The following is a 57,671-nucleotide window of genomic DNA, read 5'->3' as shown; positions in this document are numbered from 1 at the left end:
CTTAGCAAGATCGAGTCCTGCCATCATCGCATAGCGTTTAAAGCGACGCAAAGCATCTTCACGCGTCCCATCCGAAATCGCCTGAGCAACTTCCGGGTTCGACTTATATAGCGCTGAAAAGCGTGTTTCGCGTTTTAAAAACTCATGGAACAAACTGAAATCGGGTTTTTTGAAATCCATCACCATCGGATTTTTACCTTTAGCTAATAGTTCTGGATTATAACGATATAAGTTCCAATAACCGCATTCAACTGCCTTTTCCGTCTCCGAAAGCATCGTCTTCATTCCGGCCGAAATCCCGTGCGCGATACAAGGCGTATAAGCAATAATCAAAGAAGGTCCCGGGAATTTCTCAGCTTCCTCAAACGCTTTGATCATTTGCTTTTTATTCGCGCCCATCGCCACTTGTGCCACATAAACATTCCCGTAGCTCATCGCCATGAAGCCAAGATCCTTTTTACCCATCCGTTTTCCAGAAGCCGCAAATTTCGCAATCGCAGCCATCGGTGTCGCCTTCGAAGATTGACCGCCCGTATTGGAATACACTTCATTATCCATCACAAGCATATTGACATCTTCACCGCTTGCAAGCACATGATCAATACCACCAAAACCAATATCATACGCCCAGCCATCGCCGCCAATCATCCACTGCGACCGCTTAATAAACAAATCGCGCTTGTCATAAAGAGCCCGAAGACGGCTGTTTCCACTCATTTCTGCAAGAAGAGCCAGCTGAAGATCCTCTGCGCGTTCACGTGTCCCTTCACCAATTAAGAAGTTTTCACGCCATTCATTAAGCGAGTGACGCAAGTTCTCAGAGATTCCTTCTTCAAGCAGAATCGCTTCTACTTCCTTCAAAAGCCCTGCTCGCATTGTTTGGTTGGCAAGATACATTCCAAAGCCATATTCCGCATTATCTTCCAAAAGCGAATTGGACCATGCAGGACCATGCCCATTGCTATTCGTCGTATAAGGCGTTGCTGGTGCAGAAGCTCCCCAAATGGAAGAACAGCCTGTTGCATTAGCAATCATCATCCGGTCTCCAAATAGTTGCGTCAAAAGTTTCACGTAAGGCGTTTCCCCACAACCTGCACAAGCCCCTGAAAATTCAAGTAGCGGCTGTTCAAATTGGCTTCCCGGAAGCGTATTTTTCTTGCCCGGATTTTTCTTAGGAGAAACCGATTTGGCAAAATCCCAGTTCTCGCTTTCTCGCTCTGCAATTTCATCAAAAGGCTTCATTACAAGGGCCTTATCTTTCGCCGGACAAACGTGCGCGCAAAGGTTACAGCCCGTGCAATCCATTGGCGAAACTTGAATCCGGTAGGAAACGTCTTTACCTCGCATTTCTCGAGTTGAAAAACTTGCCGGTGCATTTACTTCTTCTGCTTCATTTACAAGCACTGGTCGAATTGCTGCATGCGGACAAACAAAGGCGCACTCATTACACATCGTGCAATTCTCAGAGATCCATTCCGGCACTTCAAGCGCAATCCCACGTTTTTCATAAGCAGCAGTTCCTTGCGGATAGCTACCATCTCCCATGCCATTTTCAATTAGCGTTCCAACTGACAGGGAATCTCCCTTTAAAGCATTCATCGGTTCAAGAATTTGTTCGATATAGCGCGGCTTTTCTGACGCATTCGTTGTAGAAGGCGCAGACGCCACTTCCGCATTTCGCCAAGCATCTGGAACTTCCACTTTTTTCAAATATGCTAGCGTTTGATCCATCGCTGTGATATTTTTTTCCGCCACGCGCATATCTTTTTTGCCATAAGTTCGGATAGCTGATTCTTTCAGTTCTTCAAATGCTAAATCAAAATCCATCACACCAGAAAGTTTGAAAAAGGCTGTCTGCATGACGGTGTTGATCCGTCTGCCAAGCTCTGCCTCTGACGCAATTTTAATCGCATTAATCGTATAAAACTGAATATCATTTTCTGCTAGATAACGCTTCATTTTGGCTGGCAAATGACGCTCTAATTGTTCGCCTTGCCAGACCGTATTAAGCAGAAAAGTACCGCCTTTTTTCAAACCATCTAGCAAATCATAGCTATTTACATAAGCCGCAGTCGAACAAGAAACAAAGTCTGGTTCATGAATTAAATAAGCCGAACGAATCCGATTTTTACCAAAGCGCAAATGCGAAACGGTTAGCCCGCCAGATTTCTTAGAATCATAGGAAAAATAACCTTGCACATTGAGATCCGTTTTATCACCGACAATTTTAATGGCCGCTTTATTGGAACCGACTGTCCCGTCCGAACCAAAGCCATAAAATTTGCACTGAAAAGTATCCTTGCTTGTTAAATCCTTCCGACCAACATCTGGAATGGAAAGGTTCGTCACATCATCTACGATTCCAATTGTGAAGCGAGCTTTCGGATTTTCACTACTTAGGTGCGAATAAACGCCCAGTATCTGGTCTGGTGTCACATCTTTTGAACCTAAGCCATAACGCCCTCCGATAATTCGTTCCGGCCGATTTCCTGCGTGATAAAGTGCACTTTCCACATCAAGAAGCAGCGGCTCACCACCTGCCCCAGGCTCTTTTGTTCGATCTAGCACCGCTAAGCGCTTAACCGTTGCAGGCATTTTTTCAAGCAATACATCAGCTGGGAACGGCCGGTACAATCGAATATTTAAAAGCCCCACCTTGCGATTTTCCAAAAGAAGTGAATCAATCACTTGTTCAATCACAGGCGTAACAGAGCCCATCGCAACAATAATATCCGTTGCATCTTCTGCTCCATAGTAGTTAACCAAATCGTAATCTGTCCCGCGTCGCTTGTTGATCTCGCTCATTTCCTCACGTACAATTCTAGGAATCGCCTCGTAGTAAGCATTTACTGTTTCCCGCTGTTGGAAGAAAATATCCGGATTTTGACTCGATCCAGAAGTCGTTGGATTGTTTGGCGTCATTGCACGCGCTCGGAAACGTTCAAGCGCTTTTTCATCCAGCATTTCTCGCAGTTCATCATACTCTAAAACCTCAATTTTTTGTAGTTCATGGCTCGTTCTAAAGCCGTCAAAAAAGTTAATGAACGGCAAACTCCCTCTAAGTGAAGCTAGGTGCGCGACCGCCGAAAGATCCATCACTTCCTGAACCGAACCTTCCGCAAGCATAGCAAAACCCGTTTGTCTCGCTGCCATCACATCGCTATGGTCTCCAAAAATATTGAGTGCCGCCGCTGCAACCGTACGAGCTGATACGTGAAAAACGGTGGGGAGAAGCTCTCCGGCAATTTTGTACATGTTAGGGATCATTAAAAGCAAGCCTTGCGAAGCCGTATAAGTGCTTGTCAATGCTCCAGCTTTGAGCGAGCCATGCACCGTCCCAGCAGCCCCTGCCTCTGATTGCATTTCCACAACTTTTACCGTTTCACCAAACAAATTTTTCTTTCCTGCTGCTGACCATTCATCAACCAGTTCTGCCATCGTTGAAGATGGCGTAATCGGATAGATCGATGCAACTTCCGTAAACGCATAAGAAATATGTGCGGCAGCCGCATTTCCATCCATTGTTTTCCGTTTTCGCATTCTTTGCACTTCCAGTCTTCCTATAGTTTGTGTAAAACCCATTCCCACTTATTTTACACCAGTTCAATTAAACTCTCAATCTGATTTTTTGATCGCACAAAAACAGCGTAACCGTATTTGGTTACGCTGTTTCGTTTATTCTTCTTCCAAAAATTCGCTAATTAGTTCATAGGTTTCGTCCGTAGCTTTTGATTCCGTTTTGAGGAAACCATGGAGGGTATCATCCAAACGTTTTGCGAAAACAGGAACAGAAGCATCCTTCAATTTTTTGGCATAAGCTTCCCCTTGATCGCGAAGTGGATCAAATTCTGCTGTTATGATAAATGCTTTCGGAAGACCACTTAAGTCTTTGCTGCGAATTGGTGCAACAAGCGGATCATATTTCCGATCAGAAGCATTTTTTAGATATAACTTAAAGTATTTATCGAGCGATTCTTTCGTAAGTACATACCCTTCTGCAAATTGATCCATCGAAGGATAGAGAACAGAGGCATCTCGACTGAAAATATCTGTTGTTGGATAAAGTAAAATTTGTTTGCTGATCTCAGGCCCATTTTTAGCTTTAGCCATTTGAGCAATGACGGCAGCAATGTTACCACCAGTTGAGTCTCCTGCCACAATAAGCGAAGTGCCTTTGTTGCGCAAGCTCGTTTTGTGTGACTGCGCCCAGAGTAATGCCGCATAAGCATCTTCAATTGCCGCTGGGAAGGGATTTTCTGGAGCTAACCGATAATCAACAGCGACTACACGTGCACCCGTCGTTTGTACGAGTTTCCGAGCAATCCCATCATGAGACTGAAGCCCACCCGTTACAAAGCCACCGCCGTGGAAATACAAGATGATATCATATGGTCCTTCTTCTTTCGGCGTATAAATTCGAAGTGGTATTTTTCCACCCGGCCCGTCAATTTTTTTATCTTCCGTTGCACCAATTTCAATATTTTTCGCAGAAGGTGTTGCTTTTTCCTTTAAACGAATATATTTATAACGAGAATCAACATCTGAAAGTGGAGCCGTATTTTTTAGATAGTTTTGCGCAGCTTCGTCTTTTAAGTTTTCCAATACGGATGGATCATACTCACGTTTCCCGACCGCTTTCTTATAAATAAAGAAAACAACAAGAAGTGGAAGTAAAACAACACTGAAGACTAAAATAAACACCCATTTAAATACGTTTTTCAATTGTGCTCAACTCCTTTTAAGTTCACTTGCTAACTTCAGTATATCAGTTTTCAAGAATTAGACCAAACAGGAACCTTTTAGAAATTTTAAGTCAATAGCTACTTATAAAACCTACTTTTTTATAGCTAAGGTATTAAAAATAAAATCGACGGGTATAGTACTTACAAATAGGATGGGAGAGTGGTGAAACTTGGAGGTCTTCAAGCTAAACTTTCAAAATAAAGTGCATACCTATTTTAAAATTGCGGAGCTGTAATCAATACGTCAAAAAAGAAGCAAGAACAGCTAGCTTTTGGGAAACTCATTTAAAAAACAGCATCTGCTCTTCTAGATGCTAAAACCAGGAGGTCCTTTGAATGAATAATAAAAAAACAGCAAGTCACTATTATAAGGGGAAATTCGAAAAACAATTGCAAAAATATCCCGGCTTACAAAGCAAAATGACCCCTATTCCAGATACGGGAGAAAAAACCTATCAAGGAAGTGACAAACTTATCCGCAAAAAAGCTTTAGTAACTGGTGGAGACTCTGGAATCGGTCGTGCAGCCGCCATTGCCTATGCAAAAGAAGGAGCAGATCTTGCCATCAACTACCATCCTGACGAAGAACAAGATGCTCAAGAAGTAAAAGCTTTTATTGAAAAAGAAGGCCGCTTATGCGTTTTGCTTCCAGGAGATTTACGCGAAGAAGGCTTCGCGAAAAAAATGGTAACACGTGCAGCAGAAGCGCTGGGCGGTTTAGACGTGTTAGTACTCAATGCAGGTATCCAACAATACGAATTCGACATTCAAAATTTAACTTCTGAGCAATTACACGACACATTTGAAGTCAATGTTTTTTCCGTTGTATATGCGATTCAAGAAGCTCTAAATTATTTAAGTGAGGGAGGAAGTATCATTTTAACTTCTTCCATTCAAGGTGTGAAACCAAGTGCTCATTTAGTGGACTATGCAATGACAAAAAGCTGTGAAATTTCACTTACAAAAAGCTTAGCAGCACAATTAGGCGGAAAAGGAATACGAATTAACGCTGTCGCTCCTGGTCCAATTTGGACAGCTCTTCAAATTTGCGGGGGTCAACCTCAAGATAGCATCCCTGAGTTTGGACAAAATCAACCACTAAAGCGTGCAGGGCAACCAGCAGAACTAGCAAGTGTTTATGTCTTGCTTGCATCTGATGAAGCTAGTTATATCACAGGGCAAGTATATGGAGTAACGGGTGGGGCTCCCATTAATTAAGACCAAGCGATAACGACCGAAATCGAGGTGAAAAAATAATGCCATGGACTAAACATGATTATCCAAATTCATGGAAAAACTTAAAAGAAGAAGAACGCAAAAAAGCGATTGAAATCGGAAATGCCTTATTAAAAGAAGGCTATCCAGAAGAACGAGCTATCCCTATTGCGACCACTAAAGCAGAAGAGTGGTATAAAAATCATAAGCAATAAAACAGAAGGCTAAAAAACAGCATTCTGCGAGACACTGTTTAAATTCATCACGATGTGGAAAACAAAATGTATAGTCACATATTTAAGGAGAGGATTAGTTTATGCCAAAAAAAATTGCAACGTTACTAACAAATCTTTTTGAAGATGTCGAATTTACAAATCCTGCGGAAGCTTTTCAAAAAGCTGGTCATGACGTTATCACAATTGAAAAAAAAGCCGATAATCAAGTGACTGGTAAACAAAGCGAAGCAACTGTAAAAATTGATAAAGGAATCGATGATGTGCAACCAAACGACTTCGATGCTTTATTTATTCCAGGCGGTTTCTCACCGGATCAGTTGCGCGCAGATGAACGCTTTGTAAATTTTGTCGATTATTTTATAGAAAACGATAAACCTATTTTTGCAATCTGCCACGGACCACAACTTTTAATACAAACGGATAAACTGAAAGGTAGAACTGTAACGGGCTTTACTTCCATTCGTCCAGATTTAAAAAATGCTGGAGCAAATGTAAAAGATGAAGAAGTCGTCGTTGACCGAAATCTTGTAACAAGTAGAACGCCAGATGATTTGCCCGCATTCGATCGTGAATCATTAAAACTGCTACAATAATAAAAAGTCTGGGATATGCTCCCAGACTTTTTTATGTAAGTGACAATGATTTCAGTGTTTCCTGAGCTTCTGTCATCATTTCAGCAATAATTTCCTTACATGGCTTTATTCCTTTTATAAGCCCAGCAATTTGACCAGCCATCACCGAGCCATTTTCAGTATCGCCATCTAGCGCAGCTTTGCGAAGTGAACCAAGTGTCAAAGCTTCCAGTTCGTCGTGACTAACGTGCTCCGCTTCAAGTCGCAAATATTCCTTAATCATCTTATTTTTGATAGAACGAACCGGTGAACCAGCACTGCGACCCGTCACCGTCGTATCTCTATCTCCAGCTTTCAAAACTGCTTCTTTAAAACGTGGGTGCGTTGGGCATTCTTCTGAGGCAAGAAAACGAGTTCCAACTTGCACACCCGATGCTCCTAGGGCAAATGCCGCAACAACCCCTCTACCATCACCAATTCCACCCGCGCCAATAACAGGAATCTCAACAGCATCTTTAACTTGCGGTAAAAGTGCCATCGTCGTCGTTTCGCCAACATGACCGCCAGCTTCCGTTCCTTCTGCAATAACTGCATCAGCGCCAAGCTTTGCCATCTTTTTAGCAATCATAACCGAAGGTACAACCGGTATCACCGTAATTCCCGCTGCTTTCCAAACTGGCATAAAACTTTTTGGTGTTCCAGCCCCAGTTGTAATAATCTTGACTTGCTCTTCCATCAAAACTTCCGTTAACTCATTAATATTACTCATCATCAACATTAGATTAACACCGAATGGCTTATCTGTTAGTGCCTTTGTTTTACGAATCTCAGCTCGCAACTCATCTCCAGTCATTCCACCAGAAGCAATAATCCCCAGCCCGCCGCCATTAGAAACAGCTGCAACAAGTGGTGCCTTAGCAATTTGAGCCATTGCTCCTTGAATAATTGGATACTTAGTTCCTAAAAGAGTTGTAATTGACATGATGTTGTTCCTCCTCGTCGTTGCTTTTTCAACATTATATCAAACAATAATTAAAAAAGTCTACACCTCTTCTATAACCACTCTTTCAAGTTCGAACTAGGTTTATGTTTATAAATCCTTCCCGACTCGCAGTCCTTTAACGTCGAAAAACCGTATGAACAAGTCTTTCATAAGCTGTAAAAAAAGCTGGGATTTCTTCTTCAGAAAGCCCAGTTGTCATCGCATCTAAAACACCCATATAATACCATTTTTGTTCGTTGTAACCCCGTTTAAAGTGATTCCAAACACGGTTTCCTTCCATACTCATAGCATAGCGAATAGAAGACAGATTATCTAACTTATCTGCCACAATCAAAGCTTTGACTTCAAGATTCCCATTGCGAACAGTCTCAATCGTATGAGACTTTCGTTCTTCCCAGCTTTTCGATTTATCTTCGGTATGTGCCATAACAAGGTTAGCGGTTTTTTCACCAAACTCGTTTACAATATCTGTACGTGTGACATCCGTGTCTTCGACGACATCATGGAGTAATCCAGCAGCTACTACATATTCAGGAAATCCAGCCGAGCTCAAAATTCGCGCAACATTGAAGGGATGGGAAAAATATTTTTCACCGGTGATTTTTCGTTTTTGACTTGCATGTGCTTTCCTTGCAAATTCAAGCGCCTTTTCATACATATTAATCCCGCCTCTCCGTCGCTTATTTGGCTTTCAGTATACAGAATGGAGAGGTGGATCGCCAGCTAAAACAGCTTTTACATTCGCGACAGCCATATCCCCCATTTTTTCACGTGTTTCTATGGTGGCATTCCCAATATGAGGCGTTAATACCACATTTTCAAATGTCGCTAACGCTTTACTTACTTGTGGTTCAAATTCAAATACATCTAAAGCCGCACCAGCAATTTCCTTTGCTTCAAGTGCTTTAATAAGCGCTTCTTCATCGACCACTTTTCCACGAGAAGCATTTACTAGAAAAGCAGAGTTCTTCATTTTTTGAAAGGTTCCTTTTTGGAATAAATGATAGAGTTCATCGCTGTAAGCAGCATGAACAGAGATGACATCACTTTCTTTAAGCAATTCCTCTTGAGAAACAAATTGCGCGTTCCATTTTTGCGCGACTTCTTTTGGACGGTGCCCAGAATAAATAATTTTCATCCCAAATGCAAAAGCACGTTCGGCTACCGCTTGACCAATTTTCCCAAGTCCGATAATTCCAAGCGTTTTCCCGTATAATTCCCGTCCTAAGAAAAACGTTGGCGCCCAGCCTTTAAACTCTTCTGGATGCATTCTTAGAAGTCGGTCACCTTCTGAAATGCGACGCATTACATCAAGTATTAAGCCAAAAGACAGTTCCGCGGTAGACTCAGTAGATACTTTTGGGGTATTCGTTACAACAATGCCTAGTTCTTTTGCTTTTTGAACGTCAATGTTGTCAAACCCTGCCCCTACATTAGAAACAATTTTTAAGTTTGGACTAGCCACAAGTACATCACTCGTTACAGGAGCTGAAAGTGGACAAATGATAGCTTCTGCTTCTTTTGCTCCACTTTTCAGTTCTGCTTCAGAGATTTTTCCAGTGCCCGACCAAAAGGTGGCACCCATTTGTTCCAATGCTTCTTCCGTTTTTTTCAGTAACTTCCCTGCTACAAAAATCTTTTGCATGTTTTTCGCCTCTATTCGTAAAATTGAATGCTCCTGCCATTTAAAGGCTGTACCGGACGATTCGTTCCACCAATCACTTTTTCGAGCGCTCGATGCGCAACATGTCCCATCGTTTGTCTATTTTTCATGACAACCCAACGAATTCCTTCGACAGTTGGTGGCGTTGTTAGCGATCCTTCATAAGTAAAGTATGCTTTTTCTTCAGGTAAAAAATCCGTAATATCAAGTGAAAGCTCACGTTCAATTGAAAAATCTTTAAAAACTTCTGGAAACACGCGGCGTATGTCGGTCATGTCAATAGACACATTTGTTCCAACATCCATAAAGGCACCTAATACAAGTTTTTCACCGCGCGCATTTTCATGTACAAAGTGCCATTCAATGGGATAGACCGCTGCGTCTAACAAATGCTCGCTTGGAATGTGAGCATGAAAAGCCACTAAGCGATACGTTTCATTTTGAAAAACAAGTGTTTGATTCGTTTCTTGTGGAAATAAATGGACTGAGTTTTCAACCCGTTTTACTAAGTAAGGAATCCGTGAATAGTTTGTTTCAAGCGGTTTTCCTTCAAGTGGTTTGATATCTTTTATACAAATATCGATCGGTGATTGTTTCTTTCCAGATTGCGCAATCTCGAAGTCGGAACAAATTTGTCCCCAATGCTCAGGTCCTTTTTCTCCATCATAGGACCATTTAATTGAATATGCTGGCATATATGTAACCCCCATTACTTTTTGCTCATTTCATATTTTAACGTAAAACTTCTACCCATTTCAATTATTGCCACTTACAAAGTGTTTTTAAACCTATCCCTCTTTTTTATGATGGCTCTAATTAAGTTTGTAAATTTACAATAATTATAAAATATTCTTCTTTTTCATCACATAAATTTCATTTTTTATCTTGTTACACGCGACAAAGTACCATTCTGTTACAAACTGATTTTGATATGCTATTAATGTAAAGAACTTATCTAAAAAATCTCTTTTATTTACATTTATTACAAATCATCTCTTAGCAAAAGGGGGAGCAACATGAAATATCTAAAAACAAAGCTATTTGTTCTTGCAGCGGTTACGGTTATTCTTATAGCACTATTTTTTTTTCGTGACACCCGAACTTCAAGCAACAGATGTTCAAGTGTCCGATTTAACTTTGACAACTAAGGAAACTTCTCTCGCAGCAGATCAGCTTTTACAGGTAACCATTCAAGACAAAAATCCAACAGACACAAAAGTAATGCTACCACTAAATGGTAATCTTTCGTATCTCTCTGTCAGCAAGACAAATGCTGTCGTGACAAAGGATGAGCAAAACGAGCAGTTAATCATTGACTGGCCTGATACAAAGGAAAAAGAAGCCACTTTAACTTTTAAGATTTTACAGCCTGGCAATTACTCTTTGATGGCCAAGACACTAAGAAATCAGCAAATCGTTCATTCAACACCGCTCACCATTAAAGCAACAGAGCCAACAAGTGACACGCTTTTTTCGGATAAACAAAAGACACAGATACCAAAGCTAGAAAGCCGTTCAATGCCCCCTACAAGCGACATTGTTCAACCTGCAGATTTTGATAACCAAAGTTGGCTAATCAATGAAGTGAACAAACAACTTTCTCCAAAAGAAATTGGCACTAATTTGACTTTTGAAGATTTAAAGAAAATCCAAACGATTAAACTTGTTGGAGATGGAATAAGACATTTGACCGGAGCAATTCCAGATGGTATTAAATATTTAACTAATTTAACCAACCTGACTGTAAATAACCAAGACTTTTCTGGATCATCAATCCCTGAAAGCATTGGAGAACTCAAAAATTTACAGATTTTATCTTTTGATACAGATGAACTGTCAGGAACTATCCCAGCAAGTATCTTTAATTTACCTAACATAAAGATGATTGACATAAAGGCTAATAGGCTAACAGGAACTATTCCTTCTAACATTGGAAATGCACAAAATTTAAAGCAACTTTACCTCGGTCAAAACGAATTGACTGGTTACATTCCAGACTCAATTGGTTCGTTCAAGCAAATCAACGTTATTAATCTTGATCAAAATCAGCTCACAGGGCCTATTCCAAAATCATTTTTAAAACTAGATTCGCTGTTTCAGTGTAATCTAAACGATAACATGTTGGTTGGACCTATCGATGACTTTGCTAACTTGTTTGCAAAACTAATTAAAATATACGGAAGTAGAAGTTTCAACTTGAGTAACAATGAACTCAGCATTATTGATCCTAAAACTTTTTCGATCTTTAAAACTGATAATCCAAACAATGCCGAACGACTTGCAAAAAATATGTTTCACGTTGATTATCCAAACAACAATGGTGTTTATGAACTCCCACTTACTAGGTATATAAACCTTAACAACACTGTGGGATTCCCAATGCCACCTGGATCCAAACTCTATCTATTTTCCCAAACGGCAAAATACTCCCTTAAACTTGGAAAACGAAACCTTGCAGGTACTTCATTACTTAAAGATAATCTTTCCAAAGCACATCGTTATACGATTTGGGATTCTGATGGAAAAATGGTTTATGACGGATTGCCGGATGATAATGCCTCAATTGTTGTCCCAGAAGAACAAGTCGCTTATACGGTTCAAATTGATAATCCAAATCCTCCGTTGAAAACTACTATTAATGATACAAACCTTCTTGGTTATTCGATTGCTGGATTTCGATTAAATTTTCATACACTGACTTCCTTCAAATCGACTACTCCTGAAAATGTTGATCCTAAAACCAATACTATTAAAGGTGAGGTTGGAGACACCTTTAGCATAGAAGCAGATATTGAAGGGAAGGGCATACCATTTTATCCAGGCATCACCATCTATCACACGCCTGTGTTTAATGACCGTTTCCAACTCGTGACCATCGACTACCTTTTGTCACCTGAAATGAACGGAAAGATCTCGATTGATCCTAAATCTTTCAAGGTTAATGGGGAGCCTCCTGTCAGGGTGGATCCTATTACAAATGGCTATAGGCTAGAACTGTTTGATCCAGTTGTCCCTGCTCTACAAGGTCAGGGAACACCACTTAAGGTAACTTTTAACGTTTCTACTCTTGCACCGGTATCGCTAGAAGAAGGGAAAAACGCTATCCAAACTTTTTTAATGTTATTTAATGGACCGGGAGTACCTCCCGTCACTGAAAACTCTACTGCTAATGTCTCTGTTAAAAGAGGGTTGCTACAATTTCGCGATGTTCCAGCAACACTTGAATTTGAAAAAGGGGAAATTTCTGGCCGCCCTGTTTTAATCCAGCGAAAAGATCCAAATTGGCAGCTCTCTGTTGAAGATTCACATATAAAGCCGAATACCTGGCAAGTAAAAGCTAGACTCCTTACTCCTTTCACAAATCAAAAAAATCAAGGTTTGCCAGACAGCTTAGTTTACAGGCAAGATGGTCAACCGGACAAATTGATTAACACAACTGGTGATACAGTAGTTTACACTGGAAAAGGGGATGGTTTAAACGATTACTATTCCGTTTCATGGTCTAAAAATGAAGGCCCCGTTATTAAAGTTCTACCAGGTTTAGCTCGGGTAGGTAGCCCTTATGTCGGACAAATTCAGTGGACGCTTTCGAATGCACCTGTCTAAGTAATAACAATACTGCCTTTCTAGTTCTGTTTATAGTATAATGAAGCAAAACTCAAAAGGTGGAATTAAAATGCGCTATATCGCTCTTTTGCGTGGTATTAACGTTGGTGGAAAGAATAAACTTTCCATGGCAGAATTGAAGGAGTCGTTTAGAGCTCGATCTTTTTCAGACGTGATCACTTACATTAATAGCGGCAATATTTTATTTTCCTCTGACCGAGATGATGTGGAACAATTGAAAAGTCATGTAGAGGAACTGATTTTAGCCGACTTTTCGCTCGAAATCCCTGTAACACTGATTACTGGTGAAGAACTGATTGAATCACTCTCTTACGCGCCTGATTGGTGGAATAACGATCCGGATTCAAAGCACAACACAATTATCGTTATTCCACCGGCAACGCCTGCCGAGATTGCTGAACAAATCGGTGAGATCAAACCTGAATATGAAAAAATCAGCATACACGGCCAATTCATTTTTTGGTCTGCGCCACTTAAAACCTTTTCAAGATCGCGTTGGTCAAGAATCGTAAAGACAAGCGCATACCAATCCATTACGATTCGTAACGCCAATACGACCTTGAAACTGGCCGAGCTGGTGCAAAAATAACTTCAAAAATAGCTAGGCGCCCCACGGGCGCCTAGCTATTTATTTGCGATACATTTTAAATTCAAGGAAGAGTTCGTTATAGTGAGCGAGCATACGTTTTCCAAGATTATCATAGACTTCTAGGTTGTGCAGTTCGTCTAGGTTGGGGTAAAATCGTTTATCGCTTGAAATGTCTTTCGGCAATAGTTTTTCTGCTGCTAGATTGGGCGTTGAATAGCCTACATATTCTACATTTTTAGCTGCGTTTTCTGGCTTTAACATGAAGTTGATAAAGGCATGCGCTCCGTCCACGTTATTCGCGGTTTTCGGGATGACCATGTTGTCGAACCAAAGATTCGATCCTTGCTTTGGAATGACATAATCGAGGTCTTTATTCGCACTGAGAATTTCAGAGGCTTCCCCGGAAAATGTAACGGCAACGCCTGCTTCACCATCAGCCATGAGAAGCTTAATTTCATCGCCAACAATTGCTTTTACGTTTGGTGTCATCTTTTTGAGTTTGCGAAGTGCTTCATCTAGATGCGCTTCGTTTGTATCATTCAGAGAGTATCCGAGACTATTGAGACCAATTCCCATGACTTCCCGTGCGCCATCAATTAATAAAATTTGGTTCTTCAGATCCGCATCCCAAAGTGCATCCCACGTGGAAAAGTCTTTATTTGGAAATTGTTTTTTATTGTAAATGATTCCAAGTGTCCCCCAGAAATACGGCATCGAATATTTATTGCCTTCATCAAATGACAAATCCATAAACCGGGAATCAATGTATTTGGCATTCGGTAGTTTTTTATGATCAAGTGGAATCAAAAGGTTTTCTTGCTTCATTTTGTTAATCGCATAGTCACTTGGAACTGCCACGTCAAAAGTCGTCCCACCTTGCTCAATCTTTGTCATCATCGCTTCATTGGAATCGAAGGTTTGATAGATGACTTTCATGCCGCTTTCTTTTTCAAATTTCTTGATTAAACTCGGGTCAATGTAATCGCCCCAATTGTAAATCGTTAATGTATTTCCTCCAGCGTAACCTTCTTCGCGATTCATAAAATGTGCGAGAAGCATCATGACGAGGGCAAGGAGAATCACCGGGATGAAAATTTTAAGCAGTGATTTCATCGTTTATTCGCCCCCGTTCTTGTGGTTTTGCTTGTATTTTTACGGTTGATGAAGTAATAACCGATCACAAGGAGAATCGTGAACAGGAAGATCAGGGTTGAAAGGGCATTAATTGACAAGGATATGCCCTGGCGTGCCCGTGAGTAAATTTCAACGGATAAAGTCGAAAAACCGTTTCCTGTCACAAAAAATGTAACGGCAAAGTCATCTAATGAATAAGTGAGCGCCATAAAAAAGCCTGCAAGAACGCCTGGAGCAATGTAAGGTAAAATGACTTTTGATAAGACTTGCCACTGGCTCGCGCCTAAGTCCCGCGCGGCGTCAATCAAAGTCGGACTCATTTCTTGGAGTTTTGGCAGCACCATGAGCACAACGATCGGAATGCTGAAGGCGATGTGTGAAACTAGCACGGATGTAAAGCCGAGTTTTAATCCAAGAAGGGTGAAGAAAATTAAGAAGCTTGCACCGATAATCACATCAGGGCTGACGATCAAAACATTATTCAAGCTGAGTAATGAATTCTTGCCCACGGGTTTTGGCATAAACCGAATGGCTAAAGCTCCGCAAATCCCGATCGCTGTTGCGATTACAGAAGAAAGTAGCGCAATCACAAAGGTGTTTAAAACGATCACGAGTAAGCGTGTATCCGCGAAAACTTCACGGTAATAGTCAAGCGTAAAACCTCCAAAGCCGTGCATCGTTCCGCTTGAATTGAACGAATAAAACATCAAATAAAAAATCGGGGCATAAAGTACGATAAAAATAAAAATGAAATAAAGATGGCTCCATTTTCGTTTTTTCATTTTTTAGCCCCCTTTCTCCGTTTAGTTCCGGTTAGAAACATAATGATGATCATCGCGATAATCAAGAAAACGCCGATAGTTGAGCCCATTCCCCAGTCTTGCGTCACAAGAAAGTGTTCTTCAATGGCTGTCCCCAGTGTAATCACACGGTTTCCTGCGATCAAACGTGTAATCATAAAGAGTGAAAGCGCCGGAATGAAAACAGCTTGACAGCCTGATTTCACGCCATCTGCGGTTAGCGGGAAAATCACTCGGCGAAATGTTGTAAAATTGGACGCCCCAAGGTCGCGAGAAGCTTGAATGAGCGACGGATTAATTTCTTCGATCGCATTAAAAATCGGCAAAATCATGAAAGGAATGAAAATATACGTTGATACGAACAAAAAGCTAAAATCGGTAAAAAGAATTTGCTGTTGTCCGATTCCGACTAAATCCAAAAATTGATTAGCCGCTCCGTATGTGCCAAAAATCCCAATAAATGCGTAAGCTTTAAGCAAAAGGTTGATCCAAGTTGGTAAAATGATCAGCAAAAGCCACAGCTGCTTATGTTTTAATTTCGTCAGCAAATAAGCGGTCGGATAGGAAATGAGCAAGGTGAACAAAGTGATTAAAAAAGCGTACCAAAATGAACTCAATGTCATTTTCAAATAAACGGGCGTAAAAAAGTGCTGATAGTTGCTAAATGTAAAATTTCCATCGACATCAAAAAATGAATAATAAACGATCAATAAAATCGGCGCAACGACAAATAAAATAATCCAAAGAATATAAGGAACGAGATACAAGTTTCTTGCTTTTCTAGTCATTCACTTACGCCTCTTCGTAGCTTTCTAAGCGCTTGTCAAATTCTTCTTCTGTTTCTCCGAGTCGCATGACGTGAATCGCTTCGGCATCAAAAGCAAGCCCGATTTTATCACCGATTTTGGCTTTTTTGGTTGTATGGACAAGCCATTCATTGCCATCAACGTCGATACAACCCATTTCATAATGCACGCCGCGGAATAATACCCAATCGACTTCTACTTGTAGCTTTCCTTTGTCAGCCGCTGTAATTTCAAGATCTTCTGGACGAATCACGACTTCAACAGTTTCATTTTCATTAAAGCCTTGGTCGACACATTCAAAACGACGATTGACAAATTCCACTTCAAAGTCTTGGATCATCTTGCCAGAAACGATGTTCGATTCCCCAATAAAATCAGCAACAAAACGGTTAATCGGTTCATCGTAAATATCAATCGGCGAACCACTTTGTTGAATTTCGCCTTTATTTAGCACAAAAATTTCATCACTCATCGCAAGCGCTTCTTCTTGATCGTGCGTCACAAAAATAAAGGTGATTCCTAATCGTTTTTGGAGGTCGCGAAGTTCGTACTGCATTTCTGTTCTTAGTTTCAAATCCAGTGCGGAAAGCGGCTCATCTAAAAGAATAACTTCGGGTTCATTTACGATTGCCCGTGCAATAGCCACCCGTTGTCTTTGCCCACCTGACATTTCACTGATTTCACGTTTTTCATAACCAGATAGATTGACAAACCGCAGCGCTTCTTGCACTTTTTCATCAATAGCCTTTTTATTTAGCTTTTTGATTCGAAGACCGAATGCTACGTTTTCAAATACATTTAAATGTGGAAATAACGCATAATCTTGGAAAACCGTATTGACTGGGCGCTTATTGGCTGGTACGGTATTGATTTTCTTCCCGCCTAAATAAATATCGCCTTCTGTTGCTTCTAAAAAACCCGCAATCAAACGCAAAATCGTTGTTTTCCCACAACCTGATGGTCCAAGCAAAGTGTAAAATTTCCCTTTTTCAATTTCAAAACTCACATTTTTCAAAACGGGTTCATCATCGTCAAATTGTTTCGTGACGCCGTTAAAACGAATAATGGATTCTGTCACTTGTCTTCCTCCCCTTCTATAAATACGATTCTGTCGCCACTAAGATGAGCACTGCTTTTTCATTTGTTTGATTAACAATTTGATGGCGGTTTGAGGCGTGAAAATAAATGGTTTCATTTGCTTTGGCCGTGTAACTTTCTTCACCCAAACACACCTTGACTTCTCCTGTTAGCACATAAGCAAAGGTTTCTGAAAGCGAGGGCTCAAATTTTTTAAAGCCGCCTTGTGGATCTATTTCAAGTAAAACAGGCTCCATTTCTTTTTCATTCGATTCGGGGACAAGCCACTCAATATGATAGCCCTTTTCCTCATCTTCAAAAAAAATCCGTTCTTCCTGTTCATATATGACTTTTTGTTTGCCTTCTTCTTCGTCAAAAAATTCTTTTGGAGTAGAACCCAGCACTTCAAGAATTGAAAACAGAGTTTCGATCGACGGCGAACTTAAATCCCTTTCGAGTTGCGAAATGTAGCCTTTCGATAAATCTGTTCGCTCACCAAGTTCTTCTTGTGTCAGGTTTTTACTAAGTCGTAAATTCTTAATGCGATTGCCGATTTCCATCTTATCTTCCTTTCTCAAAGTTTAATAAAAGTAAACTTCGAAACACACTTGTTTAGTATTTATAAACACCATGTTTACTTAAAACAAGAATCATTATACAACATTTAAAATCACACATCAAGATACTTTTCAAAATTTCTTTAAACTGTAACTTAAGCCATAAAAAAGCTTAAAAGCGCATTCCAGATGCCACTTTTAAGCTTTTTTGAGTTAAACTAAATCTTCTTCGATTGTGTATGTTTCAAGTAGGTTCAAATCTTGTCGCATATCACGCGCAAGATCGCGTGAAATCTTTCCTTCTTCAAACAAGCTTTGGATTGTATCTCGTTCAATTTGAATCCCCGAAAGTTCCACTTCATGCACTTTTTGTTCGAATTTTTCTCGCGAACTTGGACGCACGCGCTCTGTTGTAAGTCGTTCCAATTGTTCTTTATGTTCGTTTAAAAGCGGAAGCAATAAATCCATGTTATCTTGATTCATTTGTGCTTTTAACTTCCGTATCACCATTTTTTCATTTTCTATCCGTACAAAGCGAATTTCTTTAAAAGCTTTTGCACGTTCAGGATGCTGCTCGCGCATTTTTGATTTCATCGCACGTAACCGTTTTGGATGTATCAAAATACGGAGCAATCGTCTTCCAAATACTACCAAATTCCTGATTCTTGCTTTGAATTTTTGTTTTAAAGCACTTTCCATCATGTTTAGGAAGCTCCCATAACGATAAGCCGTTTCCGCACTGATTTTCCCATCCGCTAGGAGTTCTTGCGTATGTTCATGCTCCCACGAAATAATCTCAAGACGCTTCGCTTTTTCCGCTTGCGTCATATCGCGTTTTTGCGAGTTTTCCCCCTGCTGTAATTCCTGAATCCGGCGGCGATAGTTACGAATCACCATTTCCGTTGCCGCCTTATTATCCGGCGTAATTTGATTTTGCAATTCTCGTTTGACGTTTCGCAAAATCCAAATTTGCGTAGCTCGCTCCGCTCGTTCATTCCCGAGATCAGCTTCGTTTCCTCTGGCAAGAATCGGCAAGATAAACGTTGCAATCAGTAGTGTGAATAAAATCACGCCCGATGCCATGAAAATAATTAATGCTCGCTGTGGAAACATATCGCCATTGTCGAGGAAAAAAGGAATAGAAAGGGCTGTCGCCAGTGTAACGGCTCCCCGAACACCTGACAAACTAGTCAAGACAGACGCCCGAATAGAAGGACGTTGTTTTTTCGATTTATCACTTTTAAATAGCCAGTCGAACATCCATAAACCGCTGACCCAGAAAAAGCGCAAGAGAATAAGGGCAAGCGTAATGAAGAATGTATAAATCAGCACTTGAGTATTGCTAATCCCCGAATCTTCCCAAACTACTCTCGCAATAGATGGAAGTTGTGTACCTAAAATCAAGAAAACCAAACCGTTTAAAACGAAAATAATAACGGACCATGTACTTTTCGAAACCACGCTCAGTTTCACAAGTTGTGGATCTAGTCGTTTCCGCTCAACGGCGTGCATGATGCCAGCTGCGACAACAGCAAGGATTCCAGACACGTGTAATTCCTCTGCTGCTAAATAAATCACAAATGGGGTTAAAATTTCAATTAACATGTGGAAGGTAACGTCTTCCATTCCAAGTCCCCTGACCCACTTCAAAAGTTGAAACTTGAGTAAAGTTAAGATCAGTCCGACAAGAGCTCCGCCAATCGCGATGACAAGAAAACTCCAAGACGCATTCAATAAACTAAAGGTCCCTGTGACCATTGCTGCAATCGCAAATTGGAATGAAACAAGACCCGATGCGTCATTAATCAAAGATTCACCTTCAAGTAAACTCATCACTCGTTTCGGCAAAGTAATTCGTCCAGAAAGCGAGCTCACCGCAACAGCATCTGTTGGGGCTAATGCTGCTGCAAGCGCAAAAGCTGCTGCAAGTGGAATCGTCGGAATCATCCAATTCACAAAATATCCGATCACGAGTACAGTGATGAAGACGAGTCCAAGAGCCAGAAGTAAAATCGGCACACGAAGTTTCCATAAAGCTTTCTTGTCTGTCCGTTTACCGTCATTAAAGAGCAAGGGCGCAATGAATAATAGCAAAAACAATTCTGGATTTAATTCAAGTTCAAATCCAAGTGGTAAAAGTGCAATTAAAATCCCCAGTCCAATTTGAATTAACGGGACAGATACAACCGGGACGAAGCGGTTGAGTAAATTGGATACTAATATAGCAAGTAATAACAGTAAAACAAATAAAAAGATCTCCAATTCCAGTTTCCTCCTTTTGTGCTGTATACATTATGCAGGAAAATCCAAAAATGCGCAAATCATTAACAAAGTTAACAACTCACGCACAGAATCACTCATTTTCCAATTTGTTTTTATACTTATTAATTTCGTCATTCAAGTTTTTCATTTTTTCATCTAAATGCGTCACAATGTCTGCCGCTTCGCGAAGTTCATTCGTTAAGTATTCAGGCGCTCCATCTTGATATTTATAGTAAATTTTGTGTTCGAGGCTCGCCCAAAAATCCATCGCGACGGTGCGAATCTGAATTTCCACCATGATTTTCTCAGAGCGATTCGTAAGAAAAATCGGCACTTCACAGAGCATATGAAGGCTACGATAGCCGCTTTCTTTCGGGTATGTAACATAGTCTTTCACACGCAAGATTTTAAGGTCATCTTGGTGCTTAATCATCTCTTCAATTTTAAAAATGTCCGATACAAAGGAGCAAGTAATCCGGATGCCAGCGATATCGTGAACGTGTTCGCGCGCATTTTCCGGTGTAATATCCACGCCTTTTTTCTCTAACTTTGCGCCGATACTTTCAAGTGATTTCACGCGCGACTTTAAATGTTCCATTGGATTATAATCATGTAAAAATTGAAATTCCTCATTGAGAATTTTCAGCTTGGTATTGACTTCTTCGAGCGCAAAACGGTGCATCAGCATAATATTTCGCCATTCTTTTAGCTCATCCACAGAAGGTTGTTCCAAAATAGTGATCCCCTCTCAAAAAACTTGTTTTAGCCACCCTACTATCCTACTACATTTTCCCTTGAGGGGGATCAATATAAACATTTTTTTACTAGTTTCTCATGATTTTTTTATTTAAAGCTCGTCTAATTTCGCTAACAGTTCAAAGATCGACTGTGCCATTTTGGCATTTTTTCCGCTATCTGCTTTCGGCAAAATCAAATAAAGCGGACGAATCAAATCTGTTTTTTGCACGGGTAAAGCTAGTTTTTCGGCAACTCGAGCCGATTGAAGTGTGCGTCCCATTCCTTGCTTCACAAGCTCCAAAATCAACGCATTACTGCTGGCGATCATTTTTTCTTCTGGTAAAATTTGCTGTTCTTTCAAGTAAATCTCGGTATACTGACGAATGCCTGAACCTTCTTCACGCAAAATCCAGCGGTTTAATTTCGGATCCCCTAAAATGACAAGCGGATCATTCATAAAAACGGTTCGGTTCATATCTGGATACACTTCTGGCGTTTCAACAAGGCCTAGATCCGCTTCAAGCATATGCACAGACTTGTACACATTTGTCGAATTATCCAGCAAAATTTCGAAGTTAATTTTCGGATAAAGCGTTCCAAGTTCAGCCATGATTTGCGGCAGCAAATAGCCTCCGATCGTTTGAGATGCAGCAATCGTGTACTTCCTTCTTGCCTTACCAGAAAAAGCTGCAAGTTCCTCTTTACCGCTTTCCCACCCATTTAAGATTTGTTTCGCCTTTTCATAGAATAAGGTAGCGGCTTCTGTTTTTTCAATCCGATTACGCGCATTTCGCTCAAATAATTTCACATCTAGTTCTTTTTCCAGTTTTTCAATATGCACGGAAATCGTGGGTTGTGAAATGTAAAGTGCATTTGCGGCTTTTGTAAAACTATTCGTTTCATAAACGGCAATAAAGGTTTCTAATAATTGGAACAAGCGCTATTCTCCTTTCTAAAAGAACAGTTTACTTACAAGCATTGTAAAGCCAAGTAATACGGCCGAACTGATTCCTGCTGCAAGAAAAACTTTACCGCCGCGTTCGGCGATCACTTTAAAGTTCACACTCATACCAAGTGCTGCCATTGCCATACCTAGGAATAGATAAGCAAGGCTCACAAGTCCATCGATCAAAGCTTGCGAGATCGGTAAGAAGCTTCCAATCGCACTCGAAAGTAAAAAGCCTGCCATAAACCATGGAATCGGCAATTTTCCTTTTGGTTCATCTTTTCCAGCAGAGCGGCGCGTGTACCAGATGCCAATAAAAAGAGCAGCAGGTGCAAGCAAGATCACACGCGATAATTTCGTGATAATTGCAGCATCTAAGCCTGCCATTCCTGCCGAACCACCAGCAGCCACTGCGTGGGCAATTTCATGAAGCGAAGCACCTGCCATCACACCAAATTGACCATCAGAAAAACCTAGCAACGGTTTCAAACCAATTTCAATGAGCGTAAAAACGGTTCCCATAATGCAAACAACGGCAACCGCAAGAACGGCATCATCTTTATCCGCCTTCACTTGCGGCGAAACGCCCATCACAGCGGCGGCTCCGCAAATCCCACATCCGCTTGCTGTCAAAATGGCTAAGCGCTCTTCGACATGGAAAACTCGGCAAAGCCAGTAAGTGAGCAAAATCGTTCCCGTAACGACTATAAGTGCTAAAAAAATCGTTTTTACGCCTGATTCGGCCAGTGTATATAAATTAAGTCGAAATCCTAGTAAAATAATTCCCAAACGTAAGAATTTGTTCGAAATAAAGCCAATTCCCTCTACGCTTGCATAAATAACCGGACTAGCCGTTTGAAATAGCATCCCGCAGAGCAGTGCGATAACCAGTGCACCTACTAAGCTAAAACCTGGAACCAGTGCTAAATATTTGCCAGCAAGTGAACAAACAAGTGTTGTTACTGCCGCAATCCAAAAACTTTTTTTCGTGAAAATCATTGTTTTCCCCTTTCAATCCTTTTGTCTCTGTTTTTCTTTCTTTAAGTATAAGGGAATTTCGTTATTAATAAAAATAGTAATTATTAATATTTATTATTATATATATTAATAACGATTGCAAACTTTACTCTTTTAGAATCAAAAATCGGATATGATTTTGCTTCTTCAGTAATTCTAAATTAGATTTTATACTTTTCTAAAGCTTTTTAGGTTATCCTAGAAAAGAAGGAAAGGTGATCAAATGATTTTTTTAACTAGACTAACAGACTTTACTTGGAAACAAATAAAATGTTGCCTCTTTCCTGCCATTATATTTTGTGCACTTGGAGTAACTAAATTTTTTCCACTGCCTTTCATTACCCGCTACGATTTACTTTTATTAATTTGTTTACTTACACAAGTTTTACTAATTCGTTACGGTTTTGAAACCCTCGATGAACTGAAAGTCATCATGTTATTCCATCTTATCGGGCTTGGTCTCGAAATCTATAAAGTACAGGTGGGATCTTGGAGTTATCCAGGTTCAGGCTTTGCTGTTTTATTTGGCGTTCCTTTGTATAGCGGTTTTATGTATGCAAGTGTAGCGAGCTATATTTGTCGAGCGTTTAAAGAATTTCAATTGCGCCTTGAAAATTGGCCAAGAAGTGTTCTCGTAGTAGCAATTTGCTTATTCATTTATGCCAACTTTTTCACGCATCATTTCTTGCCAGATGTGCGGTATTTACTGATTGGACTTGTTTTGCTTCTTTTCGCAAAAACGAACGTGTATTTCACCGTTTCAAAAAAAGAACTAAAAATGCCTCTTTCGGTCTCTTTTCTGCTTATTGCTTTTTTTATTTATCTAGCAGAAAATATCGCCAGCTTTTTCGGGGCTTGGAGTTACCCCGATCAACTTGCTGCGTGGCGCCCTGTACATATCGGAAAAATCACGAGTTGGTTTTTATTAATTATTATTAGCATTATTATCGTGGCCCAACTTAAAAAAATCAAAGCTAGCGAGTTATTTTCTTCAACCAAATCCAAAAAACAGAAAATCCATGATCTTTCTGTTTAAGCCAAAAAGTCACTCAGAATCGAGTGACTTTTTGATTTCTTTTTGAACACGCCGCAAAGCTTTTTTTGAGCCCCGTGCGAAGTCATGTTGTTCTTTTCTTTCCTGGAAGCTTGTAAACAACTGATTTAAGTCATAATCTACCGGATAAAGTTCTGCCCGAGACGCAAGCAAACTCAATCGACGAGGCAAAATTTTTCGTTTCTCGCCATCTACATAAACAATCACTTCACCTTGGTCGCTGCTAAAAACAAGGCCGGTTTCATCCGTTTCAAGCAAACGAACTCGGTCGCCTTTTTCAAACAACGGCTGACTCGTTTCTTTGGCTTCATGCGACGCATTTTTCGACTGAAAGCTTAGTTTTTCAAGCGCATAATCTGATTCCTCCATGTAATACTGAGCTTTTTGCAAAACTTTACGATCAATATTCATTTTTTCGGCAATATAAAGCGCATTACTTTCCCCTGATTCACCGATAATCAGCCGATATTTCGGTGCAAGTGTCTCTGCATCAAATGCCATTCTCGCGTTGATAAAGTCTGGATGTGCGCCGCCATAACGCTTAATCGCTTCATAGTGTGTCGAAGCAACCGTTATTCCCCCGCGCCGGTAACATTCCTCTAAAATCGCGATGGCAAGCGCAGCGCCTTCATTTGGCTCTGTTCCGCTACCAATTTCATCAAATAAAACAAGCGTTTTTTCATTTACTTGCGCTAGGATTTGTCCGGCATTTTGCATATGCGACGAAAAAGTACTCAGCGCATTTTCTAAGCTTTGATTGTCGCCAATATCCGCAAAAACGCGCTCAAAAATCGCAAGCTCAGAGTGCTCAGCTGCCGGAACGTGAAGCCCTGCCATCATCATTAGCGTAAGTAGCCCAACCGTTTTTAGCACAACCGTTTTTCCGCCCGCATTCGGCCCCGTAATGATCAAGCCGCGATAATCTTCGCCTATCGAAAAATCAAGCGGAACAGCAGCTTTCATGGCAAGAAACGGATGTTTCACTTGTTTCAATTTGATTTGGCCTCTTTCATTCACAAATGGCCTTGTTGCTTCCATTTGCCTTGAAAGCTTACCTTTTGCAAAGATAAAATCAAATTCCGTGAGCACTTCTAGGTTATGCTTAATCCCATCCATTTCAGCAAGCACAGCGCCAGAAAGTGCCGCCAAAATTTGATAAATTTCTGCTTGCTCCTCTGCTTTCAAATTGACTCGAATCGCGCTTAGTTTCGCAATTGTTTCCGGTTCAATAAAAACCGTTGTCCCTTTATTTGAAACTTCGATCACCGTTCCGCGAACAAATTTTTGAAAACTTGCCTTGATCGGAATCGTATCGCGATCGTTCTTACGCGTCACAAAAAATTCTTGAATATAAGCTTTGTTTTCCGGATTCTTCATGAATTTATCCAAACGTTCAGCCGTTTTCGCTTGATTTTCTTCCAGCAGCTTCCTCGTTTTCCGCAAGTTCGAACTTGCAGCATTATCCACTTCTCCATTACGAATTGCTTGACTGATCGCATCTTCAATTTCGATAAAACTTTGAATGCTTTGCGCAAATTCAGCAAGCATCGGAGCAATACCTCTATTTTTTTCGAGAAATTGCTTAATTCGCCTTGTACTCCGCAGAAAATCGGCAATTTCCATCAATTCCACAGGTGTCATCTCAAAGCTTTTTTCTAGTTTTGTGAGTGTTTGTTTCATTTTACTAACACCAAACAAAGGCAAGTTTTGTCCGCTATCCAAAATTTTCCGCGCTTCACTTGTTTCTTCTAGTTTAGCTTCAATCGTTCGTTTATTTTTATAAGGTGTTAATCCCCGCGCTTTCTCTTTTGCCGCATCACTGACACAGTTTTCAGCTAGTTCACGAGTAAGTTGTGGGTATTCTAATTTATCAAAAGTAAGAGTATTCATTTCGCGTTCTCCTTTCAAGAAGGAAGACACCGCAAAGCGTCTTTAAGCACAAAAAAACCACAGATTCCCCCCTGCAGTTTCTAAAAGGTCGATTTTTAGAAAGTGTTGGCATCTTCATTAGGCAAGCAGAAATAAGCCTCGAAATGAGGAAAATTTTTATTTCTACCTATTTAGTTCCTAAATTAAGATCCTACTACACTCACCAAAAGCACCTCGATTAAATTTTTGGACGCTTACTTTCTATGCCTTTTAGTTTACGGGGCATTGCCGCCGTTGTCAACCCCTTCGTTTCTTGCAAGAAAAAAGGGTTTTTGTTTTCGAATCTTGTTTTTTATAAAAGGGGGTTGCTTTCTTGCCGCATTTGCTTTACTATTGAAAAGGAACTTTTACAATTGAAACACAAATCCTCATCCGCGTTTGGTGAGGTAGAGGTTGCAGCGATCACAAGTAAGTTTTTCGAGGCGCGCGAAACGCCAGTGACGAAAACCGAACAGGAAAGTTGCCGAAGTGAAATGGGTTTTTGCGATTCATTTTGCTGGGACAGTTAGCGAAAGCGACTGGACTGCTACTAAAACAGTCATTTTAGTAGGTGCGCTATCTGACAAGGATGAATTGACGTTAATTAAAATTCGATCCACTCTCTTCTGATAGCGAAGCGAGTGGTTTTTTTATTGACTAAGATCCTTTAAAGTGCATGAATAATCGACACAAAAAAGGAGAGTTTGATTGATGAGTAAAAATGAAAATGGCGACGTAAAACGCTCGCTCAAAACACGACATTTATCGATGATCGCAATCGGCGGTTCAATCGGAACGGGGCTTTTCCTCGCAAGCGGAAATGCGATCGCAACAGCGGGACCAGGTGGGGCGCTTGTCGCCTATGTTGCTATTGGATTAATGGTTTTCTTCTTGATGACAAGTCTTGGAGAAATGGCCACTTATATGCCTGTATCCGGTTCTTTTAGTACCTACGCGACTCGCTTTGTTGACCCCGCTTTTGGTTTTGCACTCGGCTGGAACTACTGGTTCAACTGGGCCATTACGCTTGCTGTTGATATCTCAACGGCGGCCATTATCGTTCAGTTCTGGTTTCCTCACACTCCAGCCTGGTTGTGGAGCACGATTTTCCTAGTTTTGATTTTCGGATTGAATGCTCTTTCCGTTCGCGCATACGGTGAAAGTGAATACTGGTTCTCCATCATCAAAGTGGCAACCGTTATCGTTTTCCTTATCATCGGTGTTCTTACCATTTTTGGTATTCTCGGTGGACAGTTTATCGGCTTTAAAAACTTCACGTTTGGCGAGGCTCCCTTTAAAGGTGGATTCTTCGCGATTTTAGGAACCTTCCTCATTGCTGGATTTTCCTTCCAAGGAACCGAACTTGTCGGCATTGCGGCCGGTGAAAGTGCCACGCCTGAAAAAAGTGTTCCCAAAGCAATCAAGCAAGTTTTCTGGCGAATTTTGTTATTTTACATCTTTGCTATTTTCGTTATCGGACTAATTATTCCCTATACAAGTCCAAACTTACTAGGTGGTGAGGCGACAGATGTTGCAATCAGCCCATTCACCCTTGTATTTGAAAAAGCTGGCCTTGCCTTCGCCGCTTCTGTTATGAACGCCGTTATTTTGACATCCGTATTGTCGGCTGGGAATTCAGGCTTATATGCATCAACGCGGATGCTTTGGTCCATGGCTAAAGACCGCAAAGCGCCGAAGTTCTTGGCTAAAGTCAACAAACGCGGCATCCCGATGGCAGCACTTGTTGTGACAACCATTGTCGGTGCGCTTACTTTCGTCACAACGCTCAGTGAAAATGGCACGATTATCTATACATGGTTGTTGAGCGCTTCCGGGCTAACAGGCTTCATTGCTTGGGTCGGAATTGCGATCAGCCATTACCGCTTCCGGAAAGCCTTTTTAAAACAAGGTCATGATTTAAGCGAATTAAAATACCGCGCGAAATTCTTCCCATTTGGACCGATTCTTGCGCTAATCTTATGTATCCTTGTCATTATCGGACAAGATTATCAGTCTTTCTTGGATCCTGATTTCACAAATCCCGCTTGGTGGCAAAAAATTGGTATTTCTTACATCGGCTTACCGATTTTCTTGATTTTCTGGTTATCTTATAAACTTGCAAGAAAAACAAAAATGGTTCCACTCGACAAAGCGAAGTTCGATCATCATGAAAACTAGTAAAAAAGCAAGCAGGTTGCAACAGCCTGCTTGCTTTTTTTATTCTAAATAATAACCTTCAGAAGTCATCAAGTGAATCAATCGCGTGATAAAGTCCGCACGGTTTTTACTTTTGTTCAAATAAGCAACATTTATTTCTTCCGCAAGCAGTTCGATCATTCTCGGAAAAATTTTGTTAAAATGCTCCGAATCATCTTGATCGACCGACAGCGCAATCACCAATTTCACCCAAGCGCCATCCCACTCAATTTGTTCATGTAAATGGATGATAAATAAGCCCGTTTGATATGAAACATATTTAACCGCATGCGGAACAGCCACACCGCTCGGAAAAGAAGTTGCAGACAATCGTTCTCTCTCCGCAAGCTTTTCTCCAAAATTTGCAGGAACAAACTGCTGTGCAAGAAATCCCGAAGTAATGATCTTAAATATTTCTTCTTTGTCAACAGCTCCCATTAATTCCAAATAAAAGTCTTCTCGAATCAGTCGTGGCAAAAAAGTTTCTAAAAAAGTCCTGTATTTTTCCTGCTTGATTTCCTCAACCTTTTTGCGAATTAAATTCAAATCCTTGGTAGTTATAAACTCCTTCACCGTAACAGATTTTGCTTGAGAAAGGAAGTCTCGCTTTTTTTCACTAGCCATTTGTGTGAAAATAATCAGTTCAGGCTGAATAGACAATTCTACGTCAAGTATATCTTGAACAACTGCTACGATCTTCAGTTCCTCTTCTAGTTCCTTTTTTATCTGATTTTTAACTCGCTCTTCATTCGAATTATAACGCGGCGTTACAATCACTGTTTTTATTTTGGTCTCGGCTTTCTTCTGACTAGCAACAAAGGATCCGATATGAAGCGCTAGAAAAGCCATTTCATCATCCGAAATCGTCATTTCCAGATCACTAGCAAGAATAGAAGATAAATAAATAGCCATATCAAATAAAACCGGATACTTCACTTTAATCTCAAGTAAACTTAAATTACGAGAAAATTTATGTTGCTTAGATCGTACATACAAATTTTGAACATGTAGAAGTAAGCGTTTTTTAAAAGTATCATCATTAAAATCTAGCAGATACACCTCTTTGATCTCGGTAAGTGCTCGTTCTAGAGATGTGATGACTTGTGGTTCCACGAATTCTAGCAAATCCATATCCGTATAATGAAATTCGCCTTCACACAATAACCGCAATTCCTGACTATCTTCTTGCAGTAATTCAATTCCAAATTGTTCAAATAGACGCTGACTAATTTCTTGAATGGCATCTTCTGTGATATTCGTGATTTGGGAACGTAGTGTTGCTCCTTTTGCTCGATCAATAGCAATTGCCAAATGCAAGATAAAGTTTTGTAAGAAATAAGAATTCGGTTTGAGTTGGAATTTTTCAAAAGCCTTAACCGCAATACTTGTGACTTGCTCTAAAGAAATCTCATCAAGAAATTTTTGGATATCAACTTCAAAACCATTTTCGCCCTGACTAGTAGAGCGAACGAGTTGAACCATCAAACGCCGTTTGTTTCGATCCTTTCCTTCTAAGATAAAGCGCCCTTGATGCTGTCGAATGATTAAATCGTATTTCCCTGCTAAGTTACGCAATGCAGCTATATCCGCACGAATACTCGCATCCGATACATAGAGCGTATCTGCCATATCGAGCACATCAATTCCCCGATCTGCATTTTTAAATAGTCTTCGCAAAATATAGAAACGCCTGCCATCAATAGATTGTTCCGCTAAATCTGTCGTTCGCGCATCTTTATTTTGCACCAAAAGTCGATAGCCCTCCCTACTCGTCTCAATTAATGGGATAGAACCCGCATTGACGGTTTTAACATAGTTTCGGATTGTTCGATCAGTAACGCCTAACACCTCCGCTAACTCTCTAGCAGAAACAAATCGTGCATCCGAAAACTTCTTTAAATAAGCTACTAGTCGTTCTTTGTTAGGCATATATTTCACACCCTTATACGAACGAGCGAAAAAACTAGCCGGCCTTCAAATGCTAGTTTTCGCTCTATCTTTTCTTTAAATTTGTTCCCCATTTGTCGTGATGACCTCTTGATACCAATCAAAACTATCTTTTTTGATTCGCTCGCCACTTCCTTGCCCTTCATCGTCAAGATCCACATAAATAAAGCCATAACGTTTTGACATTTGTTGCGAAGAGCAACTGACAATGTCAATTGGCCCCCAAGCACAGTAAGCAATGACATTTGCACCATCATAGATTGCCCTGCCAACTTGCTCAATGTGCTTACTCAAATAGTCCACGCGATAATCATCGTGAATCTCGCCATTTTCCACTTCATCATAAGTACCAAAGCCATTTTCAGCAATGATAATCGGCTTTTGATAGCGATCTGCATATTGTGAAAGCGTATTGTAAAGCCCTTGTGGATCAATTTTCCATCCCCACGGACTTTCTGAAAGCATTGGATTCGGAGTCACAGATTCTGGTTTGTCTACATTCTTACTACTATCCACCATTTGCGAGAAATAGTAAGAAATCGCCAGATAGTCCATCGTATTTTCTTTTAACAGCCGCTTTTCTTCCGCAGTCACTTCAATCGCTAGCTTATTTTCTGCAAAATAGTTCAGCGCGTACTGGGGATAAGCACCATTAAACTGAACATCCGTAAAGAAATATTGCATCCGGTTATGTCGCATCGCTAGAACCACATCATCCGGTCTACAAGAAAACGGGTAAGCTGTGCCATCTGCGACCATCGTTCCAATCTCTAAATCATAGGGCAGCCCTTTCGCGTATTCTTTTATTTTAGCACTTGCTACCATTTGGTTATGAACGGCTTGATATTCTGCTTCTTCTATATTTTCGAATTGATCGGAGCAAATAGCAAGCGAGAGAAATGGTTCAACTTGAATCATATTAATTTGGTTAATGACAATCCAATATTTTACTTTGCTACCAAAATGATCCAATAAAATTTTGCCATAGCGCGCAAACATATCAATCACTTGTTTATTTTGCCAGCCACCATATTGCAAAGTAATCCCAATTGGCGTTTCATAATGGAGCATCGTAATGATCGGCTCCATACCAAGCGAAATCATTTTATCAATCATACGACCATAATGGACAAGTGCTAATTCGTTTGGTTCCTTTTCGTCCCCATTCGGAAAAATTCTTGACCAATCAATTGAAGTCCTAAACGTTTTAAAGCCCATCTGAGCGAGCATCTCCAAGTCTGATTCATAAGTATGATAAAAATCAATCCCATGTCGTTTTGGATAATAATGCGTTGTGTCATTTAGATGCTCACGAACTTGTTTAAGCGTCATCCCTTCCTTTTCTAGCTCCTGAATTTCTTGATTTGACAGTCCTTTTAAGTACGGCTGAACATCTGAAGTGTTCGCCTTTTTGCCGTCAGCCGTAAAAGCACCTTCCGCTTGATTAGCCGCGATCGCACCGCCCCACAAAAAGTTTTCCGGGAAATATGGATAATTATTTCTTCTCACAACAATCATTCTCCTTCCATTTCAAGATCTTGCTCAACTGCTTGTTTATCGTAAACTTTGAAAAACGGATAATAAATCAGCCACGAAATCACAAATAAAACAACAATAAGTAGAATTCCAGTAATAGACTTTGTCGTCACCCATGCAAGTATCGGCGCTGGCAGATACCATAATTGAAAGGGCTCATACGGAATAGGGACAATCCCAAATTTCATCACAAACCAAGTTATGATCGGACCAACTAAACCATTAATCCACATTGGAACCATTAAAATTGGATTAAACGCAATGGGTGCCCCGAACACGACCGGTTCATTGATGTTAAAAATCGAGGGAATAAGTGATGCTTTCCCAATAATACGCAAGCGATTGGATTTAGCCATGAAGGCAAGCATGATACACAATGACAAAGTCGCTCCACCGCCACCGATCAAAAAGAGTTGTCCGGCTTCAGAAGTAAAGATATTAGTAACCGCTTGTCCTGCTGCGTGATTAGCTTGATTTTGCGCAATAGCCGGTAAAGCAATTGCAACTTGAACTGGGTAAATAACCCAGCTAGAGATCCCGAATGAATATAAAAATGAAAAGCCCAAGAAATAAATAATAACAAAACCCCAAAAACTAGAACCCAGTTGAATGAGTGGTGAAAAGATACTATTTACAACATCATATAAGCTAATTTTCAATTCAAATGTAAATAGCCAACCCACCAGAAGGACCACAATAATTGGTAAAAGCGTATTAAACCAAACGGCAACAAAATCTGGGATAGGTGAATCATCACTAATGAACTTAAGTTTAGCAAAAAGAGTCATAATTAAGCCTACAAACAAACCAGCGATAAGAGCAGCAATCATACCACCAGTTCCAAAAGCGTTTAAATCAAAGATAATTTTTCCTCCATCATTTGAAAATGTTGGGAAAATCATAATTAAGAAAAAAGCGACACCCGCTAGTCCTGCTTGTTTTTCAACGCCTTTAATTCCTTTATGCTTCATGACCGACTGAGGAATCAGAAACGAAATAAATAAGGAGAATAACCCGAATGAAAACGTACTAATCGGAGACAAATCTGGAAAAGCGGGCCAATAATTTTTGATAATCGCCAAAATCGTAGCAAACGACCCGATAAAAACCATTGGCATAGCTGTTAAAATGGCATCCTGAATCGAAGCGACCCAGGCGTTTTTAGCAATTTTATTTACTTTTGGAGAAAATTTATCTGTCATCCACGTCATAAATTTATCCATGATGCTTGTCACCTCTCACTTGATTTTTTATACAACTTTATAAATTCTCGAATCAAATTAAATTCCGTTTTTACAGTCATAAGTGTGTCTTGCGCATGCCCAAATAAAGGGGAATAGGGAATTTCAATTCCTTCCGCTTCTTTTTGTAACGTACTCGTTTGCTCGCGGTGCGCCTGGTGAATTTCTTCATTCGCTCGTTCCATCAAGCTATCTGCTTCCGCAAAATTCCCATTTGCAGCTTGTTCAATCGCTTTAAAAACAAAATCTCTTGCATTCCCGGCATGTAAAATAACTTCCATAGAAAGCAAATTCAGTTCTTCTTTTTTTACTTTTTCCATACTAATTCCCTTCCTTTAAAACTTCTTCAGCAAATTCAACTAGTCCCTTTCCATCAAGCGAACCATAAACTTTTTGAGGAATAATGCCATACTTCACACCTTTTTCCGTACAGACATCCTTTACTTCGTCAATCATGTATTTCAAATGCGGTGCCACTAAAAGTAAATCCGTAGTATCCAAATTATCATTTAGCTCCGATTCACTTTTAGCCTTTATTTCAAAATCAAAGCCACCTTTTTTTGCAGCTTTTCTAGCAGCTGCCGCGACAAACCCTGAAGAAGCTCCTGCCCCACAAACAAGTAAGATTTTTTTCGTCATCGTCCATTCCTCCTTTGTTAAATCAAGCATACCAACTATAGAAACCGCATTCATTTAAATTTTTTTCCTACTAGCAGGAAACGCAAGGGACAGACTTATAAAAATTGATTGGGGCTTGCCGCCTTAAGATCCCCTAACAATGCCGGGTGCTGTGAAATAAACTTTTGCTTTTCGTCTATTGAGATTGTATATTAAAGATAAAGTTAGCCATCTAAAGGAGTGCTACATGATGCAAATTTCAAAAATGCCAAATTTAGGAAAAGTAAATGAAGAAAAACTAAACCTTGCCGGCATCATGACTGCAGAAGAGCTTGTGTCGGTCGGAACAGAAACCGCTTATTTGAAAACGAAACACCTTGTAGATGAAGGAGCTTGCCTGCATTTTCTTTATGCACTTGAGGGAGCTATTTGTAACATTCCGAAAAAAGAAATCCCTATCGAGCGAAAAGAGAAACTTAAAAACTTTTATCAAGAAAATCAATAAAAAACCATCCTTTGTTTTAAAAATATAAAACAAAGGATGGTTTTGATTTAAATTAAATTAAGTTTTATATGTGATAATAGTGAACTTCATGTTCTTTTTTCCAATCTGCAACAAGTTCCTGATAGCGCATCTCATCTTCATCGGAATAGCCTTGAAATACAACCCGATCAATATTTTCTTCATTAAAGAAAAGCATTTCTTCAGGATAAATCCCTTCTGGGTAGGCACAAGCAGCATAATCAAAAAATCTTTCGTCTTCATCTTTCTTAATCGTTTGATTGCGCCCAATAATCATTACCTTTTTGCTACCTTCCTTTAAATAAACAATCGTTCCAAGTTCTAACATAATTTCCTCCTGTTCGTCTAACAAACGTTGATAATTTTTTACTGCCATTCTTTATTGAAATCTTTAGCCCTTGTATCAATCCGCTTTAATAACAATGTCGTAAATTTTGGGCAGCCTCATTGTGGCAATTCCAGCATATAAACAAACGAGTAAGAAAAGAATAGCCATAAAATAAAAAATTAAATAATGATATAGAATAAACATAGTGCAACTAAATATCACCAAACATAAAAGAACTAAAAAGATTAAAATGTTCTTAATATAGTAATTTACCATGTCTAGTGATGATGATCTAATTTGAATATTTATGCTCTCTTTTCCAATTAATTGTTTGAGCCCTTGTTGATTTTTTCTAATTGCAAAAAAATAGCTTAAAAAAACGACTATTGCGCTGCTAATCAAAAGAACCACTGAAAATAAATCAGACAAATTGGTATTAAACACATTAAGATATTTTCGAGAAGAGAAGCCACCAATAGAAACAATAATCAGAGCTAGCCCTATTGCTAAGTCGGAATCTACAGAACGTTTCTCAAGAATCGCTCTATTTTTATCGTTTTCCACTAGTAAATAAGCATTTTTCTTTTTTGACCAAGTAAATACAGAAGCTAACCAGCCCTTATTGGATGCTACATCTATAATATAACGCTTATTATTATATTGTATGGTCTTAAACTGAGCTTTTTTTGTCGCTCTTATTTCTTGATTCATTTTTTATCACTTACTCCATAATATTCTAACTACACAACAAGATCAGTCTCCTGCAGCAAATTTTTCTATAGTAAATGTTTAGTTTCTTGTTGTGGCTATTTCAGAAAATATTATCGTATATTTTCGAGGAATAAGGCTCACCCCGATTCCCGTAAACATTGTCAGCCAAAAAATTAAAATAAAAAAGAAATAAAAGAATAGCGAATGATAGAAAATAAATGTAACTATTGCAACGCCTAACAAAAACAGCATAAAAATAATTCCTAATATACATTTGCTAATATATGGAATCAACTCCCCTTTATCAGGTTTTAATTGAACCGTTAATTCCTTATTTCCCGCCATTCTAATTATTCTTTTTGAGTTTCTTTTGACATTTTGCCCATATAAATAAAAAATAATTCCAGCAGTGATTACTAAAATAAAAATAGCTAGAACATTGGGCATTCCAGTACCTAATCTATCAATGATATTAAATCTACTCAAATAGAGACCTAAAACTCCTGCAAAAACTGGTATTCCTACTTTCCACAAAAGATTCATTCCTACACTTGTATCTTTCTGCCTTATATTTTCTAAACCCTGATTCTCTGCAGAAATTGAATAGGCTCGCTTGCTCTTTATCCAAGTAAAAGTTGAACAAAGCCAGCCTTTATTGGATGCCATATCTACTATGTACTCTTGATTCTTGTACTGTATAATTTTAAATTGTGTTTTTTTTGTGTTAGTAATTTTTTGATTCATTTTATCATTCTTTCTGTACTAAGACGTTTCTCACTGATTTATTCACAAAATAAAATTACCTGAGAATCTTCCACCTAACGACTTTGGTTAATCCTCAATTGAACATTCAATACTTCATTTCTTTGTTTTCAATGACTTCAATCTCATATAATTTAGGTAATCTCATTGTGGCAATCCCTAAATATAAAAAAAACCAATAGCCAAGAATAAAGGCAAAATAGAAAAGTAAGGAATGATAAATAATAAACATACTAAAGCCAAAAATTATAAAAAAAAGAAAAAAGAAGCAGAGTAATAGATTTTTGATATGATAAGATAAAGCAACTTTTGATGACGACCTAATTTTTATAGTTATCTTATTTTTCCCAGCTAAACGATATAATATTTTTTTATTACTCCTAACCACCAAAGCATAGCCTAAAAAAATCAAAAGCCCACTAAATAATAATAAAATTGCTGCAAATAAACTAGATAAATTGGTATCAAAGGCATTGATATATCTTCGCAAGAATAAACCACCAATAACCACGACACTCATTATAATCCCATTGGCTACATTAGAATTTATCTCTTTTCTTTCAAGGAAATTCCTATTGTCATCATTTTCACTTAATAAATAAGCTTCCTTTTTTCTGTACCAAGTAAATATGGAAAATAGCCAGCTTTTATTAGACGCTACATCAATAACATATCGCTTATTATTATATTGCATGGTTTTAAATTGTGTTTTTTTGGTTGCCCGTATTTCTTGATTCATTTTACCATCCTTTCCACACTGGTCCGGTTATGACCAATTTGCTAGCAGATTCCACTACACCTTTTCCAAAATCATCTAGTTTAGTCCCTACATAGTCAACTCCGTCTTCTATTCCTAAAAAATTATTTTGATATGCCCAATCTGATATAGAGGAAAACACTAATCCTAAACCAGCTGCCCCGGCAATTACCCAGCCCCCTGGATTTGAAGTTGCAGCTAATGTTGTACCGCCTACTCCTAATCCAACTCCGGCAGTAAAAGTTCCATGTGCAATTCCTTGACCAATTGTTTTTCCATTATTAAAGTCTTCCCAAGTCCCAATCCCAATTCCAACAGCTGTTGTTGCATAGCCACCATATTTGGCTACCTTACCTAAGTTATTCCCAAAACTAATGGCTGTCGGATCTAGTGTTTTGGCTCCTGCAAATCTTCCAGATTGTTCGATTGTGAATAATAATAATTCATTGCCTGAATCAGTTAAAACTTTTTCTTTATTGTCTTTCAGATATTTTAAAATAGGTTCTGGAATTCGATTGCTGGGATTTTGGCCTAAATAAGCATCCAGTCGACTAAGATCCCGTTCGCTTAAATTAGGCACTTTTTTTGCAATAGCGTCAATCTCCGCTCTTGATACGGTATTGAGCTTGTTCAGTTTATCAAGCCAATTTGTTGAAGCTCCTGCTGCAGGTGTAAACGAATGTGTAGCACTGTTATAACTCCCACTATTCAAATAAGAAATCCCAGCTGAAACTTGTTCTAATAATTGATTAGCCAAATCATATATTTGACTACAACTGGAATTAAAGTCATGAAGCTTTTGAATTTGTTCAATAACTTTTTGCGTTTTCATCAATTGATTTTGAGAAGCTGCGATGTAATTTTGATTATTAGATTGGGCTTCATTCAAATAATTAGAAAGTGAATTCATTTGAACAACTAAATTTTGCATATTATCAGCGTCGATTCTTGCTGAAGGGGAAGTATCTACCTGTGCAGCAAATTGCTGTTTAAATACTTGATTGGCTTCTATGATCGCGTCATTAGCCGCAATAAACCCCTTCACAATGGGCATATGTAAATTAATAAAATGAGCTTTCATATTCTGATAAGCTTTTCCTTTTAAAGAATCAGCCTGTTGTAATTTAGAGAAGGCTGCCTTTAATTCCCGATTAGCTTGGTTTTTTTGTTTCAAAATAGAGTTAATACTTTTGATTTGTGAATTGACCTCGTACATATCAATTTTGAGACCCACTTTGTTAGTCCTCCCTTGTTGCTTTTCTATAATCATTTTCTAATTTCTGAACGCATCCTTGTAGCCGCCTTTTTTCTCGCTCCATCTCATCATGGCGATCATAAAATCGTTCATTTATTTCTCTCTCTTCTTGAAACAGTTCGTCCTTTATTTGAAAAATAAAGTGTTGGGCTTCATCACCTTGCCAGTAATATTCTAGTTCATCTAGTAATCGTTTTCCTTGATTTATGCCCATCTGATAATCCTGCTGGGCTTCTTTTAACCCTTCAAGCTTATTACTATGTTTTTCATAATCTTCATCTGCCACTTTCAACTGATATCGAATTCTTTTTTGTTTTTCAAATGTGCTATCTTTAGAATTCAACTTTATCACCTCTATTTAATTAGCTTTGTCCCCGAAGCAATTTCATGATCTTGTTCAGAAAAAGAGTTGGCCGTTTGAACTATTTTTTCAATGCTTTCTTGTAGCAAACTAGTATATTGATCCGCATAAAGTAAACTATTACTAAACGCTTCTTTCATCTTTTCACTAGGCGCAACTGTTGAAAATGATCCAGCAGGCATGACCTTTTTTGTTTCTTGAAGAGCCTCGGATTTTGCTTTCAGCTCATCCGCTAGTTGCTGAGCCTCCCGTTGATCCGATTTAATTTCTGTCATTTTGCTCCACTCCTTTGATGTATTCTCTAATATTCATCTAAAAAGTATACCATAATTTAATTTTCCTACAACTTTTTATTTCCAAACACTGAACTCAAGATTCTGCGAAAATAATCTAAAAAGCTCGCATCTTAGACCAATGCCCGAATAGACTTCCCGTTTCCATTTATTTCTCATTCACAAGCACACGAGCATACGAAGAGATATTCTGTGAAACTTCTTGAGTCACATCTTTCAATTGCACAGTTTCGCCAATAGACAGTTGCATGAAAGTTTCTAAATTCTCCTTGGATACGCGTTCCATATCATAACTGATCGTTAATTTATTTTGCTCAGTATCTTCCAATACCAAAACAAATACCGGCTTGTCCAAAACCGTCAATTCTTTGTCCAATATGGATCTCGCAACCGTTTCAAAGTAGAGCCCTTCTTGAGTTAAATAGCGATTAATGGCTTTTTCCGTATGAAAACGTGATAAATAAATTTTTACATGCCGATAATCCTTATAATAGATCGGCGTGCCCTCTTCAATACTGTACATATCAATGATTTCATAGGTTTTGTTGCCTTTCCTTCTAGAAAAAAATATTGACAGTGAGATAATCAGAATCATTAGACCTGTTGCGACTAATGGCAGAACCGTAAAAACTACGAAGCCGATAATAAACCTCTCCTCTCCAAATAATCTAGTAACCCTCTAAAATGCGTAAGAGATCATTATTTTTGTTTTATTTCCTACCTAATTTTGCTAGAAAGTTTTCATAGAGACACTTAGCCAATTTATGAAACTTTCTATTTCAAAGTTTTTAGCCCCCATCTCATGACTCTAAATCTGTAGGATCTCCATATTCCTTCATGACCTTTTCTTTCACTTCTTGCACCGCTTCTCGTGCTTCTTCTCTCTTATAGCCAGCCTTTACAGCCATCTCAATTTCCAATAAAGTCAGTTTTTGACTATTTTCTATGTATGTTGGTTGATCGAAAGCTTGATCCAATTGTGTGCGAACTTCTTTGCCATTGGTCCCATCCAAAGTTAAAATAATCGCCCGCTGCTTTTGAACCGTATCTAACACATATTGGTAAGCTTCTTTATAATCTTTTAATAAATCAGGATCCACACCTAAGTTATTTAATTCCTGCATGCCTTCCGTTGATACTTTGTGGATCGTCACGTAGCGCTTGTCTAAAAATTCATTCGATAATTCTTGAACAAAGCCGTAAGTATCACTATTCATGTCCGCTTGGATATTATAACCAATGTTTCCAGCCATATTGTCTAAGTAAACAAATTCTGCCGAAGCTTTCTCAATCACTTGTTTAAAATCTGCAAGAGCAAAAGAAATTTCCTTTTCTTTTTTCGGCTTTTTGTGTGCCACAGCTGGTTTCTCCTTGCTTTCCACTTTTTTATTTGCGGACTCTCCCCCGCACCCTGCCAAACTTAAAACTAAACTCGGAACTAAAATAGCCACCATGATTCCTTTTTTCAATGAAGTCCTCTCCCTTTTCCTGCTTTTCGGAGCTAGTAGATGCCAAATGCTAATCTTCGTGTATTCACCTCTGACTATTCTAAAAACTCAACTCATTCATGATACACAATAAAAGCAGAGTTTGCAACGAGAGGCAGGGGCGCTTATTAAACCCTTTTTATTTCATAATATACCTTACATCTATCAATTCTATTTTGCAAATACACAATGATTTTTTTCCTAATGTGACCGTTTTTCGAATCTTGTTTGTGCGAAAACATAAAAAGACTCTTAAACGCCTAACGATTAAGAGTCTTTAAAAAAGCTTCACTCTGCTTTATGCCCTTCTAATTGAAGCAAGTATTTCTTGCGCCTAGCGCCACCCCCGTAGCCGCCAAGTTCTCCATTTGTCTGGATCACTCGGTGACATGGGATAACAATCGCGATTTTATTCAAGCCATTGGCATTTCCGACCGCTCGAACGAGATTCTTATTGCCAAGCGTGAGCGCGATCTCTTGATAGGACCTTGTTTCGCCTGAAGGGATTTCAAGTAGTGACTGCCACACTTGTTTTTGAAACGGAGTGCCATCCAAATGAAGCGGTATCGTAAAATCCGTTCGTTCTTGCGCAAAGTATTCCTCTAGCTCTTGTTCGAGTTTGGTATTCGTTTCTGTTTTCCCCACTAAAATTCGGGCGTTGTGCTTTTTTCGAAGCTGCTCGATTTCCCGTTCCAAACCGCGCCGATCCATGAATTCAAGCAGGTACAGCGCTTCTTCATCCGTGAGGCTAAACATTCGCCCAACTGGCGTCGCGATAATATTGGCGTAAAGCGGCTTCACTTCGGTTTTCTTTGGTGGGTTCCCCATGATTTTGGTGAAGGCATCATTGAAGGCACTTGAGGATTCGTATCCAAGCGAAACTTGCTGGTCAATGACTTTTTCGCCCGCTAAGATTTCTTTGAAAGCAATCCCCATTCGTCTTGAGCGCGCGTATTGCACAAAAGTCATGCCGTAAATCTCTTTAAATTTGCGGCGCGCTGTAGCTGAATGGATCCCTAGTTCGTGGAAATCTGCTTCTTTCCAGCGCTTTTCTGGATGGGCCTCAACGGCAGCGACGAGCGTTTCGACTTCTTCTGGGATGCTATTTGGATAAGTTAGTGGCATGCAGCGTTTGCAAGGTCTGAATCCGGCCAGTAAAGCCTCTTCTGCCGTCAAAAAGAATTCGCAGTTCTCAAACTTAGGCTTCCTAGCCGTACAGCTCGCATGGCAAAAAATTCCCGTTGTTTTGATTCCTGCAAAAAAAGTGCCATCGTACTGTTTATTTTTATGAAGTAGCGCCTCGTAAAATTCTCGGGCTTTCGCTTCTGAAATAACCATTTTTCTCACTCCTTTGTGACTTTTTCTCTCTCTTTGTTTCCTATTATAACCCTTTTTCCCAATTTTACTTTCGAAAAATGAACAACTATTTTCACGCACAAAAAAGAAGCCGCACTGAAAACGACTTCTTTCTTTTTTTGCAAGAACACAGCGGATTTTGTCAGGCTTCACGCCTTTTCCTTGTAGTCCCCTGCTTTTTTTAGATTCGCATCGAGTTTTACCTCGTGGCCTTCGCGAACGAATAGCGGTAAGCTTAGGAAACTATGCGTTTCTTCAAACCATTCGCCATCCGATTCGACCACATCTGCCATGCCTTCATCTTTAACAAGGCGTGTCCATTTCCCTTCCGGCAAGTAAAATCTCGCCTTGCCTTCCTTATTGAAAATTGGCGCGACCAGTAAACTATCCCCGAGCATATACTGCAAATCAAGCCCGTATGTGTTAGGATCATTCGCAAATTCAAGAAATAGTGGGCGCATCAAAGGAATTCCTTCTTCTACAGCCTTGCGCGCTTGCGGATATAAATAAGGCATCATTTGCACTTTAAGCTTCGTAAATTTACGAGTTACTTCGACCGCTTCTTCATCAAACAACCATGGCACACGATATTGAATGTTGCCGTGATAACGTGAATGTGAGGATAACAATCCAAATTGCGTCCAGCGTTTGTACAGATCTGCTGGTGTACTTTCTTCAAATCCGCCAATATCATGGCTCCAGAAGTTGAAACCACTTAATAAGAACGATAAACCGCCACGTAACGTGTCTGCCATCGACGTATAACTTGAAACGTTATCGCCGCCCCAATGAATCGGGAATTGTTGCCCGCCGACAGTGGCACTTCTTGCAAATACAACGGCTTCACTGTCGCCTTTTTCTGCTTTAAGCACATCATAAACCGCTTCATTATAAAGATGCGTATAGAAGTTATGCGCGCCTTGTGGATTCGAATCATCATGGAACTTCGCATCATACATGGGCACCCGTTCCCCAAAGTCCGTTTTAAAGCAGTCAACGCCCATTTCAAGCAAACGTTTCAAATGATCTTGATACCAGCGAACCGCAGATGGATTCGTAAAATCAACGTAAGCATTGCCCGCTTGCCAAAGATCCCACTGCCAAGGCGTGCCATCTTCATGCGTGATAAAATAACCCTTTTCGACGCCTTCTTTAAAGAGGGGCGACTTTTGCGCAATATAAGGATTAATCCACACGCAGATTTTAAGCCCCTTGTCATGCAAACGACGAAGCAACCCTTTTGGATCCGGGAAAGCCTCCTTGTCCCACTCGAAATTACTCCACTCAAAACCCTTCATCCAAAAACAGTCAAAGTGAAACACATCAAGCGGCAAATCGCGTTCTTCCATACCGTCGATAAACTTCATCACCGTTTCTTCCGAATAGTCCGTCGTAAAAGAAGTGGAAAGCCAAAGCCCGAACGTCCAAGCAGGAGGAAGAGTGCCGCCACCCGTCAATTTGTTGAACTTGCCGAGTACCTCTTTTGCAGATTCCCCAGCGATGACGAAGTATTCCAGATGCTCACCTTCCGTCGCAAACTGCACGCGCTGCACGTTCTCGGATGCAATCTCGAAACTGACTGGCTGACTGTGGTTGACAAAGACGCCATAATAAAGACCGTTTTGCTTTTTAAGCCCAGGCTTGCATGCTAAGTAAAAGGGGATATTTTTATAGGATTGTTCCGAACCCGTACCGCCATCTTTATTGATAATTTCCACCGATTGGCCATTTTTCACAAACGGCGTAAACCGTTCCCCAGTCCCATAAATTTTCGTATCGACATCAATATTCAACATTTCCCGCATAAAATGCTTCGAACGCTTCAAAATCATCCCCGCTTGACGCGCATCTTGATAGTTCGCCTGTGCTCCCGCAACACTTAGCGGGTAAAGCGATCCGGCTGTGAGGTCATCAATGGATGCTTGCGCTGCCGGCTCTGAAGCCGTTAGCTCGTGGCGAAAGCCTGATGCGTCCGTAAAATGAAAAGCCATCCTAAAGTCGCCGTGTAGCGGCAGTTCCACATCAAGCCGACCGGAGCTCAATTTCGCGTTTCCTGCCCGAACGCCCGCGCCTTGTCCGTTTACTTCGCCTTCCTCGATTTCGACTTTCGGCGCCACGTTTTTCTCAGGGTAAAGTGTGTAGCGAGGATTTTTGTCATCCACATCGAAGTGCGTCAGCCGAATGCCGATCACGTCTTCCATCGGCGAGAACGCGCGAATCGTGGTATTCCCCACGTTAAGCGTATTCCCGCGTTCGATAATTTTCCGGTACGTTGCGTAGGCAAGAAGCGAGTCATTTCCGGCTTCATCTTGCACGGCGGAAGCTTCATAGACCTCGACTGGATTTTCAATTTTATACTGCTCTTTATTTAGCCAATAGCCATCTGTAAATTTCATCTTCATTCTCCTTTAACGTTGATTTTACTCGGATAATTCACGAGCGTGTTTTTCGTCTAATTCGGATGCCATTTGGTCTTCAAATTTATCCAAATTATTGAAGTAAAGGGCAATCGCGGATAGAATGTAGCCAATCAGTGGGATCCAAATGAAGCCAAGCGAAATCGCGTTTAAGGCTGTATCTGGCTGGCTCGTCACGTTAGCGCCCGTCGATTCGATGTAGTGCCCCATCGCGAGTACCGCTGAGAGAAGCATAGAACCAAGTCCCATCCCCAGTTTCGCGGAAAAAGAAGAGAAAGAAGTGACAAATCCTTCAGCACGAATGCCGTTTTTCCATTCTCCGAAATCCACTGCGTCCGAGAGCATTACGGCAATTAGTGCTCCAATCAAGCCTTGGCTCAAGTAGAAGAAAACGACCGCGGTCAAAATAATGGGAACATTGCCGCCCATTTTTTCGGATAAAAATAGCAAGAGCTGGGATACGATCGTTCCAATCATTCCGATCATCATCGTGTTTCGTTTCCCGATTTTGCCGACGAAAAACGGAACCAGCGCGGTTGTAGCCAGTTGAAGCGTAGTTCCAAGAAGCGTCAGCGAACCAAGTGCTTCTTGACCTAGATTATATTTGAAGTAGTAAGGAAGCGCGCTTGAACGAATCGCAAAAGCTCCCCAAAAAACAAAGTTGATAAAAATAATGATAAACCATGGATAATTCCCTTTGATTGCCTTGACGCTTTCACGCATGGGGACAGAACGTTTGGAATCTCGTGTGACAACGCGTTCTTTCGTCCCGAAAAAGGCTGTGAACATCGCGATAATCGTAATAATCCCAAGAATAACTGCCCAAATGGTCCAACCAGCAGCTGATTTCGATCCACTCGCGCCATCGCCCATCAATCCGCCAAAGAAAACGACAGCGGGAAGGGTTAATGGCAAGAATAGCGCCGACCCGAAGTTTCCAAAAAATTGACGGATCGTAGAAAGTGTTACCCGTTCTTTTGGATTAGATGTGAGTGCAGGTAAAATCGAAGTTACGGGGATATTAATGGCTGAATAAAGGACTTTCGCGCCAATATAAGCGATATAAATCCACACGATTTTTGCTGTTTCGCTTCCCATAATGAAGCTTGGTGCCGAAAAAGCCATGACGCAAAAAATTGCAAACGGAATCGTGAACCAAAGCCAATACGGCCGTGATTTCCCCCATTTTGTGTGCGTCCGGTCGATCAATTGCCCCCAAAAAATGCCGTCCACCGAGTCAATAATAGCCGTTAGCGCAAAAAGTCCCGCAGTCGCTGCCGCCGCAACGCCTAACGTATCCGTACAAAATACCAGGAAATACGTCCCGAGGATTTGAAACACCGTATTACAGCCAAAATCACTCATCGCATAAGCAATTCGCTCTTTCCAAGGCACTTGATTCGCCCTGACCGTTTTCGCCGGCGTGCTGATCGCTCCGCCAGCCACGTTTTTTTGATCTAGATTTTGTTCCACTTTGCTCCCTCATTTCTGTTTTTATCGTTAAGTTTCATTGCTAGAACCCGCAAGTGAGCGCTGCAACATTTTATTTGCCTTTCTAAAGGTAACGCTTTCAAAAAATTGGATTGAGTTTAAATAAAACCTTAAAACCCACTTCTTGTTGACAGCGTTTTCAATTCCGCCGCTATTTTACTTCATCGTATTTTCGTCCGAACTGGTTGTAATCATTCACATCCTTTCCATTCAAAGTTGACTTAGGTTTATTTGTACGATAAACTAACTTACAAGAACTAATATAAAAGATTCTAAAATAATTGTCAACCGCTTTCAAAAAATATATGCTATGATTATAGACGAAAGCGAAAGGAGTCACCCTATGATTTCCAGTAAATACACCATTCGTGAACAAAACGAAGCAAAAATATTAAATTTTATTATTCAAAACAAAGAAATTTCGAGAGCGAAACTATCCGAGTTATCCAAACTCAACAAGGCTTCCGTTTCGTCGATCACGAAAAAACTCATGGATATCGAGCTTATTTTCGAAACCCGCATTGGGGATTCTTCCAATGTTGGCGGAAGAAAGCCGATCATGTTATCCTTCAACAAAAAATCTTCCTTACTACTCGCGCTCGACATCGGCTACAATTACATCGAAGCTGCCTTAGCATATATTGATGGCACGATCGTCAAAAGCCTTAGCCAAAAAGATAAGTTGATTTCTTCAGAAAATGCGCTTTTTGTTATAGAAGAAACGGTGCGTAATTTAACGGCAGATCTCCCAGAAACTCCACATGGCATTGTCGGAATGACGCTTGCGATTCACGGGCAAGTATCGAATGAAGAAATCATTTTCACGCCTTACTATGATCTCGACCAATTAGACTTATTTACCGAGCTTAGCGCGCGATATGCCTTTCCGATTTATCTTGAGAACGAAGCCAATTTATCCGCACTTGGCGAATACACGTTTTCATCGGAATACGAAAAATTGATTGCGATCAGCATGCACAGCGGAATTGGAGCTGGAATCGTTGAATCTGGCAGGCTTCATCTTGGGAAAGACGGGAAAGCTGGTGAAATTGGGCATACAATTTTCCAGCCACACGGCAAAGCTTGTCCTTGCGGGAATAATGGTTGTTTGGAACGCTACGGAGCGAATGAAGTGATCTACGACGAACTCCGCGAATTAAAAGGACTTGAAAAAGTCAATTCGGATGTGCTCGTCCGTTACTATGAAGAAAACGATCCAGAAACGTTCACCTTACTTCGAAAGTATTCGGATATTTTGAGCATTGGCATCAATAATATCATCATGATGTACGCACCAGAAATTGTCGTAATCAATAGCTCGATTACACGAAAAATCCCGATCACAATTGATTTCATCAAAGATCGCGTCAAAAATCGCCTCGCTTCCGATGTCATCATCAAAAATACTTCCCTTGGCGAGAATTCCACGCTTTACGGCGCACTCGCCTTCACCGCACAGAAATATCTGAATATCGAGCGATTGAAGCTTGGAGAATAACGTTTAGAAAAGCCAAAAAGGCCTTTGCCTTTTCGGCTTTTTATTTATCCGTATTTTCATTTTTGTCTACTTTCTACCCTCAATATCAAAAATTCTACCCTAAAATTCATCCTTCGTAAATTCAATCACAAACTTAAAACAAAAAACCCCCCCAAACAACACAAAAAACGTTCCTATTCTGCCATTTAAACTAGCTATAATAAGGATGTCATTATCGATTATTCATTTTTATAGGAGGAAAAAATCATGAACGACATGAAAGAAGAACTTTTCAAACGTTTAGACGACAAAAAGGATCGCATTGTGAGCATCCGGCGTCATTTGCATGAACACCCAGAATTATCCTTCCACGAAGCCAACACCAAACAATACATCGTCGATTTCTACCGTGACAAGGATTGCGACGTTCAAACCTTTACTGGTGGAAACGGTGTGGTTGTCACGATCGATAGCGGGAAGCCTGGGAAAACCCTCGCTATTCGCGCCGACTTTGACGCGCTTCCAATTAAAGAAGAAACGGGCCTTCCTTTTGCTTCGCAAAACGAAGGCGTGATGCACGCTTGCGGCCACGATGGTCACACAGCTTACATGCTCATCCTCGCAGAAACTTTAATTGAATTAAAAAATCAATTTACAGGTAAAATCAAAGTGTTGCACCAACCTGCCGAAGAAGTTCCTCCAGGCGGCGCGCTTCAAATGATCAAAGATGGCGTCTTAGATGGCGTCGACAACGTTCTTGGCATCCACGTGATGAGCCCAATGGAAACAGGCGGCGTTTTCTACCGCGAAGGTGCTATCCAAACTGGTCGCTCTTACTTCAACGTGACCATCCAAGGAAAAGGCGGACACGGCTCATCGCCTCACATGGCAAATGATGCCATCGTTGCAGCAAGCTATTTTGTAACCGCGATTCAAACGGTCATTAGTCGCCGCTTGGATCCATTCAGCGTTGGCACTATCACAATCGGATCTTTCGATGGCAAAGGCCAATTTAATGTCATTAAAGATCATGTCACACTTGAAGGTGATGTGCGTGCGATGACCGAAGAAACACGTAAACTAATCCAAACTGAAATTACACGTATTTTAGATGGTATCAAAGCCATGTTTGGCGTTACTTACGAACTCGACTATCAAAATGACTATCCCGTTTTGATGAATGACGAAAAATTGACCGATTTCGTTTCTCAAACACTAAAAGACGCAAACATCGAAGAAGTAACCGAAGTGACTCGCTGTGAGCCACAACCACCTTCCGAAGATTTTGCTTACTATGCTGAAAAAGTGCCAAGTTGTTTCTTCTACGTGGGCGCAAAACCAGCAAACGGCGTATTTTATCCACATCACCATCCAAAATTTGACATTAACGAAGACTGCTTGCTAATTGCTGCTAAATCAATGGGCGCAGTGGTTTCTGAATACTTGAAAGGAAGTGCAAACTAATGCAACAAGAACAAACCACTTATAAAGGAACGAACCGACTGATTATCGGGATCGTATTTGGAGTCCTGACCTTCTGGCTCTTCGCCCAGTCCATGGTAAATATCGTTCCCGCAATTCAAAGCGATATTGGGATTTCTTCTGATTTACTCAACATCGCAATTAGTCTTACGGCCCTCTTCTCCGGGATTTTCATCGTTGTTGCTGGAGGACTAGCAGATAAATTTGGTCGCATGAAACTCACTTACATCGGTCTTATTTTAAGTATTCTTGGTTCGCTTTTAATCGTTTTAGCACACGGCCCATTTCTTCTCATCATTGGTCGTGTTATTCAAGGACTTTCTGCTGCTTGTATTATGCCAGCAACCCTTTCTCTTATGAAAACGTACTTTGACGGAAAAGACCGCCAACGTGCCTTAAGCTACTGGTCAATCGGCTCTTGGGGTGGATCTGGATTCTGTTCTTTCGTCGGTGGTGCGATCGCAACTTACATGGGTTGGCGCTGGATTTTCATCATTTCGATTATCATCGCGCTTCTTGGTATGCTTCTTATTAAAGGCACGCCAGAAAGCAAAGTAGCTCAAACAGGAAGTAAAGGTCGCTTCGATACATGGGGTCTTGTTACTTTCGTTATCGCAATGGTTTGCTTAAACCTTGTCATCACACGTGGCTCAACATTTGGCTGGACAAGTCCAACAACGATCATCATGATTCTTGTTTTCCTTATCAGCGCCTTTTTCTTCTTCCGCATTGAATTACGCCAAACAAGCGGCTTTATCGAATTCAGCCTCTTCAAAAACATGGCTTACAGCGGCGCAACACTTTCCAACTTCTTGCTGAATGCGGCAGCTGGAACACTCGTAGTAGCAAACACTTACGTCCAAGTAGGGCGCGGCTTTACCGCCTTCCAATCAGGCCTGCTCACGCTCGGCTATGTAGTCTGCGTGCTTGCAATGATTCGTGTCGGTGAAAAATTACTACAAAAAATTGGGGCAAGAAAACCGATGATTTTCGGCTCCCTCATCACGGCGATTGGGATTGCGCTCATGGCCATGACCTTCTTGCCTAATTTGATTTACTTGATCTTTGTCTTCGTAGGATATGCTTTCTTCGGCCTAGGACTTGGCATCTATGCAACTCCTTCAACCGATACAGCCGTATCCAATTCACCAGAAGATAAAGTCGGCGTGGCATCAGGAATTTACAAAATGGCGAGCTCACTAGGCGGATCTTTCGGTGTTGCCATTTCAGCCACCGTTTATGGCGTGATCGCAGCAAGTGGAAACATCGAAGTAGCAGCTATGGTCGGTTTACTTACCAATGTTGCTTTCTGTGTGCTTTCCCTAGTTGCCGTCATCTTCATGACACCACATACAAAAAAAGCTGTTCAAACTGTACAAACGAACGAATAGGAGTTGTTTCGAATGCGTGATAAATTAATGAAAATGTTAGACGAGCGTCAAGATGAAATGGTCAAAATCAGACGCCATCTCCACAATCATCCCGAGCTGTCCTTCCAAGAAAACAAAACAGCTCAGTTCGTGCTTGATTTCTATCAAGGAAAGCCCGTTAAAATCGATCAAGAAGTCGGAAACGGCCACGGCATCATCGTAACCATCGAAGGTGCTAAACCCGGCAAAACAATTGGTCTTCGTGCTGATTTTGATGCACTTCCAATCGAAGAAGAAACAGGCCTTCCCTTTGCTTCATCCGAAAAAGGCGTGATGCACGCTTGCGGTCATGATGGGCATACGGCGTATTTGCTTGTACTTGCGGATTGCCTGATTGAACTGAAAGATGAACTAAAAGGTACGATTAAAATTATTCATCAACATGCCGAGGAGCTTCCTCCAGGCGGGGCAAAAAGCATGGTAGAATCCGGTTTACTAGATGATGTGGCACACATTTACGGCATTCACTTTTTCCCATTCAAGAAAGCAGGCGAAGTGGCTTACCATCCCGGCTACGCAATGGCCGGCCGAAGCTACTTCAAGTTGCGTATCCAAGGGAAAGGTGGTCACGGCTCGTCGCCACATATGGCAAATGATTCAATCGTTGCTGGTGCCCATTTTGTGAACGCCGTCCAAACGATCGTTTCTCGCTCACTAAATCCTTTTGATATGGGGGTTGTGACGATCGGTTCGTTTGACGGTGCGGGGCAATTTAACGTCATTAAAGATCACGTGACGCTTGAAGGCGATATGCGCTACATGACAAACGAAGTGGCAGACAAACTTGACGGACGCATTCGTGAAATCGTAAAAGGCATCGAAGCAGAATTTGGTGTGACTTGCGAGCTGGAACTTACTCGTGACTATCCACCACTTTACAACGACGAAAAAATCACCATGCAAATTGCTGAAACGCTTGAGCAAAAAGGAGTTGGTGATTATCTAACATCGGTTAGCGAGTTTCCACAACTTTCCGGATCCGAAGATTTTGCTTACTATCTCGAAAAAATCCCGGGCTCGTTCTTCTATGTTGGTGCGGCTCCTAAAGGCGTCGAAAATCCTTACTTCAATCACCATCCGAAGTTCGATATTGATGAAGATGCCCTCCTCGTTGCAGCAAAATCTGTTGCGGATGTGGCGCTTGCTGATTTGTTTGCGTAAACAATATAAAAGAAAGCAACTTCATTGTTGCTTTCCGAGCAATCTTAATCTAGATTAATTGTATTCTCTCGAGAACCATGCGCTTGCATGGTTCTCTTTTGTTTTGATAGGGAGCTTCATACTCATTATTTTCTAGCGAGTAGGCTAAACAAGGTTCCGTCTAATCCGCCTCCCAGTTCCTGCATGTAACGTGTTTAAAAAATGAATGCTTCTCAACATGCCACAAGGAGCAAGCCACGCTTTCCATCAAGTGTGCGATCGTTACAAAATTGGCAGGTATTTTTAACTTTTCATTCGCATATTAGTCAACTGAGATATTTGAACTTATTGCTTTTAATTCTTCTTTTAATTTCAGCTTTATGCAATCTGGACTTAGAATTTTTAAATTTTTACCAAATGACAAGAGATATCTAATTAGCCAATCTTCATCAGACAGATTAGTTTTCACAATAAGTGTTTCACTATTTTCCAGCGTAATATCATCATGTTCAAATTCATCATAGACTCGGTAAAAAACTTCTTTTGAAAAATTCCTATATTACTTCAACTATTGACAGTATTGCAACTAGACTTTACAATATAGTTAGCCGGCTAATTAAAAAGGAGGGTTTCATTGACTAACTTAAATCTACGAGATATTCCTACAAGACAACTATTGAAAAAATACCAAAAAAGCTTTCCAGAATTAGATATTGATAGTGTTTTACTTTACTTAGATTTACAGAAAGTTTTTCGAAAAACTGAACAAATATTTAACAGCGTTTTTGATGAGTCTAATTTGACGGAAGCAAAATTTATCGTTCTTATGCTTCTTTACCGAGAACCCCAGCATAAATTATTCTCTTCAGAACTAGCCGAAAAATCTGGTGTTAAACGAGCAACTATTACTGGAGTGATTGCTGGCCTAGAGAAAAATAATTGGGTTTTTAAAGTTCCTGATGATAGCGACAAAAGATCTACTTGGATTTGTTTGACAGAGGAAGGTAAAAAACATCTAGAAGGCTTTTTACCGACAAACTACCAAACTGCGCATCAAATCATGAGCGCCCTAAATAAAACCGATAAAGATCACTTGACTAAAATCTTGAAAAAAATCAGTATAGCTTCATCTTCTTTAAGAAAGGACGTATAAAATGAACAAAATTGAACTTTTAGAAACATTTCTTAGCATTTCCATTGATCACAATGAAGTGTTGCAAAACCCTAGTCGCTACACATTAATTGACATCCGAAACGCTCCAAAAGAAATAAAAAAAGATAAAATTAAAGATTCACTTGAAATACCCATGAAAACTCTCGCAGATAAGCTTCAAACTCTAGATAAAAGTAAGACATATGTCGTCTACGATTGGAATGCCGGGACGACTTTGGGTAAGAAAGCAGTTCTTTTACTATTGCAAAATGATTTCGATGCTTTTGAATTATCCTGTGCTATTGAAGGCTGGAAAGGCATGAACCTTCCATTAGAAACAGTAAACAATTAACAATATTGCTCCTGAGTGAATAAATTTCAAAAAATGAGTGCCTTCTTTTTAGGATAGGCACTCATTAATATTGGTTTCACCATTTCTTTAGATCAGGATGCTTTCTTTCGAAGTCGCCACCAGTGACAAAAGGCTCCCATCAAGAGGAACAAAACTCCGCCTAAGCAAATCCACAAAGTGTCACTCGTGCTGTCTCCTGTATGTGGAAGCGTAGAGGAGGAGGGAAGTTCCCGGGTAGAACTCGAATCTCGCCCGATTGTGTGGACCGCTTTTCTAGGAAATAACTCCGATTGGATATCTGAAAGCGACCCCAGCGGGGGCGCCACAGAATTCTCTGGAGAGCTAGTTTCTCCAAGAACATCCTCTTCTGTCAAACGGATCTCAACAGATTGGTGTACAGGGGTCCCTTTCCAGACCGATGGGTCCAAAGAAAGTATCCCCTTATACGTTCCTGAACGGAGCACTCGCACCGAGAGACCTGGTACATCAAGGCTTACAGGAACAGGATGTCGTACCGTTTCGCCTTCGTAGACATAATACCCCTTGGCCTGTAGCTCTTGTCGCAAATAACTTGTGACCGTTTCCGTTGGATATTTGCGAAGATAATCCTCCACCTCTTGAAGAGAACGTGTTAATTGATTGGGGCTTTCTAAACTTCCTATTTTTGTTTTCTCTTCAAAGATTACTTGAAGCTGATGGTTCGCTTGGATATCGGAAAAAGTATACGACGTTAAGGGCGAACCTACCACGGGTTGGCCATCGACGCGAACTTCTTTCACTTGATACCCCGCTTGCGGTTGAAACGTATACGTCGCGGTTTCACCAAAAGGATAAGCTTGGACTCCGCTTGGAGAAACCGTTCCTCCTTCCCCAGCCGTAGCTGTGATGACTGGTAGAGCCCGAAAAGTCGCGTCAATCGTATGGGAAGACGCTATATCTGAGAAAGTATACGTATTGCCTTCCCCTAAAGAAACGGGTTGCCCATCGACTTGTACTTGATCGAGAATATAGCCCGGATCTGGCGTCACAGTATAAACCGGCGCTTCTCCTTCCAGATACGTTTGATTCCCCGAAGGGGAAATCTGTCCCCCTTTTCCGGCTTCCGCTGACACTTGATATGTCTTTTTCAACTGCGCTCGCACATACATCGCCGTGTTTTTACTCCAATTGTCTATTTGGACACTCTTCGTTTCATATTTGTAATCCAGAAAAGTAGGAGGCTCTGTTTTCAAATAGGTCGCTATCCCTGTTTTCGGGTCATAGGTCCAGTCCTTTACATACTCTTTCATGGACACGCGAGCTCTTTCTTCCGGTGTCATCCACTGACGAAAGTCCACCTCCCACTGGTGTGTCGCAGGATTTCGTCGAACGCCACCTTCAATGGTTTCACTAGGAATACCACTAAAGGTGGGAAACCTTACTCTAAGATTTAATCCTAAATCGGTTAATTTCTTCTGGTTTCCTACTTCAAGAGTAGCTAAATGATTATTTAGGGCCCATAACGTTGTTAATTGATCGAGGTGAGAAATATCCAATTGATGGATCTCGGTATCACTCAATATCAACCTTTCTAACTTTCGATTGTAAGTCAAATCTATCTCTCGGATCGGTGAATATTTCACATCTAAACTCTTTAGCTCCGTCAGACCTGTGAGATCCAGTTCCGTTAAGCGAGAACTCTGAATCCAAAGTGTTTCCAATTTAGCATTTTGAGACAAGTCTAGCGTTGGATAATGACCACTATAACGTGCATATAGCTCTTTTAAAGCTGGGTAGCCTGATATTTCTAAAGTAGAAAGATCTAAGCTGTTTAGATTTAAATACCTCAAATGAGGGGCTTTTTTGGGTAATTTCACAGAAGCTAGCTCAGATCCCCCCAATCGGATATATTCGGCCTGACTGCTTTTCGATAAATCCAAGGTGCCTCCCTCCATCTTGGCACCATAAAAGCCAATCGAAACTAGATTCAATTTAGACGTATCCAAATTTCGAATAAGGGGAAATCCGCCTTCTCCGTCGCTTCGTCCTGCGAAGATTTTTTTCATATTAGGAAAGTACTCTAACCCCTTAAAATCCACAACATAGTAAGCGTCCCCCGGCATGATTGGATCAATTTGTACATAGGTTGGCCTTTCTCGTTCTGCCTTCGATAAATAACCATCCCGATCGCGATCCCATTTATGTGCGATGTAATACCGGAAGGTCTCACCAAAGTGCGCTTCATCAATCGGAATTAAATCTTCTTTGTTTGTTTGAGCCGAACTTTTTCGATCCTCCGCTTGATGAGTTGAACCTGTAGCTTGTGCCACCGCCCCTGAAGGGACAGTTCCTAACATTAGAATACTGATTAAGAAAGTGAAAAAAAGTGATCGACTTTTCTTTTGTTTATCTCTCATGTTTTCTTTCCCCTTTCTCTATCAAACTTACTTAGAAATAAGTTTGATACGGATAATCATTTTCATTTTGAAACTTCAAAATTGGAAAAGTTGGACCGCTAATCACTAAAGTGCCGATTGGCACTTTCCACCACCGTTTCTCTTGCTCTTCTTCTCGAGATTGCCACCCTCGTAGTAAAACAGCTTGTTGATCCAGCTGTCCATGCTCACGCACTTTCCACACATTTCGTAAAAGAAGCAATGTATCAATTGGAATCGATTGATCCAACAAATAATCTCCTAGAGACCCATCCTGTAAGATTTCTTTTTGTAGCATGCCGCCACGAAAAGTAAATACTTTTTGAAGTTGGGCTAAACCAGCAAGCGTAATGCGATTTTCCTTAAATTGCGCATACGTAGCACTTCCCAACGGAAAGACATCATAATCTGAAGGATTAGTATCCAGATCAAAGGTATTTCCGCACACCAGTAATCGCTGAGTCGTTTCGGCATCTGTATTTCGTCGGTATGCCAAAACTGCTGGTCGATCAACTGTACCATGATATTCATTCATAACTTGATTCGCAAGTAGTGCTAGTTCGGCCACCTCCCCGTTCACCCCTACAAATTTCACTTTCACATTTTGAGCTTGATTCCCAACCACATCTAACACCATATCCCGAGTTAGTTCAGCAGGAAAATTCCGGTTTGCCCCTACAACGATGGCCTCATCTTCCAGTCCGTTAAACGTATTTTCTGTCAACCATCCCCGAAGAAGGCGTAACGCATAAATGGCATTATCTCGGACTGCCTCAAATTGGTTCTGATGGACTTGAAAATCCCGCATTTTACCTGCCGAAATAACCACACCTTGGCAAACCGATTGGAACTGGTTGCGCCGGATATAAATGTGTTCAGAGAACGATTGTTGGTAGTATCCTTCTTGCACTGTTACACACCGATTTAATTCAACCTCTGCTGTTCCTCCCTTATTATTGAAAAATCGATTATTTTCGATCCATACCTGTTGACATTCTTGTAACAGGATATTACTATCATCGGGATAATGACCTGTGCTAAAACTATATCCACCAAATTGGCAATACCGAATCCGTATTCGCTTCGCTTGGTCAAAGAACAAGCCTCCCCGCCCATTTTCTGCCAAATCAAATTGAATTCCCTCAATTAACAGATTTTCAACTCCCTGTAAAAAAGAAAGCATATAGTGAGGTTTTTGCTCGCCCCTATCTAGATATTCCATCTGCACCCTTGACAGCGGCCGATTCTGCGCATCTTTCACACCAACTAAGCTCACTGCTATATCTCGAGGTAATGCGGAGGCTCCTCTAGCCCCTACCGTATATACGACTTCAGTTGCAGCTTTTAAATAAACCGTTGTTTTTCCAGCTTCTTGTGCCTCGCGGATCACCTCTGCTAAGTCGACTTCTGAGATCGTAGGAACTTGATTCCGTGCCTGAATTTGTAAAGGAACCGTCACAGGCCCCGCAATGATTTCTTGACTAGATGAATATCCCGTTAATGTCACTCGATCCGTCAGCCCCGTAATCCAACCTGGTCGAATATAAAAGGAGAACGTCCCATCATGGAAGCTTCCTCCCCAGGAAACTTTCTGCGGATCTTGATTCACTTGGAGTTTGGCAAGCTGAATATTTCCTTTGAAAGTTCCTTGAATCTCACTTCGTCCCATTCCATACGCACTTGGGAACAAATCACCTCTGCGAATCATGACTTGTGTCTCTGGATAAAGTAAATCTCCACTCTTATTATATGGAACCAAAGTAATTGGGCCTGTCTTTAGATCTAGTTTTCCCATGTAAAAACGGAACATTCCATCCTTAAACTCGCCACCTTGTCGAACTGGTTTTTCCTGTCCTCCTATGTATAGAGAAGCGCCTTCAATTGAACCTGTATACTTGCCAGTCAATTCAGCATCGTTTTGATAATAGGGATCCAGTGTGAGCGTAGCATCTTCGATCATCACAGGCATACGACCAGCTAGTGGGTTTCCTTTTTCATCGTAAGGTGTGAGAAAAAGATGATCTTCAGGAGTAAAGCGTGAAACCCCTACCCAGTAAGAAAAACGTTTCGGGGTCTCCTCTTCTAATAAAGATCCGCCCCAACTGATCACTTCTTCGTTTCCATCTTTTGTTTCCTGAGACAGCTTGAAAAGTTTCACGCTTCTCCCCTGATAAGTCCCCTCAATTGTCGCTCGCTTACAAGCGTAGTGAGCTTTAAAAAGCTGAGCCCACAATACGCTCACGGATTGAGTCGCGATCGAATCACCTTTCGTATCCAAAAAGCTTAGAGAGACTTCATCTTCTGGACGAAGGACGTCTTTACCTACGAAGTATTGGAATAACCCGTTGTTGAACGTCCCGCCTGTTGAATGCTGTTTCCCGTTCACCTGTAATACCGCTCTAAACGGCTCCGTTCCTGTGTAACTTCCCGTAATTTGAGTCGTTTCTTGCGCCCAAAAAGGATCCACTTGAACTGCTCCCTCAGAAATGATAGGAACAGCTGTCACTGCTAAAATGCTTTTTTCACCAGGCAAACCTCCTCCTCGGCTAACCAACATGACATGATCCGTAGGACTGATCATTCCCTTAGCAATGTAATAGGTAAAGGTGCCATCACTTTGAAAACTTCCACCATAGGATTTTGCCTCCCCATTAACAAATAAACAGGCTCCTGTACTGGACCTGTATAACTTCCAGTAAGCTGATTTCTATTTTCTTGGTAAGGATCCACCCTTAAGCTTCCCGAAGAAGATGGGCAAGGAGCATCCGTTTCCAGCTGTTGGAAGTTAATCCAAGAAAGTCCACTCTCCGCATTCACATTCTCATTTAACAAAAACAAATAGCTTGTTGTACCTGTCGCTTGAAAAGTTAAAGTAATCGTTTCTTGATAGGTGACAGAGAGTTTCCCTTGATGAAGATTTTCTTTCAAGAGTTGTTTTCCCTTCTCATCCGCTGTTATACGAACAATCGCTTTAGGTGCAGGAATAGTCTTTGCATCA

Annotated in this window: 50 protein-coding genes, 1 pseudogene and 1 riboswitch (2 of these 52 running past the window's edge); of the genes and pseudogenes, 14 read left to right on the top strand and 37 right to left on the bottom strand. The window is 40.6% G+C overall.

Annotated features, from left to right (window positions below):
• Together nifJ and UR08_RS00915 are read right to left on the bottom strand one after the other, a co-directional pair.
• On the bottom strand, window positions 1-3,540 hold the 5' portion of the coding sequence (nifJ, locus tag UR08_RS00920; protein WP_115751801.1) for a pyruvate:ferredoxin (flavodoxin) oxidoreductase. The gene continues 195 nt to the left of window position 1, outside the view; 3,540 of the gene's 3,735 nt are visible here — the first part of the coding sequence; the start codon lies at window positions 3,538-3,540; its stop codon lies off the left edge, out of view.
• Window positions 3,541-3,675: 135 nt separating this feature from the next.
• The gene (locus UR08_RS00915) at window positions 3,676-4,722 is read right to left on the bottom strand and encodes an alpha/beta hydrolase (protein ID WP_115751800.1); all 1,047 of its coding nucleotides are present in this window, start codon (window positions 4,720-4,722) and stop codon (window positions 3,676-3,678) included.
• A 356-nt stretch (window positions 4,723-5,078) separates the two neighbouring features.
• On the opposite strand from UR08_RS00915, the gene UR08_RS00910 reads away from it, so the two are divergent.
• The 3 genes from UR08_RS00910 (at window position 5,079) to UR08_RS00900 (ending at window position 6,786) form a co-directional block, all read left to right on the top strand.
• The gene (locus tag UR08_RS00910) at window positions 5,079-5,960 is read left to right on the top strand and encodes an SDR family oxidoreductase (protein ID WP_115751799.1); all 882 of its coding nucleotides are present in this window, start codon (window positions 5,079-5,081) and stop codon (window positions 5,958-5,960) included.
• Window positions 5,961-5,998: 38 nt separating this feature from the next.
• On the top strand, window positions 5,999-6,172 hold the full coding sequence (locus UR08_RS00905; RefSeq protein WP_115751798.1) for a DUF2188 domain-containing protein: 174 nt from the start codon (window positions 5,999-6,001) through the stop codon (window positions 6,170-6,172).
• A 101-nt stretch (window positions 6,173-6,273) separates the two neighbouring features.
• Window positions 6,274-6,786: a type 1 glutamine amidotransferase domain-containing protein gene (locus UR08_RS00900; RefSeq protein ID WP_115751797.1), complete on the top strand. Its 513-nt coding sequence runs from the start codon at window positions 6,274-6,276 to the stop codon at window positions 6,784-6,786.
• Window positions 6,787-6,817: 31 nt separating this feature from the next.
• Here UR08_RS00900 and UR08_RS00895 read toward each other — a convergent pair whose 3' ends face one another.
• The 4 genes from UR08_RS00895 to UR08_RS00880 all read right to left on the bottom strand — a co-directional run bounded on the left by UR08_RS00895 (window position 6,818) and on the right by UR08_RS00880 (window position 10,126).
• Complete coding sequence (locus UR08_RS00895) at window positions 6,818-7,747, bottom strand: nitronate monooxygenase (protein ID WP_115751796.1); 930 nt, start codon at window positions 7,745-7,747, stop codon at window positions 6,818-6,820.
• A 136-nt stretch (window positions 7,748-7,883) separates the two neighbouring features.
• Window positions 7,884-8,426, bottom strand: coding sequence for an HD domain-containing protein (locus UR08_RS00890; RefSeq protein ID WP_115751795.1), 543 nt, complete (start codon window positions 8,424-8,426; stop codon window positions 7,884-7,886).
• Between the two features lie 33 nt (window positions 8,427-8,459).
• Complete coding sequence (locus UR08_RS00885) at window positions 8,460-9,413, bottom strand: NAD(P)-dependent oxidoreductase (protein WP_115751794.1); 954 nt, start codon at window positions 9,411-9,413, stop codon at window positions 8,460-8,462.
• A gap of 11 nt (window positions 9,414-9,424) precedes the next feature.
• Window positions 9,425-10,126: a carbonic anhydrase family protein gene (locus UR08_RS00880; RefSeq protein WP_115751793.1), complete on the bottom strand. Its 702-nt coding sequence runs from the start codon at window positions 10,124-10,126 to the stop codon at window positions 9,425-9,427.
• Window positions 10,127-10,568: 442 nt separating this feature from the next.
• Between UR08_RS00880 and UR08_RS00875 the strand changes: the two genes are divergently transcribed.
• A complete protein-coding gene (locus tag UR08_RS00875) occupies window positions 10,569-13,037 on the top strand; it encodes a hypothetical protein (protein ID WP_133296327.1) in 2,469 nt (822 codons plus the stop codon).
• A 70-nt stretch (window positions 13,038-13,107) separates the two neighbouring features.
• The gene (locus UR08_RS00870; RefSeq protein WP_115751791.1) at window positions 13,108-13,647 is read left to right on the top strand and encodes a DUF1697 domain-containing protein; all 540 of its coding nucleotides are present in this window, start codon (window positions 13,108-13,110) and stop codon (window positions 13,645-13,647) included.
• A 39-nt stretch (window positions 13,648-13,686) separates the two neighbouring features.
• On the opposite strand, the gene UR08_RS00865 is transcribed toward UR08_RS00870, so the two are convergent.
• From UR08_RS00865 to UR08_RS00825, 9 genes are all read right to left on the bottom strand, one after another.
• The gene (locus UR08_RS00865) at window positions 13,687-14,760 is read right to left on the bottom strand and encodes an ABC transporter substrate-binding protein (protein WP_115751790.1); all 1,074 of its coding nucleotides are present in this window, start codon (window positions 14,758-14,760) and stop codon (window positions 13,687-13,689) included.
• Window positions 14,757-15,563 carry an ABC transporter permease gene (locus tag UR08_RS00860; protein ID WP_115751789.1) on the bottom strand — a complete coding sequence of 269 codons (807 nt, stop codon included), beginning with the start codon at window positions 15,561-15,563 and terminating at the stop codon, window positions 14,757-14,759. The genes UR08_RS00865 and UR08_RS00860 overlap by 4 nt, the downstream gene beginning before the upstream one ends.
• The gene (locus UR08_RS00855; RefSeq protein ID WP_115751788.1) at window positions 15,560-16,369 is read right to left on the bottom strand and encodes an ABC transporter permease; all 810 of its coding nucleotides are present in this window, start codon (window positions 16,367-16,369) and stop codon (window positions 15,560-15,562) included. Before UR08_RS00855 ends, UR08_RS00860 begins: the two co-directional genes overlap by 4 nt.
• A 4-nt stretch (window positions 16,370-16,373) precedes the next feature.
• Entirely contained in the window at window positions 16,374-17,465 is a 1,092-nt protein-coding gene (locus UR08_RS00850; protein WP_115751787.1) for an ABC transporter ATP-binding protein, read from the bottom strand.
• A 16-nt stretch (window positions 17,466-17,481) separates the two neighbouring features.
• Window positions 17,482-18,024: a helix-turn-helix domain-containing protein gene (locus tag UR08_RS00845; protein ID WP_115751786.1), complete on the bottom strand. Its 543-nt coding sequence runs from the start codon at window positions 18,022-18,024 to the stop codon at window positions 17,482-17,484.
• A 210-nt stretch (window positions 18,025-18,234) separates the two neighbouring features.
• The gene (locus UR08_RS00840; RefSeq protein WP_115751785.1) at window positions 18,235-20,283 is read right to left on the bottom strand and encodes a Na+/H+ antiporter; all 2,049 of its coding nucleotides are present in this window, start codon (window positions 20,281-20,283) and stop codon (window positions 18,235-18,237) included.
• 91 nt (window positions 20,284-20,374) lie between these two features.
• Entirely contained in the window at window positions 20,375-21,016 is a 642-nt protein-coding gene (locus UR08_RS00835; protein WP_115751784.1) for a GTP pyrophosphokinase, read from the bottom strand.
• Window positions 21,017-21,130: 114 nt separating this feature from the next.
• Window positions 21,131-21,958: a LysR family transcriptional regulator gene (locus tag UR08_RS00830; protein ID WP_115751783.1), complete on the bottom strand. Its 828-nt coding sequence runs from the start codon at window positions 21,956-21,958 to the stop codon at window positions 21,131-21,133.
• Window positions 21,959-21,973: 15 nt separating this feature from the next.
• On the bottom strand, window positions 21,974-22,966 hold the full coding sequence (locus UR08_RS00825; RefSeq protein ID WP_115751782.1) for a YeiH family protein: 993 nt from the start codon (window positions 22,964-22,966) through the stop codon (window positions 21,974-21,976).
• 241 nt (window positions 22,967-23,207) lie between these two features.
• On the opposite strand from UR08_RS00825, the gene UR08_RS00820 reads away from it, so the two are divergent.
• Window positions 23,208-24,020, top strand: coding sequence for a DUF817 domain-containing protein (locus UR08_RS00820; protein ID WP_115751781.1), 813 nt, complete (start codon window positions 23,208-23,210; stop codon window positions 24,018-24,020).
• Window positions 24,021-24,029: 9 nt separating this feature from the next.
• On the opposite strand, the gene UR08_RS00815 is transcribed toward UR08_RS00820, so the two are convergent.
• Entirely contained in the window at window positions 24,030-25,928 is a 1,899-nt protein-coding gene (locus UR08_RS00815) for an endonuclease MutS2 (protein ID WP_115751780.1), read from the bottom strand.
• A gap of 418 nt (window positions 25,929-26,346) precedes the next feature.
• A riboswitch (Lysine riboswitch) is annotated at window positions 26,347-26,533 on the top strand.
• 124 nt (window positions 26,534-26,657) lie between these two features.
• On the opposite strand from UR08_RS00815, the gene UR08_RS00805 reads away from it, so the two are divergent.
• Window positions 26,658-28,124: an amino acid permease gene (locus tag UR08_RS00805; RefSeq protein WP_115751778.1), complete on the top strand. Its 1,467-nt coding sequence runs from the start codon at window positions 26,658-26,660 to the stop codon at window positions 28,122-28,124.
• A gap of 39 nt (window positions 28,125-28,163) precedes the next feature.
• On the opposite strand, the gene UR08_RS00800 is transcribed toward UR08_RS00805, so the two are convergent.
• The 5 genes from UR08_RS00800 to UR08_RS00780 form a co-directional block, all read right to left on the bottom strand.
• Window positions 28,164-30,071: a BglG family transcription antiterminator gene (locus UR08_RS00800; protein WP_115751777.1), complete on the bottom strand. Its 1,908-nt coding sequence runs from the start codon at window positions 30,069-30,071 to the stop codon at window positions 28,164-28,166.
• A 75-nt stretch (window positions 30,072-30,146) separates the two neighbouring features.
• A complete protein-coding gene (locus tag UR08_RS00795; protein WP_420812287.1) occupies window positions 30,147-31,598 on the bottom strand; it encodes a glycoside hydrolase family 1 protein in 1,452 nt (483 codons plus the stop codon).
• A 5-nt stretch (window positions 31,599-31,603) separates the two neighbouring features.
• Window positions 31,604-32,848: a PTS sugar transporter subunit IIC gene (locus UR08_RS00790; protein ID WP_115751775.1), complete on the bottom strand. Its 1,245-nt coding sequence runs from the start codon at window positions 32,846-32,848 to the stop codon at window positions 31,604-31,606.
• A gap of 8 nt (window positions 32,849-32,856) precedes the next feature.
• Window positions 32,857-33,186, bottom strand: coding sequence for a PTS sugar transporter subunit IIA (locus tag UR08_RS00785; protein ID WP_115751774.1), 330 nt, complete (start codon window positions 33,184-33,186; stop codon window positions 32,857-32,859).
• 1 nt (window position 33,187) lies between these two features.
• Complete coding sequence (locus tag UR08_RS00780; protein WP_115751773.1) at window positions 33,188-33,505, bottom strand: PTS sugar transporter subunit IIB; 318 nt, start codon at window positions 33,503-33,505, stop codon at window positions 33,188-33,190.
• 226 nt (window positions 33,506-33,731) lie between these two features.
• Between UR08_RS00780 and UR08_RS00775 the strand changes: the two genes are divergently transcribed.
• Window positions 33,732-33,989 carry a TfoX/Sxy family DNA transformation protein gene (locus UR08_RS00775; protein WP_240616004.1) on the top strand — a complete coding sequence of 86 codons (258 nt, stop codon included), beginning with the start codon at window positions 33,732-33,734 and terminating at the stop codon, window positions 33,987-33,989.
• A 64-nt stretch (window positions 33,990-34,053) separates the two neighbouring features.
• Here UR08_RS00775 and UR08_RS00770 read toward each other — a convergent pair whose 3' ends face one another.
• The 12 genes from UR08_RS00770 to UR08_RS00715 form a co-directional block, all read right to left on the bottom strand.
• Entirely contained in the window at window positions 34,054-34,335 is a 282-nt protein-coding gene (locus UR08_RS00770) for a DUF4176 domain-containing protein (protein WP_115751771.1), read from the bottom strand.
• A 75-nt stretch (window positions 34,336-34,410) separates the two neighbouring features.
• Window positions 34,411-35,046 (bottom strand): DUF443 family protein, encoded by a 636-nt coding sequence (locus UR08_RS00765; protein WP_115751770.1) that lies wholly within the window; start codon window positions 35,044-35,046, stop codon window positions 34,411-34,413.
• A gap of 78 nt (window positions 35,047-35,124) precedes the next feature.
• Window positions 35,125-35,790 carry a DUF443 family protein gene (locus UR08_RS00760; RefSeq protein ID WP_115751769.1) on the bottom strand — a complete coding sequence of 222 codons (666 nt, stop codon included), beginning with the start codon at window positions 35,788-35,790 and terminating at the stop codon, window positions 35,125-35,127.
• A 106-nt stretch (window positions 35,791-35,896) separates the two neighbouring features.
• The gene (locus tag UR08_RS00755; RefSeq protein WP_115751768.1) at window positions 35,897-36,547 is read right to left on the bottom strand and encodes a DUF443 family protein; all 651 of its coding nucleotides are present in this window, start codon (window positions 36,545-36,547) and stop codon (window positions 35,897-35,899) included.
• A 1-nt stretch (window position 36,548) separates the two neighbouring features.
• Window positions 36,549-37,799, bottom strand: a complete 1,251-nt coding sequence (locus tag UR08_RS00750; protein ID WP_165849926.1) for a T7SS effector LXG polymorphic toxin — start codon at window positions 37,797-37,799, stop codon at window positions 36,549-36,551.
• A gap of 4 nt (window positions 37,800-37,803) precedes the next feature.
• Complete coding sequence (locus tag UR08_RS00745) at window positions 37,804-38,163, bottom strand: DUF3958 family protein (RefSeq protein ID WP_115751766.1); 360 nt, start codon at window positions 38,161-38,163, stop codon at window positions 37,804-37,806.
• Between the two features lie 11 nt (window positions 38,164-38,174).
• Window positions 38,175-38,456 (bottom strand): TIGR04197 family type VII secretion effector, encoded by a 282-nt coding sequence (locus tag UR08_RS00740; RefSeq protein WP_115751765.1) that lies wholly within the window; start codon window positions 38,454-38,456, stop codon window positions 38,175-38,177.
• Between the two features lie 166 nt (window positions 38,457-38,622).
• Entirely contained in the window at window positions 38,623-38,997 is a 375-nt protein-coding gene (locus tag UR08_RS00735) for a hypothetical protein (protein WP_115751764.1), read from the bottom strand.
• A gap of 277 nt (window positions 38,998-39,274) precedes the next feature.
• Window positions 39,275-39,943, bottom strand: coding sequence for a hypothetical protein (locus UR08_RS00730; RefSeq protein WP_115751763.1), 669 nt, complete (start codon window positions 39,941-39,943; stop codon window positions 39,275-39,277).
• A gap of 306 nt (window positions 39,944-40,249) precedes the next feature.
• On the bottom strand, window positions 40,250-41,299 hold the full coding sequence (locus UR08_RS00725; RefSeq protein WP_115752670.1) for a bifunctional transcriptional activator/DNA repair enzyme AdaA: 1,050 nt from the start codon (window positions 41,297-41,299) through the stop codon (window positions 40,250-40,252).
• 167 nt (window positions 41,300-41,466) lie between these two features.
• Window positions 41,467-43,713, bottom strand: coding sequence for an alpha-xylosidase (yicI, locus tag UR08_RS00720; RefSeq protein WP_115751762.1), 2,247 nt, complete (start codon window positions 43,711-43,713; stop codon window positions 41,467-41,469).
• Window positions 43,714-43,737: 24 nt separating this feature from the next.
• Entirely contained in the window at window positions 43,738-45,207 is a 1,470-nt protein-coding gene (locus UR08_RS00715) for a glycoside-pentoside-hexuronide (GPH):cation symporter (RefSeq protein ID WP_205757211.1), read from the bottom strand.
• A gap of 361 nt (window positions 45,208-45,568) precedes the next feature.
• Here UR08_RS00715 and UR08_RS00710 point away from each other — a divergent pair, with 361 nt between their 5' ends.
• The 4 genes from UR08_RS00710 to UR08_RS00695 all read left to right on the top strand — a co-directional run bounded on the left by UR08_RS00710 (window position 45,569) and on the right by UR08_RS00695 (window position 50,775).
• Window positions 45,569-46,723 carry an ROK family protein gene (locus UR08_RS00710; RefSeq protein WP_115751761.1) on the top strand — a complete coding sequence of 385 codons (1,155 nt, stop codon included), beginning with the start codon at window positions 45,569-45,571 and terminating at the stop codon, window positions 46,721-46,723.
• A 255-nt stretch (window positions 46,724-46,978) separates the two neighbouring features.
• Window positions 46,979-48,166: a M20 family metallopeptidase gene (locus UR08_RS00705; protein WP_115752668.1), complete on the top strand. Its 1,188-nt coding sequence runs from the start codon at window positions 46,979-46,981 to the stop codon at window positions 48,164-48,166.
• Complete coding sequence (locus UR08_RS00700) at window positions 48,166-49,575, top strand: MFS transporter (RefSeq protein WP_115751760.1); 1,410 nt, start codon at window positions 48,166-48,168, stop codon at window positions 49,573-49,575. The genes UR08_RS00705 and UR08_RS00700 overlap by 1 nt, the downstream gene beginning before the upstream one ends.
• A gap of 12 nt (window positions 49,576-49,587) precedes the next feature.
• Window positions 49,588-50,775, top strand: coding sequence for an amidohydrolase (locus UR08_RS00695; protein ID WP_115751759.1), 1,188 nt, complete (start codon window positions 49,588-49,590; stop codon window positions 50,773-50,775).
• 301 nt (window positions 50,776-51,076) lie between these two features.
• On the opposite strand, the pseudogene UR08_RS13195 reads toward UR08_RS00695, so the two are convergent.
• Window positions 51,077-51,292 (bottom strand): annotated as a pseudogene (locus tag UR08_RS13195) (WYL domain-containing protein); the annotation flags it as partial.
• A 96-nt stretch (window positions 51,293-51,388) separates the two neighbouring features.
• Here UR08_RS13195 and UR08_RS00685 point away from each other — a divergent pair.
• Both UR08_RS00685 and UR08_RS00680 read left to right on the top strand, forming a co-directional pair.
• Window positions 51,389-51,907 (top strand): MarR family winged helix-turn-helix transcriptional regulator, encoded by a 519-nt coding sequence (locus UR08_RS00685; protein ID WP_115751757.1) that lies wholly within the window; start codon window positions 51,389-51,391, stop codon window positions 51,905-51,907.
• Window position 51,908: 1 nt separating this feature from the next.
• The gene (locus tag UR08_RS00680) at window positions 51,909-52,259 is read left to right on the top strand and encodes a rhodanese-like domain-containing protein (protein WP_115751756.1); all 351 of its coding nucleotides are present in this window, start codon (window positions 51,909-51,911) and stop codon (window positions 52,257-52,259) included.
• A gap of 92 nt (window positions 52,260-52,351) precedes the next feature.
• On the opposite strand, the gene UR08_RS00675 is transcribed toward UR08_RS00680, so the two are convergent.
• The 3 genes in view from UR08_RS00675 to UR08_RS00665 are tightly spaced (at most 44 nt apart) and all read right to left on the bottom strand, a layout consistent with a single transcriptional unit that may run on beyond the window.
• Window positions 52,352-54,655 carry an InlB B-repeat-containing protein gene (locus tag UR08_RS00675; protein WP_115751755.1) on the bottom strand — a complete coding sequence of 768 codons (2,304 nt, stop codon included), beginning with the start codon at window positions 54,653-54,655 and terminating at the stop codon, window positions 52,352-52,354.
• Between the two features lie 31 nt (window positions 54,656-54,686).
• Entirely contained in the window at window positions 54,687-57,206 is a 2,520-nt protein-coding gene (locus UR08_RS00670; protein ID WP_165849925.1) for a right-handed parallel beta-helix repeat-containing protein, read from the bottom strand.
• 44 nt (window positions 57,207-57,250) lie between these two features.
• Window positions 57,251-57,671, bottom strand: partial view of a hypothetical protein gene (locus UR08_RS00665; protein WP_115751753.1) — the 3' portion only. Its footprint extends 338 nt past the window's final position; 421 of the gene's 759 nt are visible here — the last part of the coding sequence; its start codon lies off the right edge, out of view; its stop codon occupies window positions 57,251-57,253.

Origin of the sequence: Listeria kieliensis (genome assembly GCF_003369925.1) — a bacterium.
Taxonomy (GTDB): Bacteria; Bacillota; Bacilli; order Lactobacillales; family Listeriaceae; genus Listeria; species Listeria kieliensis_A.
The sequence above is the reverse complement of the archived record's forward strand: the minus strand, read 5'-3'. Positions and strand labels throughout refer to the sequence as shown.

Coding starts and splice junctions, on each gene's coding strand:
- yicI (WP_115751762.1), bottom strand. CDS start 43,713: ATGAAATTTACAGATGGCTATTGGCTAAATAAAGAGCAGTATAAAATT.
- UR08_RS00885 (WP_115751794.1), bottom strand. CDS start 9,413: ATGCAAAAGATTTTTGTAGCAGGGAAGTTACTGAAAAAAACGGAAGAA.
- UR08_RS00680 (WP_115751756.1), top strand. CDS start 51,909: ATGAACAAAATTGAACTTTTAGAAACATTTCTTAGCATTTCCATTGAT.
- UR08_RS00765 (WP_115751770.1), bottom strand. CDS start 35,046: ATGAATCAAGAAATAAGAGCGACAAAAAAAGCTCAGTTTAAGACCATA.
- UR08_RS00770 (WP_115751771.1), bottom strand. CDS start 34,335: ATGTTAGAACTTGGAACGATTGTTTATTTAAAGGAAGGTAGCAAAAAG.
- UR08_RS00705 (WP_115752668.1), top strand. CDS start 46,979: ATGAAAGAAGAACTTTTCAAACGTTTAGACGACAAAAAGGATCGCATT.
- UR08_RS00790 (WP_115751775.1), bottom strand. CDS start 32,848: ATGGATAAATTTATGACGTGGATGACAGATAAATTTTCTCCAAAAGTA.
- UR08_RS00895 (WP_115751796.1), bottom strand. CDS start 7,747: ATGTCAATTACAACTCTTTTAGGAACTAAGTATCCAATTATTCAAGGA.
- UR08_RS00755 (WP_115751768.1), bottom strand. CDS start 36,547: ATGAATCAAGAAATACGGGCAACCAAAAAAACACAATTTAAAACCATG.
- UR08_RS00805 (WP_115751778.1), top strand. CDS start 26,658: ATGAGTAAAAATGAAAATGGCGACGTAAAACGCTCGCTCAAAACACGA.
- UR08_RS00700 (WP_115751760.1), top strand. CDS start 48,166: ATGCAACAAGAACAAACCACTTATAAAGGAACGAACCGACTGATTATC.
- UR08_RS00905 (WP_115751798.1), top strand. CDS start 5,999: ATGCCATGGACTAAACATGATTATCCAAATTCATGGAAAAACTTAAAA.
- UR08_RS00815 (WP_115751780.1), bottom strand. CDS start 25,928: ATGAATACTCTTACTTTTGATAAATTAGAATACCCACAACTTACTCGT.
- UR08_RS00785 (WP_115751774.1), bottom strand. CDS start 33,186: ATGGAAAAAGTAAAAAAAGAAGAACTGAATTTGCTTTCTATGGAAGTT.
- UR08_RS00695 (WP_115751759.1), top strand. CDS start 49,588: ATGCGTGATAAATTAATGAAAATGTTAGACGAGCGTCAAGATGAAATG.
- UR08_RS00735 (WP_115751764.1), bottom strand. CDS start 38,997: ATGTACAGTATTGAAGAGGGCACGCCGATCTATTATAAGGATTATCGG.
- UR08_RS00675 (WP_115751755.1), bottom strand. CDS start 54,655: ATGAGAGATAAACAAAAGAAAAGTCGATCACTTTTTTTCACTTTCTTA.
- UR08_RS00820 (WP_115751781.1), top strand. CDS start 23,208: ATGATTTTTTTAACTAGACTAACAGACTTTACTTGGAAACAAATAAAA.
- UR08_RS00775 (WP_240616004.1), top strand. CDS start 33,732: ATGATGCAAATTTCAAAAATGCCAAATTTAGGAAAAGTAAATGAAGAA.
- UR08_RS00845 (WP_115751786.1), bottom strand. CDS start 18,024: ATGGAAATCGGCAATCGCATTAAGAATTTACGACTTAGTAAAAACCTG.
- UR08_RS00760 (WP_115751769.1), bottom strand. CDS start 35,790: ATGAATCAAAAAATTACTAACACAAAAAAAACACAATTTAAAATTATA.
- UR08_RS00880 (WP_115751793.1), bottom strand. CDS start 10,126: ATGCCAGCATATTCAATTAAATGGTCCTATGATGGAGAAAAAGGACCT.
- UR08_RS00825 (WP_115751782.1), bottom strand. CDS start 22,966: ATGATTTTCACGAAAAAAAGTTTTTGGATTGCGGCAGTAACAACACTT.
- UR08_RS00725 (WP_115752670.1), bottom strand. CDS start 41,299: ATGGTTATTTCAGAAGCGAAAGCCCGAGAATTTTACGAGGCGCTACTT.
- UR08_RS00780 (WP_115751773.1), bottom strand. CDS start 33,505: ATGACGAAAAAAATCTTACTTGTTTGTGGGGCAGGAGCTTCTTCAGGG.
- UR08_RS00855 (WP_115751788.1), bottom strand. CDS start 16,369: ATGACTAGAAAAGCAAGAAACTTGTATCTCGTTCCTTATATTCTTTGG.
- UR08_RS00740 (WP_115751765.1), bottom strand. CDS start 38,456: ATGACAGAAATTAAATCGGATCAACGGGAGGCTCAGCAACTAGCGGAT.
- UR08_RS00870 (WP_115751791.1), top strand. CDS start 13,108: ATGCGCTATATCGCTCTTTTGCGTGGTATTAACGTTGGTGGAAAGAAT.
- UR08_RS00900 (WP_115751797.1), top strand. CDS start 6,274: ATGCCAAAAAAAATTGCAACGTTACTAACAAATCTTTTTGAAGATGTC.
- UR08_RS00800 (WP_115751777.1), bottom strand. CDS start 30,071: ATGCCTAACAAAGAACGACTAGTAGCTTATTTAAAGAAGTTTTCGGAT.
- UR08_RS00860 (WP_115751789.1), bottom strand. CDS start 15,563: ATGAAAAAACGAAAATGGAGCCATCTTTATTTCATTTTTATTTTTATC.
- UR08_RS00710 (WP_115751761.1), top strand. CDS start 45,569: ATGATTTCCAGTAAATACACCATTCGTGAACAAAACGAAGCAAAAATA.
- UR08_RS00890 (WP_115751795.1), bottom strand. CDS start 8,426: ATGTATGAAAAGGCGCTTGAATTTGCAAGGAAAGCACATGCAAGTCAA.
- UR08_RS00865 (WP_115751790.1), bottom strand. CDS start 14,760: ATGAAATCACTGCTTAAAATTTTCATCCCGGTGATTCTCCTTGCCCTC.
- UR08_RS00910 (WP_115751799.1), top strand. CDS start 5,079: ATGAATAATAAAAAAACAGCAAGTCACTATTATAAGGGGAAATTCGAA.